The sequence below is a fragment of the Nocardia vinacea NBRC 16497 genome, from assembly GCF_000308835.1.
Taxonomy (GTDB): Bacteria; Actinomycetota; Actinomycetes; order Mycobacteriales; family Mycobacteriaceae; genus Nocardia; species Nocardia vinacea.
This window is the reverse complement of the sequence record NZ_BAGN01000424.1, coordinates 1-55,515: the sequence shown is the minus strand read 5'-3', so window position 1 is coordinate 55,515 and position 55,515 is coordinate 1. Positions and strand designations below refer to the sequence as shown.

General features: G+C 64.5%; 62 protein-coding genes (1 of these 62 only partly in view). 27 read left to right on the top strand and 35 right to left on the bottom strand.

Translation table 11 applies throughout. The annotated features are described in order from the left end of the window. The 3 genes from ON44_RS43890 to ON44_RS43880 form a co-directional block, all read right to left on the bottom strand. Positions 1-828, bottom strand: partial view of an MlaE family ABC transporter permease gene (locus tag ON44_RS43890; RefSeq protein WP_245567560.1) — the 5' portion only. The gene continues 30 nt to the left of window position 1, outside the view; the window shows 828 of its 858 coding nt (coding positions 1-828); it begins with the start codon at positions 826-828; its stop codon lies off the left edge, out of view. A 6-nt stretch (positions 829-834) separates the two neighbouring features. After that, the gene (locus ON44_RS43885) at positions 835-1,536 is read right to left on the bottom strand and encodes a TetR/AcrR family transcriptional regulator (protein ID WP_040701169.1); all 702 of its coding nucleotides are present in this window, start codon (positions 1,534-1,536) and stop codon (positions 835-837) included. Between the two features lie 210 nt (positions 1,537-1,746). Beyond that, positions 1,747-2,556: a class I SAM-dependent methyltransferase gene (locus ON44_RS43880; RefSeq protein ID WP_040701219.1), complete on the bottom strand. Its 810-nt coding sequence runs from the start codon at positions 2,554-2,556 to the stop codon at positions 1,747-1,749. 94 nt (positions 2,557-2,650) lie between these two features. On the opposite strand from ON44_RS43880, the gene ON44_RS43875 reads away from it, so the two are divergent. Continuing rightward, positions 2,651-3,223, top strand: coding sequence for a TetR/AcrR family transcriptional regulator (locus ON44_RS43875; protein WP_040701167.1), 573 nt, complete (start codon positions 2,651-2,653; stop codon positions 3,221-3,223). A gap of 78 nt (positions 3,224-3,301) precedes the next feature. Here the strand turns inward: ON44_RS43875 and ON44_RS43870 are convergent, their stop codons facing one another. Continuing rightward, positions 3,302-3,970 (bottom strand): TetR/AcrR family transcriptional regulator, encoded by a 669-nt coding sequence (locus ON44_RS43870; RefSeq protein WP_040701166.1) that lies wholly within the window; start codon positions 3,968-3,970, stop codon positions 3,302-3,304. Between the two features lie 372 nt (positions 3,971-4,342). On the opposite strand from ON44_RS43870, the gene ON44_RS43865 reads away from it, so the two are divergent. The 8 genes from ON44_RS43865 to ON44_RS43825 all read left to right on the top strand — a co-directional run bounded on the left by ON44_RS43865 (position 4,343) and on the right by ON44_RS43825 (position 14,066). Beyond that, positions 4,343-4,825, top strand: coding sequence for a flavin reductase family protein (locus ON44_RS43865; RefSeq protein ID WP_040701164.1), 483 nt, complete (start codon positions 4,343-4,345; stop codon positions 4,823-4,825). Positions 4,826-4,875: 50 nt separating this feature from the next. Next, on the top strand, positions 4,876-5,727 hold the full coding sequence (locus ON44_RS43860; protein WP_040701163.1) for a fumarylacetoacetate hydrolase family protein: 852 nt from the start codon (positions 4,876-4,878) through the stop codon (positions 5,725-5,727). Positions 5,728-5,769: 42 nt separating this feature from the next. Continuing rightward, positions 5,770-6,966 carry an acyl-CoA dehydrogenase family protein gene (locus tag ON44_RS43855; protein ID WP_040701161.1) on the top strand — a complete coding sequence of 399 codons (1,197 nt, stop codon included), beginning with the start codon at positions 5,770-5,772 and terminating at the stop codon, positions 6,964-6,966. A gap of 170 nt (positions 6,967-7,136) precedes the next feature. Next, entirely contained in the window at positions 7,137-7,733 is a 597-nt protein-coding gene (locus ON44_RS43850; protein WP_040701159.1) for a TetR/AcrR family transcriptional regulator, read from the top strand. A gap of 146 nt (positions 7,734-7,879) precedes the next feature. Beyond that, positions 7,880-9,391 carry an MFS transporter gene (locus ON44_RS43845; RefSeq protein WP_040701157.1) on the top strand — a complete coding sequence of 504 codons (1,512 nt, stop codon included), beginning with the start codon at positions 7,880-7,882 and terminating at the stop codon, positions 9,389-9,391. Between the two features lie 95 nt (positions 9,392-9,486). Continuing rightward, positions 9,487-10,851: a glycoside hydrolase family 27 protein gene (locus tag ON44_RS43840; RefSeq protein WP_245567559.1), complete on the top strand. Its 1,365-nt coding sequence runs from the start codon at positions 9,487-9,489 to the stop codon at positions 10,849-10,851. 414 nt (positions 10,852-11,265) lie between these two features. Beyond that, a complete protein-coding gene (locus ON44_RS43830) occupies positions 11,266-12,216 on the top strand; it encodes a fumarylacetoacetate hydrolase family protein (RefSeq protein ID WP_040701152.1) in 951 nt (316 codons plus the stop codon). 65 nt (positions 12,217-12,281) lie between these two features. Then, a complete protein-coding gene (locus ON44_RS43825) occupies positions 12,282-14,066 on the top strand; it encodes an FAD-dependent monooxygenase (RefSeq protein ID WP_051183356.1) in 1,785 nt (594 codons plus the stop codon). A 115-nt stretch (positions 14,067-14,181) separates the two neighbouring features. Here the strand turns inward: ON44_RS43825 and ON44_RS43820 are convergent, their stop codons facing one another. From ON44_RS43820 to ON44_RS43800, 5 genes are all read right to left on the bottom strand, one after another. Continuing rightward, positions 14,182-14,814, bottom strand: a complete 633-nt coding sequence (locus ON44_RS43820) for a VOC family protein (protein ID WP_040701150.1) — start codon at positions 14,812-14,814, stop codon at positions 14,182-14,184. A 139-nt stretch (positions 14,815-14,953) separates the two neighbouring features. Further along, positions 14,954-16,255 carry a PucR family transcriptional regulator gene (locus ON44_RS43815; RefSeq protein ID WP_040701148.1) on the bottom strand — a complete coding sequence of 434 codons (1,302 nt, stop codon included), beginning with the start codon at positions 16,253-16,255 and terminating at the stop codon, positions 14,954-14,956. Between the two features lie 98 nt (positions 16,256-16,353). Next, positions 16,354-17,022 (bottom strand): response regulator, encoded by a 669-nt coding sequence (locus tag ON44_RS43810; RefSeq protein WP_040701146.1) that lies wholly within the window; start codon positions 17,020-17,022, stop codon positions 16,354-16,356. Then, positions 17,019-18,209: a sensor histidine kinase gene (locus ON44_RS43805; protein WP_051183355.1), complete on the bottom strand. Its 1,191-nt coding sequence runs from the start codon at positions 18,207-18,209 to the stop codon at positions 17,019-17,021. The genes ON44_RS43810 and ON44_RS43805 overlap by 4 nt, the downstream gene beginning before the upstream one ends. Before the next feature lie 111 nt (positions 18,210-18,320). Further along, positions 18,321-20,363 (bottom strand): MMPL family transporter, encoded by a 2,043-nt coding sequence (locus ON44_RS43800; RefSeq protein ID WP_245567558.1) that lies wholly within the window; start codon positions 20,361-20,363, stop codon positions 18,321-18,323. 294 nt (positions 20,364-20,657) lie between these two features. Between ON44_RS43800 and ON44_RS43795 the strand changes: the two genes are divergently transcribed. The 4 genes from ON44_RS43795 to ON44_RS43780 all read left to right on the top strand — a co-directional run bounded on the left by ON44_RS43795 (position 20,658) and on the right by ON44_RS43780 (position 25,253). After that, positions 20,658-21,266, top strand: a complete 609-nt coding sequence (locus ON44_RS43795) for a TetR/AcrR family transcriptional regulator (protein WP_040701144.1) — start codon at positions 20,658-20,660, stop codon at positions 21,264-21,266. 217 nt (positions 21,267-21,483) lie between these two features. Next, the gene (locus ON44_RS43790; RefSeq protein ID WP_157187631.1) at positions 21,484-22,824 is read left to right on the top strand and encodes an acyltransferase family protein; all 1,341 of its coding nucleotides are present in this window, start codon (positions 21,484-21,486) and stop codon (positions 22,822-22,824) included. A 402-nt stretch (positions 22,825-23,226) separates the two neighbouring features. Continuing rightward, the gene (locus ON44_RS43785; RefSeq protein ID WP_157187630.1) at positions 23,227-24,993 is read left to right on the top strand and encodes a multicopper oxidase family protein; all 1,767 of its coding nucleotides are present in this window, start codon (positions 23,227-23,229) and stop codon (positions 24,991-24,993) included. Positions 24,994-25,049: 56 nt separating this feature from the next. Beyond that, positions 25,050-25,253, top strand: a complete 204-nt coding sequence (locus tag ON44_RS43780; RefSeq protein WP_040701142.1) for a hypothetical protein — start codon at positions 25,050-25,052, stop codon at positions 25,251-25,253. Positions 25,254-25,267: 14 nt separating this feature from the next. Here the strand turns inward: ON44_RS43780 and ON44_RS43775 are convergent, their stop codons facing one another. Genes ON44_RS43775 through ON44_RS43765 form a run of 3 tightly spaced genes read right to left on the bottom strand, consistent with a single transcriptional unit; the run spans position 25,268 to position 27,976 of the window. Next, positions 25,268-26,173 carry a LysR family transcriptional regulator gene (locus ON44_RS43775; protein WP_040701138.1) on the bottom strand — a complete coding sequence of 302 codons (906 nt, stop codon included), beginning with the start codon at positions 26,171-26,173 and terminating at the stop codon, positions 25,268-25,270. Between the two features lie 47 nt (positions 26,174-26,220). Then, positions 26,221-27,156, bottom strand: a complete 936-nt coding sequence (locus ON44_RS43770; RefSeq protein ID WP_040701137.1) for a dihydrodipicolinate synthase family protein — start codon at positions 27,154-27,156, stop codon at positions 26,221-26,223. Between the two features lie 34 nt (positions 27,157-27,190). After that, positions 27,191-27,976, bottom strand: coding sequence for an SDR family oxidoreductase (locus ON44_RS43765; RefSeq protein ID WP_040701135.1), 786 nt, complete (start codon positions 27,974-27,976; stop codon positions 27,191-27,193). Between the two features lie 267 nt (positions 27,977-28,243). Here ON44_RS43765 and ON44_RS43760 point away from each other — a divergent pair, with 267 nt between their 5' ends. After that, a complete protein-coding gene (locus tag ON44_RS43760; protein WP_083898543.1) occupies positions 28,244-29,323 on the top strand; it encodes a zinc-dependent alcohol dehydrogenase in 1,080 nt (359 codons plus the stop codon). After that, positions 29,310-30,467 carry a DUF3500 domain-containing protein gene (locus tag ON44_RS43755; RefSeq protein ID WP_040701131.1) on the top strand — a complete coding sequence of 386 codons (1,158 nt, stop codon included), beginning with the start codon at positions 29,310-29,312 and terminating at the stop codon, positions 30,465-30,467. The genes ON44_RS43760 and ON44_RS43755 overlap by 14 nt, the downstream gene beginning before the upstream one ends. Before the next feature lie 55 nt (positions 30,468-30,522). Here the strand turns inward: ON44_RS43755 and ON44_RS43750 are convergent, their stop codons facing one another. From ON44_RS43750 to ON44_RS43735, 4 genes are all read right to left on the bottom strand, one after another. Continuing rightward, positions 30,523-30,720 (bottom strand): hypothetical protein, encoded by a 198-nt coding sequence (locus tag ON44_RS43750; protein WP_157187629.1) that lies wholly within the window; start codon positions 30,718-30,720, stop codon positions 30,523-30,525. A gap of 138 nt (positions 30,721-30,858) precedes the next feature. Continuing rightward, positions 30,859-32,445 carry an FAD-dependent oxidoreductase gene (locus ON44_RS43745; protein ID WP_040701128.1) on the bottom strand — a complete coding sequence of 529 codons (1,587 nt, stop codon included), beginning with the start codon at positions 32,443-32,445 and terminating at the stop codon, positions 30,859-30,861. Then, positions 32,442-33,338, bottom strand: coding sequence for an alpha/beta fold hydrolase (locus tag ON44_RS43740; protein WP_040701127.1), 897 nt, complete (start codon positions 33,336-33,338; stop codon positions 32,442-32,444). The genes ON44_RS43745 and ON44_RS43740 overlap by 4 nt, the downstream gene beginning before the upstream one ends. Then, positions 33,335-34,189, bottom strand: a complete 855-nt coding sequence (locus tag ON44_RS43735) for an alpha/beta fold hydrolase (RefSeq protein ID WP_051183352.1) — start codon at positions 34,187-34,189, stop codon at positions 33,335-33,337. Before ON44_RS43735 ends, ON44_RS43740 begins: the two co-directional genes overlap by 4 nt. A gap of 111 nt (positions 34,190-34,300) precedes the next feature. Between ON44_RS43735 and ON44_RS43730 the strand changes: the two genes are divergently transcribed. Beyond that, complete coding sequence (locus tag ON44_RS43730; protein ID WP_245567557.1) at positions 34,301-35,008, top strand: TetR/AcrR family transcriptional regulator; 708 nt, start codon at positions 34,301-34,303, stop codon at positions 35,006-35,008. 147 nt (positions 35,009-35,155) lie between these two features. After that, positions 35,156-35,593, top strand: coding sequence for a type II toxin-antitoxin system Rv0910 family toxin (locus ON44_RS43725; protein WP_157187628.1), 438 nt, complete (start codon positions 35,156-35,158; stop codon positions 35,591-35,593). Between the two features lie 196 nt (positions 35,594-35,789). Here the strand turns inward: ON44_RS43725 and ON44_RS47605 are convergent, their stop codons facing one another. The 4 genes from ON44_RS47605 to ON44_RS43705 all read right to left on the bottom strand — a co-directional run bounded on the left by ON44_RS47605 (position 35,790) and on the right by ON44_RS43705 (position 38,566). Continuing rightward, a complete protein-coding gene (locus ON44_RS47605) occupies positions 35,790-36,365 on the bottom strand; it encodes a TetR/AcrR family transcriptional regulator (RefSeq protein ID WP_051183350.1) in 576 nt (191 codons plus the stop codon). Positions 36,366-36,789: 424 nt separating this feature from the next. Beyond that, a complete protein-coding gene (locus ON44_RS43715) occupies positions 36,790-36,987 on the bottom strand; it encodes a ferredoxin (protein ID WP_040701124.1) in 198 nt (65 codons plus the stop codon). Between the two features lie 17 nt (positions 36,988-37,004). Further along, positions 37,005-38,189: a cytochrome P450 gene (locus ON44_RS43710; protein ID WP_040701123.1), complete on the bottom strand. Its 1,185-nt coding sequence runs from the start codon at positions 38,187-38,189 to the stop codon at positions 37,005-37,007. 20 nt (positions 38,190-38,209) lie between these two features. After that, the gene (locus tag ON44_RS43705) at positions 38,210-38,566 is read right to left on the bottom strand and encodes a DoxX family protein (protein ID WP_040701122.1); all 357 of its coding nucleotides are present in this window, start codon (positions 38,564-38,566) and stop codon (positions 38,210-38,212) included. Positions 38,567-38,856: 290 nt separating this feature from the next. On the opposite strand from ON44_RS43705, the gene ON44_RS43700 reads away from it, so the two are divergent. Further along, positions 38,857-39,567: an IS110 family transposase gene (locus ON44_RS43700; protein ID WP_157187627.1), complete on the top strand. Its 711-nt coding sequence runs from the start codon at positions 38,857-38,859 to the stop codon at positions 39,565-39,567. Positions 39,568-39,778: 211 nt separating this feature from the next. On the opposite strand, the gene ON44_RS43695 is transcribed toward ON44_RS43700, so the two are convergent. Continuing rightward, a complete protein-coding gene (locus ON44_RS43695; RefSeq protein WP_040701120.1) occupies positions 39,779-40,627 on the bottom strand; it encodes an alpha/beta fold hydrolase in 849 nt (282 codons plus the stop codon). A 100-nt stretch (positions 40,628-40,727) separates the two neighbouring features. Between ON44_RS43695 and ON44_RS43690 the strand changes: the two genes are divergently transcribed. Further along, complete coding sequence (locus ON44_RS43690) at positions 40,728-41,114, top strand: winged helix-turn-helix transcriptional regulator (protein WP_040701119.1); 387 nt, start codon at positions 40,728-40,730, stop codon at positions 41,112-41,114. Between the two features lie 2 nt (positions 41,115-41,116). Here ON44_RS43690 and ON44_RS43685 read toward each other — a convergent pair whose 3' ends face one another. Further along, positions 41,117-41,590, bottom strand: coding sequence for a site-specific integrase (locus tag ON44_RS43685; RefSeq protein WP_051183349.1), 474 nt, complete (start codon positions 41,588-41,590; stop codon positions 41,117-41,119). Between the two features lie 164 nt (positions 41,591-41,754). Here ON44_RS43685 and ON44_RS43680 point away from each other — a divergent pair, with 164 nt between their 5' ends. Beyond that, on the top strand, positions 41,755-42,138 hold the full coding sequence (locus tag ON44_RS43680; RefSeq protein ID WP_040701118.1) for a limonene-1,2-epoxide hydrolase family protein: 384 nt from the start codon (positions 41,755-41,757) through the stop codon (positions 42,136-42,138). 293 nt (positions 42,139-42,431) lie between these two features. Next, positions 42,432-42,686, top strand: a complete 255-nt coding sequence (locus ON44_RS53300) for an LLM class oxidoreductase (RefSeq protein ID WP_051183347.1) — start codon at positions 42,432-42,434, stop codon at positions 42,684-42,686. A 141-nt stretch (positions 42,687-42,827) separates the two neighbouring features. Here the strand turns inward: ON44_RS53300 and ON44_RS43670 are convergent, their stop codons facing one another. After that, positions 42,828-43,523: a cation efflux transmembrane domain-containing protein gene (locus tag ON44_RS43670; RefSeq protein ID WP_040701204.1), complete on the bottom strand. Its 696-nt coding sequence runs from the start codon at positions 43,521-43,523 to the stop codon at positions 42,828-42,830. Next, entirely contained in the window at positions 43,523-43,852 is a 330-nt protein-coding gene (locus ON44_RS43665; RefSeq protein ID WP_040701203.1) for an ArsR/SmtB family transcription factor, read from the bottom strand. Before ON44_RS43665 ends, ON44_RS43670 begins: the two co-directional genes overlap by 1 nt. Positions 43,853-44,111: 259 nt before the next feature. Between ON44_RS43665 and ON44_RS53640 the strand changes: the two genes are divergently transcribed. Together ON44_RS53640 and ON44_RS43660 are read left to right on the top strand one after the other, a co-directional pair. Continuing rightward, positions 44,112-44,465: a hypothetical protein gene (locus tag ON44_RS53640; RefSeq protein ID WP_083898541.1), complete on the top strand. Its 354-nt coding sequence runs from the start codon at positions 44,112-44,114 to the stop codon at positions 44,463-44,465. A 104-nt stretch (positions 44,466-44,569) separates the two neighbouring features. Continuing rightward, entirely contained in the window at positions 44,570-45,823 is a 1,254-nt protein-coding gene (locus ON44_RS43660; RefSeq protein WP_040701117.1) for an FAD-dependent monooxygenase, read from the top strand. A 55-nt stretch (positions 45,824-45,878) separates the two neighbouring features. Here ON44_RS43660 and ON44_RS47590 read toward each other — a convergent pair whose 3' ends face one another. The 11 genes from ON44_RS47590 to ON44_RS43610 all read right to left on the bottom strand — a co-directional run bounded on the left by ON44_RS47590 (position 45,879) and on the right by ON44_RS43610 (position 53,593). After that, a complete protein-coding gene (locus tag ON44_RS47590; RefSeq protein WP_157187625.1) occupies positions 45,879-46,805 on the bottom strand; it encodes an LppP/LprE family lipoprotein in 927 nt (308 codons plus the stop codon). Between the two features lie 259 nt (positions 46,806-47,064). Next, entirely contained in the window at positions 47,065-48,756 is a 1,692-nt protein-coding gene (locus ON44_RS43650; RefSeq protein WP_040701116.1) for an enoyl-CoA hydratase-related protein, read from the bottom strand. Positions 48,757-49,127: 371 nt separating this feature from the next. Next, positions 49,128-49,445 carry a hypothetical protein gene (locus ON44_RS43645; protein WP_040701115.1) on the bottom strand — a complete coding sequence of 106 codons (318 nt, stop codon included), beginning with the start codon at positions 49,443-49,445 and terminating at the stop codon, positions 49,128-49,130. 322 nt (positions 49,446-49,767) lie between these two features. Beyond that, positions 49,768-49,905 carry a sigma factor-like helix-turn-helix DNA-binding protein gene (locus tag ON44_RS54355; RefSeq protein WP_083898539.1) on the bottom strand — a complete coding sequence of 46 codons (138 nt, stop codon included), beginning with the start codon at positions 49,903-49,905 and terminating at the stop codon, positions 49,768-49,770. Next, positions 49,880-50,188: a sigma factor gene (locus ON44_RS43640; RefSeq protein WP_051183345.1), complete on the bottom strand. Its 309-nt coding sequence runs from the start codon at positions 50,186-50,188 to the stop codon at positions 49,880-49,882. Before ON44_RS43640 ends, ON44_RS54355 begins: the two co-directional genes overlap by 26 nt. A gap of 197 nt (positions 50,189-50,385) precedes the next feature. Continuing rightward, positions 50,386-50,586, bottom strand: coding sequence for a hypothetical protein (locus ON44_RS43635; protein ID WP_063721729.1), 201 nt, complete (start codon positions 50,584-50,586; stop codon positions 50,386-50,388). A gap of 150 nt (positions 50,587-50,736) precedes the next feature. Continuing rightward, positions 50,737-51,114: a DUF6131 family protein gene (locus tag ON44_RS54350; protein ID WP_040701114.1), complete on the bottom strand. Its 378-nt coding sequence runs from the start codon at positions 51,112-51,114 to the stop codon at positions 50,737-50,739. 132 nt (positions 51,115-51,246) lie between these two features. Then, positions 51,247-51,597, bottom strand: coding sequence for an HPF/RaiA family ribosome-associated protein (locus tag ON44_RS43625; protein WP_040701113.1), 351 nt, complete (start codon positions 51,595-51,597; stop codon positions 51,247-51,249). Continuing rightward, positions 51,546-52,367 carry a DUF998 domain-containing protein gene (locus ON44_RS43620; protein ID WP_051183344.1) on the bottom strand — a complete coding sequence of 274 codons (822 nt, stop codon included), beginning with the start codon at positions 52,365-52,367 and terminating at the stop codon, positions 51,546-51,548. Before ON44_RS43620 ends, ON44_RS43625 begins: the two co-directional genes overlap by 52 nt. Positions 52,368-52,505: 138 nt before the next feature. Beyond that, entirely contained in the window at positions 52,506-52,820 is a 315-nt protein-coding gene (locus tag ON44_RS43615) for a hypothetical protein (RefSeq protein WP_040701112.1), read from the bottom strand. 8 nt (positions 52,821-52,828) lie between these two features. After that, positions 52,829-53,593: a TetR/AcrR family transcriptional regulator C-terminal domain-containing protein gene (locus tag ON44_RS43610; RefSeq protein WP_040701111.1), complete on the bottom strand. Its 765-nt coding sequence runs from the start codon at positions 53,591-53,593 to the stop codon at positions 52,829-52,831. A 325-nt stretch (positions 53,594-53,918) separates the two neighbouring features. Between ON44_RS43610 and ON44_RS51590 the strand changes: the two genes are divergently transcribed. The 4 genes from ON44_RS51590 to ON44_RS43595 all read left to right on the top strand — a co-directional run. After that, a complete protein-coding gene (locus tag ON44_RS51590; protein WP_085998735.1) occupies positions 53,919-54,074 on the top strand; it encodes a DUF6131 family protein in 156 nt (51 codons plus the stop codon). Between the two features lie 221 nt (positions 54,075-54,295). Then, complete coding sequence (locus ON44_RS43605; RefSeq protein WP_040701110.1) at positions 54,296-54,526, top strand: hypothetical protein; 231 nt, start codon at positions 54,296-54,298, stop codon at positions 54,524-54,526. Positions 54,527-54,693: 167 nt separating this feature from the next. Then, a complete protein-coding gene (locus ON44_RS43600; protein WP_051183368.1) occupies positions 54,694-54,927 on the top strand; it encodes a hypothetical protein in 234 nt (77 codons plus the stop codon). 238 nt (positions 54,928-55,165) lie between these two features. Continuing rightward, positions 55,166-55,515, top strand: a 350-nt coding sequence (locus ON44_RS43595; protein ID WP_040701109.1) for a protein kinase domain-containing protein, incomplete at its 3' end; no start/stop codon positions are given.

Sequence of the window (55,515 nt, the reverse complement as noted above, 5' to 3'; positions counted from 1 at the left end):
AACCAATTGACTGACAACGAGATTGACGACAAGCACCGACACCACCGACAGCACCACCGAGGCATTCACGCCATCGGCCACGCCGCGGGGCCCGCCCCTGGCCTCCAGCCCCCGCTGGCAGCCGATGACCGCCACGATGAACCCGAAAAGGATCGCCTCCAGCAGCGAGATCCCCACATCGGTGACCGTGGTGAAGGAACCGAAAGTCGCCCAATAGCTGCCCGAGGTCACGCCCTGCGCGCTGATCGCGACGATGTAACCCGCGGCCACACCGGTGAAGATGATCAGCACGTTCAACAGCGGTGCGACCAGCACCATCGCGGCAATGCGCGGAATCACCAGGCGGCGGACCGGACTCACGCCCATGACCCGCAGCGCGTCCACTTCCTCGCGGATCGTGCGTGCGCCCAGGTCAGCGGCGATCGCCGCGGCGCCGGCACCGCCGAGTAGCAGTCCCGTCGCGATCGGGGCGCCCTGCTTGATGACTCCGAGCCCGCTCGCCGCCCCCAGCAGCGAGTCACCGCCCAATTCTCGGATCATGTTGCCGATCTGTACCGAGACGATCACACCGAACGGAACCGCCATCAGGATCGCGGGCAATGCCGTGACCGTGACCATGTACCACGCTTGATGCAGCATCTCTCGCCACTGGAATCGGCCACGCACCAGATCCAACAGCCCCTCCCGGACGGACTCGATCGCGAGATCGACCGTCCGTCCCCAGGTGCGTAAGCCTGATACGACGGTATCGGAGAAATTTGCTCGTACGATCCGCAGCGCGGATGAATCTTTGCGCTGTTCGATCGACACGTTGGGTGCCAGAGTCAAAACAATCTATCTTTCGCTCGGGATGCTCTCGCATACCGGATGGCCCAGGGTGAAGAGCACCTGCTGGGCGAGGGTCTCGATCCACTCGGCTGTCATAGCGGCCGGATCACGCCGCGAAGTTCGCAGGATCGCCAGAACGACCCCGCATGTCAGATCCAGAGCGGCTCCCACATCGTGGACGTGGAAGCACCCCGCCGATAGCCCGGCTCGAATGCCGGACGCTAGGCGTGAGCGGATGTCGGGGTTGTCGAGAATTCGGTATCGCGTCGCGAGGACAATCGCGGCGGTGTCGGGATCGGCGACGCCGAGCGCACCGAGTGCCCGCACCTGAGCCCGGACGAGCTCGACCGGCTCATCAATGCCCGCGGCAGCGTTGTCCAGGATCCGGGCAAGGTCCTCGACCACCTCGGCGATAACCAGGGCGAGCAATTCATCTTTGCCACGGAAGTGGTTGTAGAAGGATCCGGCCGCGACACCGGCGTGACGTGCCAGATCGGCGATACCGAGCCGCTCGGCCCGGCCGCTACCCAATGCCTGACGGCCTGCTTGGATCAGCGCGGCGCGTGTGCGCAGCGCGCCTCGCGCCCGGGCGTTCACCGCGTCGGCATCCTGCGACTCCAGCACCCCCTCGGGGCTGCCGTGGACACGCTGGTCACGAAGAGCGGATTCCGGATCGATCTGATCCTCGACAGTAGCTCGTCCACTCATAATGGATACAGTGTGACCGCTATCACGACAGACGTCAACAGGTTTCAGTAACATTGTTGCCGTTATTTTGCCGAGACTATTCGGCTACGCGGTATCCGAATTAACTACCAGGTAGAACACTATCTGCACATGAATTCAGCGCGGGGCCGCCCCGCTCGGCCGCATCGCGGGGCCGCCCCTCGATGGCGCGCACGGCCTCGCGGCAGTGGGTTACTGATCCGGCGTGACGTCCGGGCGCGAAAACAAAACGGTTGTCGACGGCGGCCCGAACCGCGTCAGAGCGGGGAAGAACTCGATGCGCATCCGTGGGTCGGCGGCCCGACCGAGTGTCGTCAATGCCGAGTGGCTGTAGGCACGCAACATGCTGATGAACGCGTCGTGCAGCAGCGGGCGCACCGACGGGAGGAGAGCAGCGACCCACAGAGGGAGCGTCAGAATCAGAGCCAGCGCAAGTTTCCTCGGCGACGGCCGATCGAGGTCGATGACCAGGAATCGCTTTCCCACCCGAGTGGCTTCGGCGATCGCCTTATAGGCCACAACCGGCGGCAAGTGATGAAACGCCCTAGCGAAAACGACAAGGTCGTAGCTGTCGTCGGGGGCATCTATCGCGGTCGCATCGACTACTTGCGTGCGCACCCGCGGGTGTGCGCCCAATTCGCCGGCGGCGATGTTGGCGACCGAGGTGGGGTCCAGGTCGCTCACGGTGACGGCGGCCCGTGGGTGGTATTCGACGATCTTGGCGGAAAGCATCCCGTGGCCGGCGCCGATCTCGAGTATGCGCGGCGCGGGTATATGCGAGACCACCCGCAGCGCCGCACGCGCACTCTTCTCATGCGCCTTTTCCAGTGTTCCCACGCGGTCCAGGCTCTTGATGACCTTCTGTTTGAGCTCGTCCGGAATGTCGTAGCGGTCGGTGTACTCCAATACATCGGTCTGCATCCGCCGATCCAGCCAGGACGCATTCGGCCCACCTCGCGGCATAGCGGCGATCGCCGACTCGACTTCACTCGCACCCGTCATGGCCATCCTCCTGGAAAGCGACTCGACACAGCTGATGCGACCAGGCTAACAAACGAACTAGTTCTTCTGACTGTTCTCAGCCTATGCTCAGCCGATGCGAAACACGTCCGAATTGCGCGAGGCGATCATGACCGCCGCCAGGGATGAGTTCGCGCGGTACGGTCTGGCCGGTGCGCGTATCGATCGCATCGCGCACGCCGCCCACGCCAGCAAGGAACGCCTGTACGCCCACTTCGGCGACAAGGCCGCGTTGTTCCGGGAAGTGGCGGCCCGAGACGGCGCCGAGTTCTTCCAGATAGTCACTCTCGAGCCCAACGAGGTCCCCGAATTCGTCGGTAAGCTCTACGATCTCGCCCGTCAGCGACCCGACTTCCTGCGCATGATCACTTGGGCGCACTTGGAAGGGTTGACTCTCGACGAACCTCAGGCTGCCGGAAAACCGATCCCCGCACAGACCCTTGCCGCGATCGAGCAAGCCCAACAGCGAAACCTCGTCGATCCGGTGTGGGACCCGCTCGAGCTGCTCGTCATGCTCTTCGGCATCGGACTTTCCTGGGCACAATGGCCCGACCCGACCGCGCTCACCGACAACCCGGCGGTGAGCGCGCACCGCCGAGCAAGCGCGGTAGAAGCCGCCGCACGGGTCATTCGGCCGCGAACCGGGTAACCCATTTCGACGGCGCAGCTCACCCCGCCACTCCGGAGTCACCCACAACGAGCTATCCGCGAAAATCCTTGCTGGACTTCAGGATCCATAGAATTCGTCGAGCAACGGCCGAAGCGCAGACTCCACGTCGAGAGTGGGGTCCAGTGCGGCGGCCGAACGCAGCGCCGCAACAGTCAGTTCCATCAGGCATTCGACCACCGCGTCGACGTCGAACGGCTCATGGTTCTGCAGCCAATAGACGGCAGCCTCGTCGATCGCGCCGACAATCGACCGGATCATCATGCGTAAGGCCTGATTCTGCGGGTCGAGCCCCAGCAGCGAGATCCAAGCCTCGATGGTCTGCCACCGGCCTGCCTCGAGCACCTCCCAGGCCTCGGGATCAGCGCCCCGACCACCCAGCACCAAGCGCAATGCAAGCCCCCGATGTGCGGCCAAGAACCTGAACTGCGCGGTGAACGCGCTGCGAATCTGCTCGACCGGCGATATTTCGGGACGCAGCACATGGGCCTGCAAGATGCGATTCGACGTGTCCCGTATCGCCTCCAAATAAAGGCCACGCTTGGTGCCGAAGTAGTGGAACACCAGCCCATGGGCGGCATCGGCGGCCCGGCAGATGTCAGCCACGGCCACCTCGTCATAACTGCGCTCGGCGAACAACTCGACCGCGGCATCGACGAGGCGCTGCCGGGTTTCGGCGGCCTGCGCGGCGCGCGAGGTCAGTCGGCTCTTATCGGTCGTGCTAGTCATTGCGCCCTCCATCACCGAACACCTCTCCGCCCGATACTGCCGGGTGACCTGGGAAAAAACAAGTTGATTTCAAGTCGTTGACAGCAAATCAATGAAATTGTTACGCTACCGCCAGATCACTCGATGTGACGCGACTCACCCATCCGCCGCAGCAGCAGAGCCGGTACATCGCACCGGTGCCGTGCGTTGTTCAGGGCGGATCGCAACAAGGAGGCGAACATGGATGCCGGGAAGAAACTGGCCCGAATCGGCAGGCAAACCACTCGCCTCCCCAACACCACGGGCCCGTCATCCGAAGGAACTCGGCTCCCGAGGTTCCCGCGGAGTTATTGGCTGAGCAACAGCTTCGGGACCGAAGCCACGCCGTCAGCGTTGACTACGCCCAGCGGCCCGGATCAATTGCGGCTGGCGTTCGGCTGTTTCCCCAGTGGCGTCATCGCAGTCTGCGCAATGCGCAACCAACAACCCGCGGGCATGGTGGTCAGCTCGTTCACCTCGGTGTCGCTGGACCCAGCGCTGGTGTCGATCTGCATCATGAACAGCTCCCAGACCTGGGCGTCGCTGCGCGATGCGCCGAGGCTCGGGCTCAGCATCCTCGGTGACGAGCAGGAGCCGATGTGCCGGCAATTGGCGTCGCGCTCCCCGGATCGGTTCGCGGACGTGGAATACGAGTGCACCGCCGAGGGCGCCGTGCTGCTATCCGGCGCGACAGCCTGGCTGGACTGCGCCCTGCACGACGAGTTCCGCGCAGGCGATCACACGATCGTCGTACTCGCCATCCGCGGCCTCCACGCACATCCCACCGCACGCCCCCTCGTTTTCCACGGCTCACGGTATCGCCGTCTCATCACCTGAAAGACATCGAATTCAGCAGTACCACAACATCTTTCATCCAAGGAGCGACAATGAAGATCGGTAACCTCGGTGATCGCCTGGTCATCGTGACGGCAGCCGGAGCCGTCGACGTCGAGCGCGCCAGCGGTGGCCGCTTCACCGCCGAGCCGCAGGCGGTCTACGAGCGTTGGACCGCGTTCCGGGAGTGGGCCCACAGCGCCGATCTGTCCGCCGCCGAGCCGTTGGACCCCGGGCTCCTGCGACCTCCGGTGCCACGCCCACCCCAGATCTTCGCCATCGGGCTGAACTACCGGCAGCACGCCGCCGAGTCCGGTCTCGACCTGCCGAGCGACCCGCTCGTGTTCACCAAGTTCGCGAGCTGCCTGACCGGTGCCCACAGCAGCATTCCCGTACCGACCGACGGAACCGCCGACTGGGAGATCGAGCTGGCGGTCGTGATCGGTGTCGGTGCCCGCAACGTCTCGGCCGACCGCGCCTGGGAGCATGTCGCCGGGGTCGCGGTGGCCCAGGACATCTCCGAGCGCTCCGTCCAATTTCGAGGTCCCGCACCGCAATTCAGCCTCGGCAAATCTCTTCCCGGCTACGGCCCGATCGGCCCCTGGTTGGTCACCCCCGACGAGCTGCCCGATCCCGACGACCTGCACATGACCTGCACGCTCAACGGAGAGGAAGTGCAGAAGACAAGTACCAAAGACATGATCTTCCCAGTGCCGCAGCTGATCTCACGGTTGTCGGCCTTGCTCCCGCTGCTGCCCGGTGACCTGCTGTTCACCGGCACACCCGCCGGCATCGGCAGCGCGATGAATCCGCCGCGCTTCCTGGAGCCCGGCCAGACCCTGATCAGCCGGATCGACGGTGTCGGCGAACTGCGAAACCCCATTGTTGCCGCCGATCCGGCGTGATCCTGCCGAATTTTAGACCCCCACAGTGATTTTGGAGTACGCATGACCACCGTAGAGAATGACCGGACCGAGACCATCGAGGATGTGCTGGCGCGTATCAAGGAGTTGACGCCGCTGATCCGGAAAAATGCGGCCGACGGCGATTCGGCCCGCCGCGTGTCCGAGGAGACGATCGCCGCGCTGAAGGAAGCCGGCGCGTTTCGAATCCTGGCACCGCGTCGCGCGGGCGGCCTCGAGACCAGCTCGCGCGCGTTGCTGGACGTAACCTCGGCGATCGCCGAAGCCGACGGCGGCGCGGCATGGATTGTCATGATTTCGAACACCAATGCCTGGATAGCCGCCCTCAAAGGGGGCAACGCCTTCGAGGAGATGTACGCCGCGAGCCCCGACCTGATCGTCGCCGGTGTGCTGGCGCCTTCCGGCACAGTCCGCAAGGTCGCCGGGGGCTACCGGGTCAACGGCCGCTGGCCCTACGCTTCGGCCAGCTTGCACGCCGACTGGGCTACCAACGGGGCACTCCTGGTCGACGACGACGGTCAGGTGCTCGACCAAGTCGGGATCGCGATGCCCCGCGCGGACTTCCAGGTCGAGGACACCTGGTACGTCGCGGGGATGCGCGCGACGGGCAGCAACACGATCGTCGCCGAAGACGTGTTCGTTCCCGACACTCACGTTTCGTCCCTTCTTCCGATCATGACGGGCGAGTACATCTCCGAACATCCCGATGCGCCCCTCTACCGCTCGGCCATGACCTCCTTCATGAACGTCGCGGTCCTGGGACCGCAACTGGGTCTCGGCCGTGCAGCCCTGGAGCTGGTCCGCACCAAAGCCGCGGAGAAGGCGCTGGCGTACACCACGATCACCCGGCAAGCCGACTCCGTCGCCTTCCAGATGCTGGTCGCCGAGGCCGCGATGAAGATCGAAACCGCCCACCTGCACGCCTACCGTGCTGCCGATGACATCCAGGCGCACGCGGACGCCGGAGTGTTCCCGGAGCTCATCGCCCGCGCCCGGATTCGCGGTGATGTCGCGATCACCTTGCGCAGTATCAACGAGGCGCTGAACATCCTGCTCGATGCACACGGCGCCGCATCGTTCGCCGAAGTCAATGCCATGCAGCGGATTTGGCGCGATTCCAACGTTGCCGCGCGGCACGCGGTGACCCTGCCGCACGTCTCGATGGAAACGTACGGCAAGGCCCTGCTCGGCGTCCCTGAGCACATCACACCGCTTATCTGAGCAGCAGGTCGATCCAACGGTCGTATAGGTAATCCCGCCGAGGGCGTGCAGGCCACGCCCTCGGCAGCGGTGACGCTCCGCCGAATGCCGCTCGGACGAGGCGCACGTCCCCCGAGCGAAGCGGACCACTATAGTAAGTACTGAACCGTACTTCCCAGGGAGGATCCGCCTTGACCGAGAACGCGCGCATTCGGCGGCCTCGCATGACGCCTGCTCGCGAGTACGAGTTGCTGACCGCGGCGCTGGATCTGCTTCGCGAGGTTGGCTACGAGGCGCTGTCGATGGATACCCTTGCGGCGCGGGCACATTGCAGCAAGGCGACGCTGTATCGGATGTGGCCGAACAAACCACAGCTGATCGCCGCGGCCCTGCGCGCCACCGGGCCGACCGACGCAAAAGATATCGATACCGGAAGCCTGCGGGGCGACCTCGTGGCCATGGCCGAACGGTTCGTGCCGCGGGCACAGCCGGACACCGCACTGATCGCGGCCCTCAATCACGCGGTATTGACTCATCCCGATTTGGCAGCCACGCTCCGAACCGTCCTGCTCGAACCCGACACCGCCGATCTCGCCCGCTTCATCGACCGAGCGGTAGAACGCGGAGAATTGCCCACCCGGCCCCCCGCCGCAGAGTTGCTGTCCCCCTTCTTCTTCGGCATCTTCGTCACGCGACCGGTCTTCGACGGTTCCTTCGCCGACACCGATTACCTCATCCGGTTCATTGACGACATCGCGCTACCCGCGTTGCACTACGGCTCTCATTGACCACATCCGGTTCACCTCGGTAGGGACCGTCTCGGAGCCGCAGCGGTGAGACGCACCCCACACTTCAAATAGTACGGTTGCGTTTCTCCCACACCTCTGCCAATCTTCTTATAGAACAACTTCGTACTATACGAGAGGCACGGCCAATGCCGGAGCACACGACTATCACGCTGTCCAAAAACGGCCCGAGCTTTCCCGAAGGTTCATCCCGAAGCCCTAGCGGCACGCGGTGGTTGCTACTCATCGTCATCGCTCTCGCCCAGCTGATGGTGGTCCTCGACGCGACCATCGTGAACATCGCGCTGCCATCGGCGCAGCACGACCTCGGTTTCACCGACGGTCAGCGCCAGTGGGTGGTCACCGCATATGCCCTCGCGTTCGGCAGCTTGCTGCTGCTCGGCGGCCGCATCGCCGACCTGTTCGGCCGCAAAGCCACATTTCTCGTCGGCCTGATCGGCTTCGCCGTCGCATCCGCGGTCGGTGGTGCCGCACCCAGTTTCGAAATACTGGTCGCGGCCCGGGCCGGACAGGGCCTCTTCGCTGCACTGCTGGCTCCGGCCGCGTTGTCGCTGCTGACGACCATCTTCAGTGAGGGGAAGGAACGGGCGACCGCTTTCAGCGTGTACGGCGCGGTGTCGGGTGCGGGTAGCGCGATCGGGCTGCTGCTCGGCGGTGTGCTCACCGAGACATTGACCTGGCGGTGGACGCTGTTCGTCAACCTGGCCTTCGCGCTCGTGGCCGCCGTCGGCGCGGTCGTGATGCTCCCGCGTACCCGCCGCGACCGCACCGCACGGCTCGACTTGCCAGGCATCGCATTGGTGTCGACAGGTTTGTTCAGTCTCGTCTACGGCTGTACCAACGCGCAGACCGACGGCTGGGCGGACGTGTCGGCCTGGGGATTGCTGGTGGCCAGCGCCGTCCTTTTGGCAGGCTTCGTGTGGTGGCAGACCAAGACCGACCACCCCGTCCTGCCGTTGCGAATCGTGACCGACCGCACCCGCGCCGCCTCGCTGGCCGCGATCTTCATCAGCGGCGCGGGGATGTTCGGCATCTTCCTGTACTTCACCTACTACCTGCAACTCAATCTCGGCTACACACCGATCCGTACCGGCCTGGCGTTCATGCCGATGGTCGTGGGTCTGATGATCGCCGCCATGGTGGCCAACAATGTTCTGATCCCCCGGATCACCCCCAAACTCGTCGTGCCACCCGGTATGGCGATCGTCGCGATCGCACTCGTGTGGATGACCACCTTCGACGTGAGCAGCGCGTTCCTCACCCACGTGCTGCCCGCACTGTTCGTCGCCGGTTTCGGTCTGGGCTTGATCGTGGCGCCGGCCATGAGCGCCGCCACCCTCGGAGTCGTGGCCGCCGACTCCGGTGCCGCGTCCGCGACCGTGAATGCCGCACAGCAGGTGGGCGGCTCGATCGGAACCGCGTTCCTCACCACCATGTCGACCAGCGCAGCCACCGACTACCTGGCAACCCACGGCCCCGTCGATCCCGGTGTGCTCACCAACGCTCAGCTCACCAGCTACGCCACCGCCTACTGGTGGTCTGCCGCCATCCTCGTCGCCGGCATGGTCGTCACCGCTCTGCTGTACCGCCGCGGTGTTCTCGAACAAAGCGATTCGGAGACGCCGACGGTCCACATGTGACCCACGACCCGAGAGGAGACAGTCATGGTCAGCAGTACCGCGGGCATCTACCAGCGGGTTTCCATTGAAGTATCGGAGCGGTGATGCGGCGGCGAATGACTTTCGCAGCATTTGTTGCAGCTACGGTCCTGGCCGGGGCGGCGGCACCGGCGCTCGCGTCCCCGGCCGAGCCCGACGCCGTCCCCACGCCGACGATGGGCTGGAATAGCTGGAATTCCGGAATTCCATTGAACGAGAACACGATCCGGGAAACTGTCGATGCCATGATCGCCTCCGGTATGCGCGATGCCGGCTACCGGTATGTCAATCTCGATGCCGGCTGGGCGGCACCCCAGCGAGATTCGCACGGCGACCTACAGGGCGATCCGGACAAGTTCCCGCGCGGCATGGCCGCACTCGCCGACTACATCCACGACCGCGGTATGTCCCTGGGTTTGTACTCCAGTCCCTACAACCAGACCTGCGGGCAGACACTCGCCACAGCCGGCCTCGGCCATGAGGACCAGGACGCGCGCCAATTCGCCACATGGGGTGTGGATTACCTCAAGTACGACTGGTGCCGCGCCGACGCCGACCACAACGAACAGGTCAGGGTATTCACCGCGATGCGAGACGCGTTGCGCGCCACCGGCCGCACGGTGGTCTACAGCATCAACCCCAACAGCTCCGACGACACCGACGCAGGCACCACCTACGACTGGTCACAGATCGCCGATCTGACGCGTAGCACCGGCGACCTGATCCCATTGTGGCGCAATGATCTACCGGCAACGAAGATCGGCGACTTCGACACCCGCGGATTCGTCGGCGTCATGGATGAATTCGCGACGACAATCGCGCACGGAAGTCAGACGGGTCGCGATCCGGACATGCTGGTCGTCGGGATCACCATGGCCGAGTTCTTGGGCGCGCACACCGACGGCATGCCCGCCATGGCGGCGAAACAGGGTGCGTTGTCCGCCGAGGACGCCGCACGTCTCGGTACCGGTTTCCGCATCTCCCCGCAGTTGCTCGACCTGCTCCGCCGACAGGACAGTCTGACCATCGCCGAACAACGCGCCCACTTCACGCTGTGGGCCATGCTCGGCGCACCACTGATCGCCGGCAACGACGTGCGGACCATGTCCGCCGAAACCCGCGACATCCTCACCAATCGCGAGGTCATAGCCATCGACCAGGACCCGACGGACGCGCAGGGTGCCGCCTTGCCGGATGACCATCGCATCATCGTCAAACCACTCGGCGACGGCTCCGTCGGGGTGGCACTGTTCAACGACACCGATAGTCCCGCCACCATCGAAACCACCACCGCGGCAACGGGACTCGCACCGTCAGAGCGATACCGGGTCCGCGATCCATGGGCACACACGACCACAACGACAACGGGCCCGATCACCGCCCACGACATCCCGCCACACGGGGTCGTCTTGGTGCGGGTAGGACCCGAGAGTTCGAGCTGAACACCGTGGTTCTGCCCGAAACACTCTGCGACGCTTGGACTCCGGTCTCGGTGATGGTGTCTTCCGGGTCAGGCGTCGGGCAGGCGCCCGGGCGCGCAACCCCGCGACGACAATATCGGCGATGAATTCCGCGTGGGCGCGGACCGAGGCCGGATCGAGTCGGTCCAGCGGATTCAATTTCTCGGCGAACAGCGTGCGGCCGAACGACGAAGTGTTGGCCGTGCGCGACCAGGAAGTGCAGGCTGCGGACGTCGGCCGCGGTGAGCACACCCGGTCGGCCAGCACATTGGACGACCGCATGTCCAGCACGACCCAAGTGCCGCCGATCGATATTGCATCAGAGTCCAAATCGACGGCTTCGATTTGGCGCGCGATCCAAGCGCGGGGCCAGCCGGCGCGGGTTGACTCGGTGGGGTGAGCATCAACCTCCTCCGCTACTCCACCGAATCGGGCGCCACTGGTTGGGGCGTCGTTCGTGGTGAGCGAGTACTGCCGCTGCCCGGCGAGTACCCGACCCCCACCGAGGTGCTTCAGGAAGGCGCCGCGGTAGCTCGACGCCTGCTGACGGAATCCGGTGATCCCGGCATCGAGATGGCGAGCGTCACTGCGCTCAACCCACTGCCCGGAGCGAAGGTCAACTGCCAGGGCACGAACTACCGAGCGCACATGGCCGAGACCGGAATGGACCCCGACCAACCGTTCAACCTGTTTTTCACCAAGTCCACGGGATCGCTTACCGGTGCGCACGACGACATCGTCACTCCGCCACACGTACGGCTGCTGGACTACGAGATCGAACTGGGGATCGTCATCGGCAAGGCGATCGCCGGCCCCGTAACCGTGTCCGCGGCGAACCTCGAGGACTACGTCGGGGCTTTCGTCGTCGGAAACGACGTCAGCGCCCGGGATGTTCAGCTGTCCCAGGGGCAGTACTACAAGGGCAAGAGCTACCGCACCTTCTGCCCGGTCGGTCCCTACCTCTGCGTGCCGGACCCCGGCGAGGTGCACAGGTGGAAGGACCTGCGGCTCAGCCTCGCGGTCAACGGCGAGCCCCGGCAGATGGCGCTGGCCGGCGACATGGTCTTCACACCCGCGGAAACTCTCACGGAGTTCTCTCTGCTGGAGGACTTCGCGGTGGGTGACTTGTTGCTCACCGGCACCCCCGGCGGGGTGGCCATCCACGCGCCCAAGCCGATCGTGCAGCGCCTCGCCGGACTGCTGCCCGAGGCAAAGAAGTGGGACCTGTTCATACGGATGCAGTCCCGCAACCCCGCCTACCTCGCGCCCGGAGACATCGTCACGGCGTCCATCCGCACCGACGATGGCGTGCTCGACCTCGGCACGCAGCGCAACACCGTGCGTTGACCGAGAAACCCCGGAGAACGAGCGATGTCCGAGACCACACCACCGGCCAACCTCGAGGCGCTGCCGTGTCCGAGGTAACCATCGTCGGCGCCGGCGCGACCGGATGCAGTCTGGCGCTGCTGCTGTCGCGCTACGGCATCGCCAGCACCGTCCTGGAACGCCGGACCGACCCGTTGAACCATCCGGCCGCGCATGTCATCAATGCCCGGTCCCAGGAAATCTGGCACCACGCCTCCCCGGAGCTGGCCAAGCAGATCAGCGCGCTGGCGCCACCGGCCGAGAAGGTCAGTGTGATCCGCTGGTTCAGTGAACTGAACGCCGCCCCACTCGGTGACATCGACCTGCTGGCCTTCCGCGAGCAGGTGGAACGCGTGCAGAGCCACAGCCGGTACCTCATCTCGCACATCGGCCAACACCAGCTCATGCCGGTGCTCTGGAATGCCATCGAAGCCGATCCACATGTCGACTTCCGTCGCGGCGTCGAAGTTCGCGACGTGACGATGACGCCATCGCATACCACGGCGCATGTGGCCGGTCCGCGCGGCGGCACGACCGAGATTTCCTCGCGATTCGTGGTCGGCACCGACGGCGCCAACAGTGCGGTGCGTGCGGCTTCGGGTATCGCGATGCGCGGGCCGGTGCTGGCCAACATGGGCAGCGTCTTCTTCAACGCCGAACTGTTCACCGACGGCATCCGCCCACTGCTGAGCTGGATCTACTCCCCCGCGCTGTGCGGGGTGCTGATAGCACACGCCGACGACGACTACGTGCTCATGACCCCGTTCCTGAGCGACCACCAGGAGATCGCTCGTGACGGCCGCGCGTTCTGGGCCCGGACGCTACCGCGAGTGATCGGACACGACGTCCCCTTCCAAATGCATTCCACCGGCACCTGGACGATGACCAGCCAAACCGCCGAGACCTTCACCCGTGCCAACGTGATCCTCGCAGGTGACGCCGCCCACCGGTTTCCGCACACCGGCGGTTTCGGTCTCAACAGCGGCGTGCAGGACGCGCACAATCTTGCCTGGAAACTCGCCGCCATTCTCGAAGATCGCGCGCCGATCGCGCTACTGGACAGCTACGAGCCGGAACGGCGACCTGTCGTGGAACGGTTCGCCGAACAAAGCGTCGACAACCACTTCCGGCTCGACGAGGTCATGGCTGGGCTGGCCCCGGGCAACCGCGCTCTCACCCGGGTAACCCGCGCTTTCGCCCATCCTGCCGTCGATCGCCGCTCGGCGGGGATCGTGGAGCGCATCGCTGACGCCATGATGAACCTGGCGATGCGGCCGACCGCGAAACTGCTGGGAGACAGCACCGCGGCGCGCGACCGACGCGCCACGGTCGGATCCCGAATACCGGACCAGTTACAGCATTTCGCCTCCACCGGACTCGAATTCGGCTACGCCTATTCGGGGGCACTCATCCGGACCGAGCCGACGCCGCAGCCGATGAACGACGACGGCGTGGTGGACTACGTGCCGACGACATGGCCCGGTGCCCGCGTACCGCACGCGTGGCTGGCCGGTGCCGGCGACGCCGTGTCCACGCACGATCTGCTCGACCTGCGTGACTACACGCTGTTCACACCCGACCCGCAGGCCTGGCGTACCGCCGTCCCACCCACGATGCCCGTCATAGTGGTGGGTCTGGACGCCGCGATCGCCTCGGACCGACAGCAGGTGCTCGACCTGTTCGAGGTCGGCGAACACGGCGCCGTGCTGGTCCGGCCCGACGGGCACGTGGTCTGGCGCACCACTGCGGACGCCACCTTCGCCGCGGCGGAGCTGGAGCGGACGGTCAGCGGCTCAGCGATCTCCACCGCCGAGGAAGGCGTCGCACCGTAAGAGCCCTCGCCGCTATACACCGGTCGCGAACTGAGGTGCGAGCCCGGATGTTCCGACGTACTCGGCTCGGCCGCGCTCGGCCTCGATGCGTAGCAGGAGCACCAGAGCGTCGTGACTACAACGTCTTCCATGTAAGGGTGCTCTTGTTGCTGCGCGATGTCGTACCGGGACGGGTGCCTGCCCCCTGTTCGAGCAGCGTCGAGGGGTCGTCGCCGGAACGCAGTCGCTCCAGGAGGTAGTCGGGGTCGAATTCGACGCCGACCGGGTTGGCGGCGAAGGCACTACCGGCCAGGTAGTCGGCTGTGGCGGCGGCCGTGGCGAAGTTCTCGGTCTGGAACTCCAGTCGAATGCCGTCGGGGTCTTCGTAATACAGCGAGGTGGTCGGTCCGTGGTTGATGGACCAGACCGGGCGGATCCCGATCTTCTTCAAGCGTTCGTAATTCACCAGGAGACGTTCCAGGGAGCCGAAAGTGAGTGCCAGATGGTCGACTCCATAGATCTTGCGGCGGAAACGCGCCAGCGGAAACAGGTAGCGCAGCACCCGCGGCACTTTGATCAGCGCGAGGCGGTGGCTTTCGTGGTCCCAGACCAGGAATGCGATCTGCTTGTCCTCATGCACGACGCGGGCTCCGAAAACCGCGCCGTACCAAGCGATCATCTCTTTGCTTCGGGCGGTCTTGACCACCCAGTGCGCCAGTAGGTCGGGTGCGGCCGGGTTGGTGGAATTCGGGGTGGCCTCATGAGTCATGGTGTCTTGTCCTCTCGGTCGACCCCATCAGCCAACCCCGGGGCGCCCCTGAGGCGCTTGGACTGCCATGCAAACACCCGCTGGCACTTTGGACCCGAACCCATATGAGAGGAGAAGCCGCAGTCAGCGTGGCAACCGGTCACTGATCGTCGAGAACCACCGAACCCAGCTCCTCGGCCAGCGCGAGCGCGGCTTGCAACTGCATGCGCCGAACGCCGATCTTGCGACCTCGCAATTGCTCGGCACGCTGCACACGGTAGGCGACGGTGTTCCGTGCTACGTGCAGCCTTTCCGCAGCCGCGCTGAGGCTGCGTTCGACATCGAGATAGCACTTGAGCGTCGCGCGAAGAACAGCCGTGGCCTCCCCCCGCTCCGCCAGCGCACCCAGCTCACGCAGCACGAACTCGCGGGCCCTGTCCAAGCGGCCACCGAGCATCGCCACCAGATCGAGCTCGCCGTAATCGAACAACCAGCGCTCGCCGGAGCCCAGCATGCCCACGTGGGCGACCTCCAATGCCTGTTCATGGCTGGTGACGAAGCCACGAATGCCCGCACCGGACAAGCCGACCGCCACGCGGACACCGTCCGCCTGCCGCTGTACAGGAAGGGGTATGGCAGGCGGTCGGCGAACGCTCGCACCCCACGCCCACACACGGCGACCGCCAACCGGTATCACCAGCGTCGACGAGCATCCCGCGGATTCCAGCAGGCCTGCGACCATGTCTTCGAGCCGCGTTGTACCAACGGTTACCTGCTCGTCGGACCAACCGACCACGGCGAGATGCTGCCTGGTCAGGTCATAGCCCAGCAAGCGCACCGCCCGATCGAGCGGTACCGCGTCACCGCGCAGAATCTGCTGGATCACCTCCATCCGCGCCGCGGCCGAACTCGCCACCCACGCCTCATGGGCATTGCCATATGCCTGGGCCATCTCGCTCGTGAGCCGATCGGCGATGCCGAACGACAGTGCGGTGATACGCCGCATTTCCGCGAACCGCTGCGCGGCGGGCACGAGTCGTTCGGCGGCGTCGAGTACGTACTCGACAACCGTCGAATGGCCCACCTGAATGCTGCGCAGCATATGTTCGATGCCGATCCCGCGACTCACCACCTCGGCGGGGCCGAGCAAGACGCCAGGGGCAGCCTCGACCGTGAAGTCCTTGACGCCTGCGATCACCCCGACGGCTTCCAACGCCACCGCTTCGCAGCCGCCGCGCACCATCTGCACGATTCCGTCCACATCCAGCTCGGGAATCTCGGCGAGGATATGTGCCGCCATCGCCTGACCGAGCTCAACGGCATACCCGGCAGCACCGGTACCTACCCGGGCGGCGAACTCCGCGACCTTCTCCGGCGGCAGCACCGAGCGGTCCAGTGCCGCCGGATCCGCCGGGGCGAGATCGCGCACCCACTGGGATAGACCACTGGACGCCGAGGTCATCGGCACACGCTCCTCCCTGGATCCACAGACCGACCGTTGATGACGATTTCGTCAATATTATGCGGCGCTCTCCACCTCAGGTACGAGGCGATCAGACCTCAGCCCCGTGGCTCGACGCCTACCAGACCTGTCTGGAATGCGATGACCACGAGTTGTGCGCGATGCCGAGCGCCGAGTTTCGTCATGGCACGCTGAACGTGGGTGCGAATAGTCAACGGGCTCACATACATTCGCTCGGCGATCTCCTCGTTGGACAATCCGTGCGCCACATGCACGACGACCTCGCGTTCGCGCGCGGTGAGCACCTCGAGAGATTCGGCGGGTGCGGTTTGCGGTGCCGGGTACGCGAGGAAACGGGCGATGAGAGCCCTCGTAGCAGTTGGGGAGAGCAGGGTGTCTCCGGCGGCGATCGTGCGGATGGCGCTGAGCAGTTCCTGCGGTCCGACATCTTTGCCGAGGAAGCCGCCGGCACCGGCGCGCAGGGCTCGCGCGACGTACTCGTCGAGTTCGAAGGTGGTGAGGATGAGGATGCGCGTGGCCAGGGACTCGTCGCGGCAGATCTCCTGGGTGGCGGCGAGTCCGTCGAGTTCGGGCATGCGGATATCCATCAGTGCGACATCGGGTTTCGTGGCTCGTACGACTTCCAGGGCCTGTCTGCCGGTTCCCGCGACGCCGACCACCTCCATGTCGTCGGTGGAGTCGATCAGCATCCGGAAGGTTCCGACCAGCAGGGCTTGATCGTCGACGATCACGACGCGGATGGTCATCGCTGCTCGGTGTCCTTCTCGTCGTGGCCGTCGGTACGCGGTTCCAGGGGTAGTTTCGTGGATACTTCGAAGCCGCCGCCTGGTCGGAATCCGGCGGAAAGTTCACCGCCGACGGAGATGGCCCGTTCGTTCATGCCGATCAGACCGTAGCCGGGCTCGCCCGCCTTCTCGGAGCCGTGACCGTTGTCGGAAATGCTGATCGTCAGCAGCGACCGGGAGTAGTCCAGACGGACCGACGCCGAGGCTGTCCCGGCATGTTTTGTGACGTTGGTGAGCGCCTCCTGCACAATGCGGTAGGCCGTCAAGTCGACCCCGGGTGACAGCGGCTCCGGCTCCCCCGTCACCGATATCGAAATCTGAAGTCCCAGGGGCTCGAAGGAGGCCAGCAGTTCCGGGAGACGGGACAATCCCGGGGTCGGTTCCAGAAGGGTTTCCGGATCGTTCGCCCGGCGCAGCAACCCGACTGTCGCTTTGAGTTCTCGCAGTGCCGAGGAGGTGATGTCGGCCAGCTGATCCAGCATCTGTTGTGCCTGTTCGGGTTTGGTGCGCAGCAGGTAGGCGGCGGTGGATGCCTGGGCGTGGGCTAGTGCCATATGATGGGCGACGATATCGTGCAACTCCCGGGCGATGCGGACTCGCTCTTCGGCGACACGGTGGCGTGCCTCCTCCTCGCGGGTGCGTTCGGCCAGTTCCGCTCTCGCCTGCATGGCAGCGAGATAGTTGTGTCGGCTCCGTGTCGCGTCGGCGAACGCGCCGGCCAACATGAATCCGGCGAAGAGGCTGATCTTGCCGGGGGTGAAAAGCGATTCGGGACTCAGCACGATTGCCGCAGCCATCAGCACGACGCCGGATGCCAGCAGATATGGCTGGATCCAGCGGCGATCCTGTCGCGAACCGACGGAATGCGCTGCGACCAGGGCAGGTCCCACCAGCATTCCCGAGACTCCGGATCCCATTGCGCCCATAACGACACCGCAGACTGTCGTCACCGCCAGCACACTGCGCGGGTAGCCGCGGTGCCACAGCAAGGCGATAACCGCGACGGCGGCGAACGCGGCGGCGGCCGCAGACACGGGCCGGACGATCTCCGGAGGGCCGCTCTCGGCGTCCAGCGTGCTCGCGAAGAGGGTAAACCCGAACAACGCACTGGCGAGCGCCACGTCGACGATGCGGAAATTGCGCTGCATCAACTTCCCTCGGTCTCGCGAGATCGGCTCTCTTGTCGTGTCGAAGGTAATCCACTGAACCAGGCGAACGCGGTAGGCCACCCGGCAGTGGCCTACCGCTCGCCGGGCAGCTCAAACGCGGGTGGGGGCCAATTCGGGCACATCGAGATGACGTAAGCGCTCGCCCTCGACATCCACGTTCGGCAAGATCTGCTGCAGCCGACGCGGCAGCCACCACGCCTTGTCGCCGAGCAGTGCCAGCACGGCCGGGACGATGGTCATCCGCACGATGAACGCGTCGAAGACGACCGCAGCGGCGAGGCCGACACCCATCATCTTGATCATCGACTCACTCACCCCGACGAAGCCCGAGAAGACGGCGATCATGATGGTCGCCGCGGCGACGACAACCCTTGCGCTGTGCCGGAATCCGGTAACGATCGACTCGGTCGCCGACTCGCCGTGCACATATGCCTCGCGCATTCTGGTCACGAGGAAGACCTCGTAGTCCATGGCAAGGCCGAACACCACGCCGATGAGGAAGATCGGCATCATGCTCATGACAGGTCCGGTCTGCTGGACCCCGAGCAGGTCGGCGAGCCAACCCCATTGGAACACTGCGACGATCACGCCCAGTGATGCGCATATCGACAGCAGGAAGCCCAAGGCCGCCTTGAGCGGAACCAGCACGGACCGGAAGACGACCATCAGCAACAGAATCGCCAATCCGACCACCACCGCCAGATAAGGCACCAACGCATCGGACAGCGTCTGCGACATGTCGATATTCAGCGCGGTCGTTCCGGTGACCAGCATTTTCGCCCCGGTTGCCGTGCGCAGTTCACCCGCTTCGTCGCGCAGGGTTTGTACGAGGTCCTTGGTCTCGGCGGCGGTCGGTCCGGCCTGCGGCACCGCGGTGATCACGGCGGTGTCACCGGCCTGATTGAACATCCCAGCGGTTACCGACACAACACCTTCGGTCGCAGAGATCACCTTTTCAGCTTGTGCCACAACGGCTTTCGGATCGGGCGCGCCCTGCGCGTCCACCACGATGGTGAGGGGCCCGTTGGCGCCGGCACCGAAACCCGCGGCGAGCGCGTCATAAGCACGGCGCTGCGTGGTCGAGGTCGGCTGCGACGCATCACTCGGCATGCCGAGCGCCAGATCCTTGACCGGAATGGCCACAACCCCGAGACCGATCACCGCGAGCAACAGGACCGGGATCGGTCGGCGCACAACAAACCTCGCCCAGCGAGTTCCCATGCTGTCCTCGGTGTTTCGGGCCTCGTCCGGCGCGCGATCGCCCTCGCGGAGTCGGCGCGGCAGAACGGCGTTCGGGAAGAACCCGAGCAGCGCGGGCAGCAATGTCAACGCGATCACGACCGCAACCAGCACAGTGCCCGCCGCGGCCAAACCCATGGTGGTCAGCGCGGGCAGGCCGACCACCGACAGTCCCGCCAGTGCGACGACGACGGTCAGGCCGGCGAAAATGACCGCCGAACCCGCCGTGCCCACAGCATGCCCGGCGGCCTCCCCGGCAGTTCGTCCGGCCTTTCGTTCGGCCAGATACCGCGAGACGACGAATAGCGCGTAGTCGATGCCGACCGCGAGCCCGAGCATCATGGCGAGAATCGAGGTCGTCGACGACAAACCGATCGCCCCGATGGCGGCCACCCCGACGCCGATTCCAATCAGCGCTGTGACCAGCGGAAGCCCTGCCGCCGCAAGGGATCCGAAGGTGATGAGCAGCACGACCGCGGCAATGGCGACGCCGATCAGCTCGGTCGCACCCGCCTCGGGTGTCGCCTGCAGGACGGTGCCGCCGAACTCGACGGTGAGCCCGGTCGCCCGACCCTGCTCGACCGCGTCCTCCAAGGCCGCTTTCGTCGCGTCGGTGATGTTCGCGCTCCCGGCGTCGTAGGTGACAGTGGCGTAAGCGGTCGTACCGTCCTTACTGATCGCACGTACTTGGAAGGGGTTGAGCACGTTGGCTACCTGAGGACCATGCGCGACATCGGCCACAACCTTCTCGACCGCGGCCTGGTTCCCGGCGGCAGTGATCTGCTGACCCTGCGGCGCCACGAAAACGATGCGTGCGTCGGCGGCGTCGGATTTGCCCCCGGGGAAGCGCTGATCGAGCAGGTCGAACGCCTGCTGCGATTCCGTGCCGGGCATCGACATCTCGCTCGGCCGCCTCGGGTGCTCTTGCCGCGCCGAACACCAGCGCGGCCAGCAAACCCACCCAGAGCAGCACGACCATACGCCGCTTCTCGAAGCAGAACCGACCCAGTCGGTAGAGGAATTCAGCCACGACGTCGATCGTCGCCGAGCGGATCCGTAGTCGTCATCGTGCACATGCAGGCTATTGGCAGTACCACATATGCAGTACAACTGTGTTGGACAGAACTCGCCACGCGGGATCGCGCACCGTGCATCCGAGCGCCTGGCAACGGCCTTAAGCTGGGAGAAATGAGTACACGACCGGGGTTGCGGGAACGGAAGAAGGCGGCCACCCGCACCGCGATCGCCCAGGCCGCCGCGGCACTGACCAACGAGATCGGCCTGGACAAGGTCACGATCGACGCTATCGCCGAAGCCGCCGACGTCTCGGTCCGCACCTTTCACAACTACTTCACGAGCAAGGAAGCAGCCGTCGAGCACGCTGTCCGCAGCAGCTTCGACGACATGGTCTCGGCACTGGCCACCCGGCCCGCCCAGGAGGGTGTGTGGGACGCGCTGCTGGCCGTCACTCTCGAAATGTTCGAAGCGGTACCCGGTGGCATCGATGGAGTCACCGCCATGATTCGGACCGTCGAATCGACGCCCGCCATGATGGCCAGGTACACCCTCGCCCGCATGGATGATAAGCAGCGGCTGGCGCAGGTCGTCGCGCGGCGAACCGGCACCGACGCCGCCACCGATCTGTATCCGATGCTCGTTGTCGCGGCTTCGGAGGCGGCGGTCGAAGCCGCAGTAGCGTTGGCGGACAAGGGATCCGGGCGCGACTTCGAGGAACTGCTGCGCGAGGCGTTCGAGCGCCTGCGACCTGCGCTGAACCAACCCGGAGCAGATTCTTAGAATTCTGCCAGGTTGTGCAAACTTGCCGAGGTATGCAAGTTTGACTTAGGCTGGGAACGGACACCGAGCCGGACTTCACTCAACGGCGAATCGACGTGTCACCACATTTCACCGACTTCATTCCCGCCCGAGAGGTGGTTACCTTTCCATGTCTGCACCCGCTGTGGAAATAGCTTCCACGAAAGGCCGTTTACCCGCGCTACCTTCCCTTACCGGGTTGAGATTTATTGCCGCCTTCGCGGTATTTCTCTTGCACTCGGGATTCCTGGTCCAAATATATCCGTTCTCGGCCTCGGACGCCTCGAAAAAGCTGTCGGACGTCATCCCGCTGCAACTCGGCGCAACCGGCGTCGCATTCTTCTTCCTGTTGTCGGGATTCATCATCGACTGGTCGTACGACAGCGCCAAGGACACCATCCGCGCATTTCTTCGGCGACGGGTATTCAAAATCTTTCCGTCGCATCTGATCACTGCCCTCATCGTAGTGGTCCTGCTCGGTTTCCCACTCGCCGAACTGGCCGGTCAGATCCCGAACTTCCTGCTGATCCATACCTGGTCGCAGGATTGGGGCACCAGTGCGGAATTGAACAGTCCGTCGTGGAGCCTCTGCTCCGAAATGCTGTTCTACTTCCTCTTCCCATTCCTGGTGCCACTCGTCAACCGAATCCGCGGGCGAGCGATCTGGTGGACCATCGGAATCCTCTCCGGAATCCTGCTGGCGATACACCTGGTAATCTACTTCGCCTATCCCGCCTTCGACCTTTCGAGCATGGCGTCGATGTATCCACCCCTGCAGAAATCGCCGGATATAACCTGGTCGGGCTATGACTATTCGGCCGCCATGTCCGCGCCCCCTGGTATGCCCATGTCCCCCGACATGCCCGGGTCGGGCGGTAGTTCAGGAACATTTACGATGCCGACCAGCGCATGGCTGTCCTACCAATTCCCGCCCACCCGCCTGCTGGAATTCTTTGTCGGCGTCTTGTTCTGCCGCCTGGTGAAATCGGGAATGTGGCGCAACACCAACCTCGCCTGGCCGCTGGTCGCCTGCGCCGGGGCCTACGCCCTGACCTATTACGTGCCGATGGCGTTCAAGACCTCCATAGTGATGATGCTGCCCCTCGCCGCACTCATCGCGACCTATGCGGTGCGCGATCTCCGCGGCATCAAAGGGATTTACAGCAGCAGGCTCGGAGTGTGGTTGGGCGACGTATCTTTCGCGTTCTACATGGTGGGATATCCCGTCCAGCTGTTCCTGCAGCGCCACCTCATCGCCGGGCACAGCTGGGGTTTCCACGGCTATCTGTTCATCACCGCATTGACATTCGTCATTCAGCTACCACTGGCCGCCGCGCTCTACCACCTGGTGGACAAGCCGATCATGCGCCGGTGGGCACGCAAGAAGACCAAGGCAACCCCGCCGCCCGATACCGCAAAAGAAGTCGACGAATCAGCGAAAGAAACCGTAGCGAGTTCAGCGGCCACCATGTCATCCACACCTTCATCGACGGCAAATCCGGTACCCCTCACAACTCCCCGGTCCGAACCCGTCACGTGAAATATTCGACGGCCATGAGTCCGTAGACAACGGAGATGGGGACCGAATCCGATAAGGCAACGGATTCGGTCCCCAATTCTGCACTCGAGGTCCGCCGCGGCATACTCCCGCACCTCGCATGCACCATGTCCGCGCCGTCGCAGCTCAGACCAGCGGCCCCTTCTTCCCCGAACGTCCGGGGTGCACCCGGTTTGACACCGACCATGATAACGGTCACACTGTGACCCTTATTATGGTCAGCGCACAGTCCCGGGGCCCCGGCGTGGCTCGAGTTCGAGAAGCCAGCTCGCCCTGCGTGCTCATTCCCCGCGCCGCCCGGTCGCGGTTCGTCCGGCCCGCGTTTCTCGTCGCCGGTCCCGCGGCGCCCAACCGTGCCGCTCACCACCGCACCGAGGAGACTTCGTGACCAGCCAGCGCTACCACCTGGGACGTCGACGTTTTTTGGCCGCGACAGCCGCAGCGGCGGCCGGCGGATGGATGGCGACCCGCGCAGCGGGCTCAGGGGCGGATCCTCTTGTCCCGCAACCGGAACCAACAGTCGACGTCGACGCGCCGCCCTCACCCAGGGTAGAGCCGTTCGTCGACGAGTTGCCCGTCCCAGCTGTCGTGCGCGGAAACCAGACCCTGACTGTCGGCGCCAGCACCCACCGCTTTCACCGCGATCTCGGTGTCGCCCCGACCTGGTCGTACGGCAATGCCCCCTACCTCGGACCTACTGTCGAAGCGCAGGTCGGCGAGGCGATCGAGCTGACCTTCACCAATACCCTCGGCGCACATCTGTTCGCAAGCGAGGTCGACACCGCGCTGGACGGAACCACCGACCAGGACCGCGGCGCCCCCCGCGTCGCGGTGCACCTGCATGGTGCGGTCACCCCGCCGGACATGGACGGTCACCCCGAAGACACCTTCCGCCCCGGCGAAACGAAAATCTACCGCCACCACAATCGCCAAGACGCCGCCACTCTCTGGTACCACGACCACGCAATGGGCATCACCCGCCTGAACGTGGTAGCAGGCCTGGCCGCCTTCTATCTGCTGCGCGACGAGTACGACACCGGGACCGCCGCCAACACCCTCGGACTGCCCAGCGGCGAGTTCGAAATACCGCTGGCGATCGCCGACCGCCGTTTCAACGAGGACGGCTCACTGCGCTTCAAGACCGTGCGCTGGATTCAAGAGGGCCGCTGGGAAGGCGGCATGTTCGGCGACCTGATCACAGTCAACGGTGTGGTCCATCCCCGTTTGTCGGTGGCGCGCGGCATGTACCGGTTCCGGGTACTGAACGCCTCCAACTATCGCGAGTATCGGGTCTCGTTCTCCAACCGGACCCGGTTCTGGGTCATCGGCAATGACAGCGGTCTGCTCGATGAACCCGCGTACATCGACGAAGCAGCGATCGCGCCCGGCGAACGGCTCGACATCGTCGCCGACTTCACCGGTCTCGGCGCAGGCGACACCGTCGAGTTGATGAACACTTACGAGTATCCACGGGGCGAAGCCGAAATCATTGGCGCCCAGACCATCAGCAGTCTTATGCGGTTCATCGGTATCGGAACCACAGGCTTCACCGCCGCACCGCCGGTCACACTGCGAGGCGGGCGGAAACAGTCCCCCGCTCTGCCACCCGTGCGCACCGCGAACCGGCGCCGCATCGTTACCCTCAGCCAGCGGCCGGTGACGACGTGGCCACCGTTCACCAACGTCATGAACAACCTGTGCTACCACGACGATCCGATACCCGAACCACGGCAGGGCAGCACCGAAATCTGGGAATTCGTCAACGTCTCCGCCGACTCCCATCCCATGCACCTGCACCTGGTTCACATGCGCATCCTCGATCGTCAACCACTCGATGCCCTCGGATATCTCGCGGCGAATCCGGCGCCTCCGATAGGCACGTTCTGGGCGCCAGAGCCGGACCGATTCCTCAACGGCGCCCCCGAACCGCCGCATCCGTGGGAAACCGGCGCCAAAGATACCGTCACCTGCCCGGCCGGCATGGTCACGCGAGTATCGATCACCTTCCCCACCGCCGACGAGCTGGGCTTCGATCCCGACGCGATGTTCCACACCGGCGACCACATGATGATGCAGGGCTACGTCTGGCATTGCCACCTCATCGACCACGAGGACGAATGCATGATGGCGCGATACCGACTGCGCGCGTGAGCTGTGACCGGAGTCGTCGGTTCGCTTGTCGACCGGGAAGGTACCGGCTCACCGGGTTGACCCATGACGACGAAGGCGTCGAACTCACGTTTCGTGATGTCGACATCGCCGCCGCGACGACCGCGCGGATCGACCTGTCCGCCTATGGCTTCGCGGCTCCACTCGACATGGTCCGCCCCAAGCTCGACCTCGCGATCCGAGGCCGTCTCATCCTCGCCCACCAAGGGGCCGAAAGCACCACCCTACGTACCTCCAATTGACTGGGCTGGGGGCGCTAACAGCGCAGCGCCCCTGCCGGAAGGTCCCCCGCGCCTGTGAGCGGAAGCTCGAGGGTGACGAGTAGGTCTCGATAGCGTTGTGCCAGTTGGGTCGGCGCGCTGCGGCTGTAGGCGACGATCTCGCGGTAGGCCCCGGGGCCGATCCGTCTGGTGTGCTGTATCCAGCCGCCGGGCACGACATTGTTGGGCACAAGGGCTACACCGAGGCCTTCCATCGCGAACAGCAGGGCTGCGGTCACCTGCCCGGTACGAGCCACGGCACGAGGGGTGAATCCGAGGCTGGTGGCTATCCGGTCTGCGATTTCACTCATGCCCTGCTCGGGCTCGTAAAGGATCCAATCGGCCGCGGCGAGTTCCTCCGGTCCCACCGAGGAACCCGCGTCTCGTCTCGCCGGTCCGACCAGCACCATCTCCTCGTAACCGAGTGATACGACCGGTCCGTCCCACGGGTCGGGCCGCGGGCCGACCGCGATATCACCCTGTCCGCTGCGAACGGCGTCCTCGAGGGCACGGCGATGTGAGAAGTCGTGCACCCGAAGGACAGCGGTCGGAAACAGCGCGTGCCACCGTACCGCGCTCGGGGGCAGTATTCCGGAGGCGACCGACCGCACGGTGAGCACGTGCACGTCACCGCTTCGCCCCTCGACCACCTGCTGGACCGCTTCCGCTGCTTCCTCGGTAGCCCGCAGCACACGCTGGGCCTGGGGCAGGAATACGCGACCCGCGGGAGTGAGGGCAAGACCGTGCCGCCCGCGTTCGAGCAATACCGCGCCTAGTTCTTTCTCCAGCAAACGTATCTGCTGGGACAGTGACGGCTGCGAGACATATAGCCGTGCGGCGGCGGCGCTGAAAGACCCGCTTTCCCAGACGGCGAGAAAATACTCGAGTTGACGCAGTCGCATCAGTCGAAATTACCGCTGTCTACCGCCATTGCAAACGTACCTGAAAATCATTCAACCAGTTTCAGTCGGCTGTCCCGGTGACCGAGGCGGGCGAGCAGATAGTCTATTTCGGACCGCGCTCGGCTCGACAGCATGCCGCGTGGCGCGCGTTGCGCATCGGAGGCGAGCAGTCCGCGCCGCTTCATGACGTACTTGCGTACGGCCAGTCCGATACCCGGTTGTTGTTCGTACCGCAACAGCGGCAGGTGTGCGTCGAAGATGTCATGGGCTTCATCGAGGCGGCCCGCAGCGCCATGACCGATCACATCGACCAACATTTCCGGAAAACAATATCCGGTCATGGCGCCGTCGGCCCCGCGCTCGACCTCGAAATCGAGGAAGAGACCACCGTTACCGCACAGAATCGAAAGACGGGGCATTTCACCGGCGGCTTCGAAGTCGCGCAATGCGGTGATCTTCTCCAGCCCGGGCCAGTCCTCATGCTTCAACATGACACAGCTGGGGACGGCGCGGGCGATGCGTGCGACGACCTTGGGACTCATGACAACCGAGAACGACAACGGGTAATCCTGCAAGACAAGGGGGACCGAGCCGCCGAGCGCGGCCGCGACACCCTCGTAATAACCGACGATCTGGTCGTCGGTACGCAATGTGTTGGGCGGTGCGACCATGACACCCGCTGCCCCGGCCGCCATGACATCGGAGGTGAGTTCGCGCATTGCCGCGTAACCGGGGGCGGACACTCCGACGACCACCGGCAGCCGGGTCCACTGCAGCACTTGGCTCACGATTCGTGTTGCTTCGTCGTGGGACAGTTTCGGTGCCTCGCCCATCTGGCCGAGCAGGGTAATCCCGGTGACACTGACGGATTCGTAGAAATCGACGAGTCGGCGTAATGAGTCGAAGTCCACCGCGCCATCCTCGTTGAAGGGTGTGGGCGAAATGGCGAAGACGCCCTTTGCCTCGCGAGTGAGCAGGGCCATGGCTGAAGTCCTTGTGGCTGTAGTGTTTTCGGGATCAGAGACTGGGAATGAGCCCGCCATCGACGCGCACCACCGAACCGGTGATGTAGGACGCTGTGTCGCTCGCCAGGAACGCCACGGTCGACGCGTACTCATACGGGTCGCCGTAGCGGCCGATCGGGATGGTGGCCGCACTGTCGGCGGCGATCTGTTCGACGGTTCTGCCTTGCGCCTCGGCCTTGATCTGGTCGAGACGCTCGACGCGCTGGGTGCCGATGCGTCCCGGCACGACGACGTTGCAGGTGACCCCGTCCGCGGCCACCTCACGGGCCAGCGTCTTGGACCAACCGACCAATGTGGCACGAAGGCTGTTGGACATGCCGAGGTTGGGAATCGGGGCCAGGACCCCTGAGCTGGTGCTGGTGATGACGCGCCCCCACCCCCGGGCCTGCATTCCGGGGACGAGTCGGTCACTGATCGCGATCACCGACAGCACCATGGAACGGAAATTGTCGAGCCACAGCACAGGGGGCTGGCCGAGGACCGGTGCGGGCGCGGGCCCACCGGTGTTGTTCACCAAGATGTCGACCGGACCGAAGCTCTGCTCGATCGCGGCGGCATTGTCTTCGATGACATCGAGGTCAGCGATATCCCAGCCAAGCGCGATGGCCCGGCCACCGGCGGCAACGATCGCGTCGCGGCGCGCTTCGGCGGCTGCGGGATGGATATCCGCGACGACCGCGTTGGCACCCTCGGCCGCGAGTCTTTCCGCGATCGCACCTCCGAGGCCGCCGCCTCCGCCCAGAACCAGTGCTGTTCTGCCGCCAATCCCAAGTTTCAACGTTGACTCCTCGACCGCAGGCCCCGAATGACTATCCAGACTTTTCCATGAATCCGGTATTCACATATGTTCGAAACCGTACATCACAAGAATGAAAGCACCTAATAGGAATAATTTAGGCCCCCTATAGGGAAGACTTATACACGCTGGTCAGCACATTGACCGCGAGAAAATCTCCGCGATCGACCTGAAACAGCACTTGGAAATAGTGTTTTCCTTCACGTAGCCTCCTGATAATTCATCAATAGCCAAACGAAAGGCGGTGTTGTGTCCATTCCGGATACGATGCTCGCGGCCGTAATCGGCGAGCCGGGAATTATCGGGACCACAACTTTGCCGGTGCCCCGGCCGGGGCCGGAAGACGTTCTCGTACGGGTGCACCGAGCGTCGTTGTGCGGCACCGACCTCAAGGTCCGCAGCCGACGCTTCTTCGGTGGCGCGGGACCCGCGCCGGGCACATTCGTTCCCGGCCACGAATACGCCGGCGTCGTGGCAGCGGTCGGCAGTGCCGTCGACGAATTCGCCGTCGGCGATCGTGTTGTCACGGAGGCACATCGGGGTTGCATGCGCTGCGTCAACTGTCTGTCCGGCTCCTATACGGACTGCTTGAACTACGGCAACCCTGCCAAGGGCCATCGCACCCTGGGCATGACGGTCAACGGCGGCTTCGCCGAATATGTCGTCAACCACGTCTCGACGCTGTATCGGCTGCCCGATGCCATCGACTTCGACTCGGCGGTCATGCTGACCACGGCGGGCACCGTGATGCACGCTTACGACGTGCTCGATTCGCTGCTGGTCGGCGCCACTGTCGCGGTGATCGGTCCCGGCCCCATCGGGTTGTTGGCAGTGCAGGTAGCCCGGCAACTAGGGGCGGATCTTGTGACGCTCGCCGGTACCCGCCCTGATCGGCTGGAAATCGGTAAGCAGTTCGGGGCCGATCATCTGTTCAACGTCCGCGACGAAGATGCCGTCGCCGCGGTCCGGGATGTCACCGGTGGCCGCGGCGCCGATGTCGTAGTCGAATGCTCGGGCGCTGCGAGCGCGGTCGACGACGCGATCCACATGGCCAAGCGCTCCGGCAAGGTCGTTTTGGCCGGGTTCTTCGAACAGCCGGTATCGGCTGACCTCAACCACGCTGTCATGAATGGAATATCGATCCACACCGTCCGCGGCGAAGGCGCCGGCTCGGTAGCCAGGGCCCTGTCGCTGGCATCCCACGGCCGACTGCACACCGCTGACCTGGTGACACATCATTTCCCGCTCGAGAACATCGCCGAGGCTTTCGACACCTATGCAGAACGACGAGACAACGCCATCAAGGTGATGCTCGATGTCGTCGAATGACGTCACCGACATCTGCGTGCGCGAGCTGATCGCCGCCGACATGGCCGACCGTGCGACCGCGTGGCTGTCGACCCTCGCCGGCGAACAGCGAGTTCAGGCGCAGTTCGCCTCCCCTTTGGCTCCGGACGCGGAGGCCGAACGACTTCGTTGGTTCTACACCCCGACCGACCACGGTGGACTCGCCCTGCGCGACCAGACCGCACGCCAGCAGGGCTTGGCGATGCAACTGGTCGCGTCGGGCCTGTCGGAGGCCGGATATGCCACGGTCGCCATGGTGATGGGCCTGGAGAATGTCCTCGATCAGGTCGAAGGATGGCACGTCCGCTGGGGACGGGAACGAGGCCGGGATCCTGGCCTCTACTGGGTCAGATTGTTCGGCCGACCGGGCGACCCGGTCTGGGCATGGCGCTTCGGGGGCCACCACATCTCGCTGAACAATCTCATCGTCGGTGGCCGCCTCGTCTCGACGACGCCGTGCTTCATCGGAGCCGATCCAGCCAGTACCGCATTGCTCGGTTCGGCGCTACGGCCGCTGGGCGGACCAGAAGAGGCCGCGCGGCAATTGGCACGGTCGCTGGACTCCGACCGCTACCACGTGGCGCTATTGCACAAAAGCGCGATCTCCGACATCGTCTCCGGGAACCGGCCGACCATCGCAGACGGCGACACGATGATGCATATGCAGGATTTGTGGCGCGGCCGGTTCTCCGACCCGGCGCTGCGGGATCTGGTCGACGATGTCGACCGGCGCGCGGAAGAAGGCAGCGGATACACCGAAGCCGACCACGCGGCCATGGCCATCTCCGTTTCACCCACGGGCCTGTCCGCGCGCGACCTCGATCCCGAACAGCGCCACATTCTGCGAAACCTGATCGCGCTGTACAGCGGTCGCGCACCGAGCGCGCTCGCCGATACCCACGCCGCGCACTATGCAATCGACGACGTACTCGACGAGATCCATTTCGGCTGGGCAGGCAGCCTCCAGGCCGGAGAACCGCATTACTACCGCATCCAGGGCCCGGACCTGCTCATCGAATACGACAACACCCAACGCAATGCCAACCACGCACACTCGGTCTGGCGCAACCCGCGTTCGGATTTCGGGCTGGACAGTCTGGCCGAGCACCGCCGACGCTCGCATTGACAACACAGCCGAAATGCTGCCCCGGTGAGGCAATTCGGGGCAGCACCGCGTTTGTCTAGAACATGCCCGCCGTATTCACACTCGGTAGAGAAAACAGGCATTGGCACGGCATCTCCGGATAGCTTTGGTCCACCCGATCATCGACCGCGACGGCCCGGGCCCAACCCCCTTGGATGGCCTCCCGCGCGAAGGTTACGGCCGCCTCGCGGGAGGCAACGAAATGCAATGGTGAACCGATACCGAAATCGACCATCAGATGCCACATCGCATTTCCAAACTTGCTGTCGCCCTCAGCGATGCCGGCGGCGACAGCCCGATCTTTCCTGAGCACTGGACGGCCGAAGCTCGCCGGTCCGTGAGATGTCGGTTCCGCGCAGGACGTCGTCGCGGTTCACGCTTTCCTCCCGATCTCGGGTACAGCAGGGGCGTCGGCGGCTGGAGTCATCGCAGCGGCAGATGCCAAACTCACCCGAGTCATTTCGGTAGTCGCGATGGAGCCGATGTAGCCGTCGGGACGGATCAACAGAAGTGTGGAGTCGGTCAGACCGTAGATCCGGGCAAAGGAACCGGTGATGTCGGCGAACACCGCATCGGTGTCGATTTGATCTCCGCCGTTCACGGCGACCGTTCTCAGTTCCGCGCCAGCCTTCGGCCACGGCAATGTGGCCAGTTCCTCAGCCGCCGCCGCGCCGTAGGCGATTGCGGTGAAATGCGGGCCGCGAAAGAGATCGAAAAGGCGCTGCCCTCCCCCGGTCGCGTTCAGCAGCTTCGCATCCGGCGCGCGGTCGCCGACTCGCAGTGTCGCGGTTCGTTCGGCATCGGCCATTACCAGTGGGCCGTCGCGGTAATGGAGGCCGAGCTGGCGTTCGTCATCACCGCGCTTGATCGACGACGGGTCCAGTTTGGCCAGGCCCTCATACTTTTTTGTCGCCAAGCCCAACACCCCGGCCGCGATCGGCTGCCGCTCGGCCTCATAGGTATCGAGCAAGCTGTCCGGCGCACCGGCGAGCACCTGGCCCAGTTTCCAGCCCAGGTTGTAGGCATCCTGCAGACCGGTGTTGAGCCCTTGCGCACCCGCCGGGGGATGTACATGAGCGGCATCACCGGCGATGAATACCCGGTCCAACCGATACCGTTCGGCTAGCCGAATGTTGGGGCGAAAAACCGACTTCCAGCTGATTCGCGTCAACCGCAGGCCCTTCTCGCCGGTCTGAGCACGGAAGCGCGCATCGAGGTCGGCCTCGTCGAGAGTGGGCTCCTCACCGAGTTGCAGGCGGATCATCACCTGAAACCGATCGGAGTGCGGTAGCGGGCACGCACCGACGAATCGACCACCCGGACGCGGCCACACATGCCAGCGATCCCGGGAAAGACCGTCCACCACGGCATCGACGATGATCATTCGATCGGCTTCGTCGGTCTTGCCTTCGAACCCGATGCCCATGGTTTTGCGGACCGTGCTCGCCGCGCCGTCGGCACCGACAAGGTAACGAGCGCAGATCTCGTCGACACCGTTGGGACCCGAGAGCGTAGCCACGACACCATTCGGGTATTGCTCGAATCCGACCAGTTCACAGTTCTTTTCGACGGCCACACCCATCCGCAGGAGCCCATCGCGCAGCACAGCGTCGGTGCGGAACTGGGGAATCAACCACGTATTCGGGTGCGGCACATCGGATGTCACTTTGTTGCGGGAAACCATATGCCAGGGAATAGTCAGCGGACCGGCGTGGACGCCCAACGGCGGATAGCTGGCTCCACCGGCGAGGATGTCGTCGAGGACGCACAAATCCTCGAGCACCTCCAGGCTGCGCGGCTGGACTCCCTTGGCGCGCGAACCCTCGAACGCGCGCGGGGCTTTGTCGATGATCCGCACCACAAGTCCACGGCGGGCCAGATCGATCGCCAAGGCGGTGCCGGTCGGCCCGGCGCCCACGACGAGCACGTCGATCAGTTCGGATTTCGGCTCTGTCTTCATCGTGAGGACTCTTTCTTGGCGGCATCGACAAACGCGGCGAACCGCCGACTCATCTGAGCGGGCTCCTCGTAAGGGACCATGTGCCCGCATGGCGCGACAATGTGCGACTCGACCGGCGCCAACAACGCGCAAACCTCGTCGTAGTGCGTGATCGGGGTGACTTGATCTTCATCGCCCCACAGCAGCAGCCTCGGGATCGGCAGGGTCCCGGTGTGCCGGTAGAGATCCTGACGGCCGGACAGCGGGAAGTCGGCGAGGGTGGCGGCCAGGGAGTAAACAGAGCCTTCGAACCGGTAGCACTCGCGCACCATCGCGGTAAGCGCAGCGGACTGCTGCGGATCCCGAACATTGTGTGCCAAGTGCCGGTCGAGCATTCGGCTGCCCAGTCGCTTTGCCAGGACGGTGCCCAGCTTCTCGCGCCGCAACAAGGCGGCAGCGGCAGGGGCGGACTGCAGCCCGGCCGGACCAGCCAAGGTCAAGGTCGCGATGCGGTCGGTGTACTGCTGCGCGAAGGCCATGCTCACCAACGCACCCAACGATGTTCCGACGAGGTGGAGGCGTTCGGTCAGACCCAAGCGCTCGGTGAGGTCGGCCAGCTGCCGCACGAACAGCGCCTGATCGTAAGTCGCCCGCGCCCGATCGGAATAGCCGCGTCCGTAGGCGCTGTAGGTGACGGTGCGGAATCCACGCGACTGCAACTCGGCGACGAGTTGATCCCAGTAGAACAGCGGGACGGTCATACCGCCCGCGAACACGACGGTCTCGCCTGCGGCAGGTCCGCCGATCTCGTAGTGGGTGATCCCGTCGCCGCATTCGATGAATTCACCGCGCAGTTCGGCACGGGTGACCTGGTTCAGCTGGCGGGTCTCACCACGCACCACGAAATACTTCATCGCTGTCCCCTCGTCGGCGAAATCGCCTCGGCCGTCAAGAAGTTCAGTACCGCGCTGGTCACCCGGTCCGGATCTTCGTCGGGTAGCAAGTGACCACCGTGAGGGTGAACCCGTTCGAGGCTGCCGGGGATATCGCGCGTGAAATGCTGGCCGTCGATGGACGCACTGCGCAGCACCAGCGTGGGCGCCGCGATGGCCGGAATCTCGGCGGTGCGGTCGATCTGGTCGGTGTTGGCGAAGTCGATGAACGCCTGCTGGTTGCCGGGGCGGGTCAGCATCGCGTAGACCCGGTCGATCATCTCGTCGTCCACCACCGACGATCGCGACCCGACCGCTGAGCGCAAATTGCGTGCAGTCGCCGACCGAGAAGCCAAGCGGGGCAACAACACCCGACCGATCGGATTGCGTGCCAGCCGCAGCGCCAACGGCAGCGACTTGCCCGGATAGCCGGTGGCATTGATCAACACGAGCCGATGCACACGCCGGGGGTAATCCAGTGCGAAGTTCCAGGCGATGTTGCCGCCGAGCGAATTGCCTACCACCGAAGCATTGGCCACTCCGAGGAAAATCAAGAAGGCGGCGACGGTCTTGGCATATGTTTGCACCCGGTAGTCGCGATCCGCGCGCGGGCCCGCGAGGCCGAAGCCGGGCAAATCCGCACGAATCACGTCGAACGATGACGACAATGCCGCGGCCACCTCGTCGAAACAATGCAGCGAGGAGCCGCTGCCGTGCAGAAGGAGCACCGCGGGTCCCGTGCCGACCCGCTTGTAGTGGATGTAGCGGCCCTCGACGAGCGCGAAGCGCGAATCAGGGTCGATGTAGTCATCGACGGCTTCTCGTCTACCCATAATGGTTACAGTGTTGCCGGTACATGGAAGCCGGGTCAAGTGATAATGGCGACATTGTTACCGATACATGCTGATCATCTGTCCAGCCCGTCGATGCGCAACAATGCGAGTGTGACCACAGCCGATTCAGACGCCGCCGAGACCCCGGCTCGCCGCTCCCCCGGCCGTCCACGCGTCCCCTTCGAGCGCATCGTGACGACCGCACTGCGCATTGTCGACGAAGAAGGGGCCGATGCGCTGACGATGCGCACGCTCGCCCAACGTCTCGACTCCGGCACGGCGGTGCTCTATCGAGCGGTCGCCAATCGCGCCGAGCTGATCGGCCACGTAGTCGACTGGGTACTCGGCGAGGTCGAAATCAATGATGACGCGTCCGACGGCAACTGGCAGCGCGCATGTGTCGCTGCCGCAGAGGCCATTTTCGAGGTCCTGCACCGCCATCGCGGTGTCGCACCTCTCCTCATCGAACAGGTGCCGATTGGACCCAACTCTCTCGTCTTACGCGAGCGGGTCTTGGCCATGTTGCTCGCCAATGGGTTCCCACCGGAGTCCGCTTCGCTCGTGTATGTCACGGTGGCCCGCTATGTCGTAGGGTTCGCCGCACAGCTGCAGGGGCACAACACCGAAGCCAATATCGAGCCCGCCACCATCACCGCGCTCTATCGTCAGCTCGATCCCGCGCGGTTCCCCGCCACGGTGGCCGTCGCCGATTGCCTGCCGAAGCAAACTCTGGAAAGTGAGTTCCACTTCGGTCTGCAGCTGCTCGTCGCAGGCCTCGCGTCGCACCACGACGCGGCGGATGCCATGGGCTCCAACTGATTTCGTTCAGAACATCGCAAAGCTGTTCGGCCATTCCGGGCACTCCAGATTCATTCGGATACGCTGTAGCCGAATCAACCTTCGGACTCTGCGCGACGAAACCGTCGTGGCGTGAGCTCGCGAGCGTTCCGAGAACAGGAGAATCGCATGCGTACCGCGCAATCCAGCGCCACCTTCCAGGCAAGTCCCGATCAGGTCTGGCAGGTAATCGGCGATCCGTCGCGCTGGAATGAGTGGCTTGTGATTCACAAGTCGTGGAAGAGCGCGGTCCCAGCCGAGCTAACCACGGGCGCTACCGCCACTGCGGCTGCGAGCGTGGTGAATATGCCGGTCACCATCGACTGGACTTTCGAGAACGTCGACGCCCCACGCTCGGTCGCCATGGGCGGAACTACCAGGGCCGGTGTGAAATTGGCACTTGCGATCAGCTTGCGAAACGAAGCCCAGACCACCACGGTCGACGTCACAGCCAGTATCGACGGCGGCATGATCGATGGTCCCATGGGCGGAGTCTTCAAGAACTCGCTCGTCGGCGCACTCGACAAATCGCCGAAGAAGGCTCAGGGCCTCGTCGCGCAAAGGTGATCGAAATGGACGAGCCGAGGAAAACCGTTGCCGCGATCGGTTGTTCGGGCCACGTGGCCGAGGTGTTCGTCCACCGTCCGTCCCCAGGTCCGTAGGCCCGATACGACGGTATCGGAGAAATTCGTTCGCACGATCCGCAGTACGGATGCCTCGCGCCGCTGCGAGGTCGACACATCGGGTGCCAGAGCCAAAACAATCAATCTTTCGCTATCGGGTGTCCCAGTGCGAATAGCACCTGCTGGGCCAGGGTCTCGATCCATTCCGCCGTCACCGCGGCGGGATTACGTCGCGAAGTTCGCAGGACCGCCAAAACAACCTCGCCGGTCAGATCCAGCACGGCCCCGAGATTGTGGACGCGGAAGCACCCCGCCGAGATCCCGGCACGGATGCCGAACGACAAACGCGAGTGGATTTCACGGTTCTCCAGAATCCGATATCGCGCGGCAAGGACGATCGCGGCGGTTTGCGGATCCGTGACGCCGATCGCGGCGAGTGCCCGCACCTGCGCCCGCACGAGCTCGGCAGGCCCATCGATGCCAGCGGCGGCGTTGTCCAGGATCCAGGCAAGGTCCTCGACCACCTCGGCGGTAACAGCGGCGAACAACTCGTCTTTGCTGCCGAAGTGGTTGTAGAAGGATCCGGTCGCGACACCGGCGTTGCGCGCCAAATCGGCGATCCCGAGCCGTGCGGCCATGCCGCTGCCCAAGGCCCAGCGCCCGGAATGGATCAGCGCCGTGCGCGTGCGCAGCACACTCCGCGCCCGCGTGCTCATTGAATCGGGACCCTGCGACTCCAGCGCGTCGGCGAGGTGGACGCTCGGGGCACGAAGAGCGGATTCCGAGTCGATCTGGTCATCAACGGTAGCTCATCCACGCATAATGGGTACAGTGTGGCCGTTATCACTCCGGTCGTCAACAGATTTCGGCAACCTTGTTGCTGTTATTTTTGCGAAGGTCATGCGGATGCGGCGCTATCGAAGGGCCAGGTAACCGTCAGACGTCCGGTCGCGAGAACAAACCGTTGTCAACCTCGACCCGAATCGCGTCCGAGCGGGCAAAAATTCGATTCACATCGGTGAATCGGCGGGCTCGACCGAGTGCGCTGAACGCCGAGTGGCTGTAGGCACGCAGGCCGCTAATAAATCCGTCGTGTAACAGCGGCCGCGTCAGGGAAAGACAGCAGCGCGAGGCGAGCTGCTACGCAATCTCCCGCAGCGCCGCGACGGGACAGGAGCCCACGGCCGTTCGGGCAGCGGTCACAAGATCAGCGGGTACCTCAATGCCGTCGAAATGGTATGTGAGCTCGGCGTTGTTATCGAGGCTGAATACCTCGGGCGCCTGCACGGAACACAGACCGTGTCCCTCGCACCGGGGGTAGTCGACGGAAATCTTCATGACAGACTTTCTCTCTCTCAGGCTGGAATGAGTCGCAGCGGAAGGCGTTCGAAGCGGTGGATGATGTTGTTGATCGCCCATTCGGGTTCGCCGACGATTTCGATGCGCTCGACGCGCTGGACCAGGGCGGCGAGCATGGCCTGCGTTTCCAGCCGGGCGAGACCTTGACCGGCGCAACCGTGTATGCCGTGCCCGAAGCCGAGTTGGCGAGTCGCGTCCCGACGGATATCGAAGGTGTCGGGGTCGTCCCATTCCAGCGGGTCACGATTGGCCGAGGAGTAGATCACCACCACACGGGCGCCCGCTGGGATGCTGGTTCCGGCCATCTCCACATCACGAATTGTCTTGCGGGAGAACGCACGCAGCGGTGATTCGAATCGCACGATCTCGTTGACCGCGTTCGGGATGCGGGTGGGATCGTCCTTGAGCAGCTGCCACTGCTCGGGATGGCGTGCGAAAAGATACATGGCGCTGGCGATAGCGCTGATCGTGGTGTCCAATGACGGGGCAAGGTAATCGACGAGCAGGGCAGGGCATTCGGCACGGGAAAGCTTTCCCTCGTCGCAAGCCTGCAGCACTTCCTCCCCCACGCTGCCCGGCAACAGGTCCCGCTCGCGGGCGAGCCGTCGCGTGAATTGCATCATCCCGACTCCCGACGGTGCGGTGCGAATGGACTGCCGGTTGAGTGGACCGAGCGCGTCGAATGTTGCTCCCGCCCACCGCAGTAAGTGTTCCCGACCGTGCTGGGGCCAGCCGATCAGATCCGGCACGACCGACATCGGCAGGGCGGCCGCCAATTCGGCACCGTCGATACGCCCCTGCGCGACCGCCTGTTCGACGGCTGCGGCCGCCTGCCGGTCTATCGATTCGCGCATCGCACGCAGCGCCCGCGGAGCCAACCGACGGGCGAGCAACGCGCGGCGACGAGTGTGATCCTCGCCATCGCTATTGAGAGTGGTGCCCGTCGAGAGCCGGTTGGCCACCGGGTTCAAACCGACGCCGGCTCCCGAGACAAATGTCCGATCGTCGAGCAGGACGGCTTTGCATTCGCCATAGCGCGGCAGCGCATAGGTGCGTTGCTTGGCCAGCCACACCACAGGACCCAACTCGCGCAACCGCGCATAGTGCGGATAAGGGTCGAGAATGCCCTGGCGCGAATAGATGTCGGGGCGATAGACCGGGACGTCGGCTTCATTACGCATTGGAGCTCCTCTTCGAACAGTCATAGGTGTGCGCCGAATACAGTCACGACATAGGCGAGGGACAGCACACCGACGCCGATCGACGGCGCGTAGTGGCTCACACTGTCACCGGCCTTCACATGGGTAACGACAGCGCCGATCATCAACAGCACCAACCCGATTCCAGCCGTCGCCCCGAGCGGCCACCACGACAAGCCGACCAGTACACCCACGGCTGCGGCGATCTCCAGCACGCCGATGCCACGGAAGGCGGTCACCGAGTAGCCCAAATGCTCGGCACGCTCACGCATGGGCGCCACGGCCAGCACCTTGACCGCGCCGAGCGACAGAAATCCGATCGCCAACAGCACGGCGAACATGGTGGATACGACTGTCATCTACGCGCACCTGCTTTCCATTCGATTGCGTATGGGCCCAGCACTTCGGCCACTCGGCTTCATCGGTGCCTGGTTCGATTTCGATGGTCGCGACCTGAACAGTCCGCCCTCGACCACCCTCTCCAGATTATGACGACATCGTCACTCACGAGGATACAGTCAGTCAATAGTTCTGAACATTTCGTCAGTGTCGATCCGCGATCGGCGGCCACCGGCCTCCACCGCACCGATTCCGCGCACACTCGCCGTGAATTGCACCGAAGCCGGCTCCGCGCAGCTCACCCGCTACGTTGGCGTGTGAGCCGACCGGGCATCGGTGGCGAGTGCTTGGACAGCTGGCCGCCGATCGGAACATGTTGTTCGTGTGTGTGCAGCCGGCGATGACGGCCTGGTCACGCCGTGCCGAGGACCTCACCACCGACAAAACCGACGAGAAAGACGCGGTGCTGATCGCGCGATTGACCGCGCAATTGCGCTGCTATGCACCCGAACCGGTCGATGAAACCTGGGGTCGGCTGCGGCATCTGGGCGCCCGTCGCGAACGACTGCTGGTCGAGGGGGTCGCGCAGATCCAGCAGATCCGCGCTCTACTCGAATGCGTGTGGCCGGCCGCGCTCGAGGCCGCCCAGCAGCCGTTCAAATCCCGGACCTGGATGGCAGCACTGCGAGTGATCTGCGGCCGCGACGGCGGCGATTTCGCCCGCACCCGCCGGTTGGGCCGAGACCGGCTCGAATGCCTCGTCCGTGGCGAGGTCACCCGCGCAGGCGCGAAGCGACCGTGCTTTCGGATCACCAGGAAACTCTTTGCGGCGCTGGATGATCCGGCCGGAGTGCTCGCCCACCGGCGCGGTGCGCTGGAGCAGGCAACCCTGGAACCCGCACATCGCCACCCACGGCACCACCACAACGGAGGCCGCCATGATCTCGACCGCCGCCTGAGCAGGCGGATCGTCGAGCGGTCGGTCGGGGCGAGCCCCACGCGGCATCGAGACACCTGGTGATCTCGCCGGTAATCATGGGCAGCCCCGACCTGTCGTCACACAACCCGATTACACGCTGCTGGGATCAACCCCATTACCGCTATGCCGGGACGACGACAGACGAGGCACCGACCGAACCGCTTGACACAAAACGACTTACGCTGATTATCGTGCGTTGCTGTGGGGACGTAATATCGGGACTTCGCTTGCGGCCAGATCAGGTTCTGGCCCTTCAGGAATCGAGAAAGTCGACGAGCAGCGGCACCAGCGTCGCCGGGCGGTCGAGGGGGATGATGTGACCACAGTCCTCGATCAGGTGCCCGGTCAGGGTGTCGGCGACCGGACGGAGTTGGTTTTCGAGTGTGGTTCCGACCGGGTGGGATCCGATGGCCATCGTCGGCACGGTGAGCCGGGCGGTGTCGACAGCCCGCCGGATCTGCTCAGCGCTGGTGGGTATCGCCCGATAGTAGGAGAAAGCGCACCGCAGGGAATCAGTGCCGCTGTAGGCGGCGACGAAGGCATCGCGGGTTTGTGCGGGGATGCCGCGACCCTGGGTACCGGTCGCCAGAAACCAGTCGAGGTAATCGGATTCGTTTCCGGCAAGAACCTTTTCGGCAAGACCCGGCACCGCGTGAAATCCGAACCACCAGGGCGGCCCACCGGCCAGAAAGGTTTCGGCACCGGGCAGCGTGCCCAGCAGCGATTCCATGAGCACCAGCCGGTTGACTCGATCGGGCCGCCGCATCGCCAATAGGAACGCCGGCGGAGCACCGGCGTCGATCGCGACGATGGACGCGCTGGTTTCGCCCAGGGCGTCGAGCAGCCCCTCGGCGTCGGTGGCAAGCGTGCCCGCGTCGTAGCCGTCCTGTGCTCGTGTGCTGGCACCGAGGCCGCGCAGGTCCGGCGCGATCACCCGGTGTCGTCGGGCGAGTGGGCCCATCACCTCGCGCCATAGCTGCCAGGTGTGCGGAAAGCCGTGCAGCAGCAGGACTGCCGGTCCGGTGCCAGCGATCGCCACGTTCGTCTCGATGCCGTTGGTTGCCACCATCCGCACTGTGAAATCGGGCAGTTCCGAAGACATTCGATCTCCCACCTAGGGTTACTTATGGTTACTACATGACCATAGGTGAGTATGAGTAGACTGCGAAGACGGCACTCTCGAGACAGGTGGTGAGCTCCAGGTGACTACCCGACCCAGCACAGGCCAGCGCGGGGATCTGTTCGCTCCGGACTGCCCGACCCGTCGGCTTCTGGATCGGCTCGGCACCAAATGGGTGTCCATGGTGGTGAAACTGCTCGCCGAGGCCGCGCCCGGCGAGGTACGCTTCGCCGAACTGCAGCGTCGGATGCCCGGCGTATCGCAGAAGATGCTGTCGGTGACTCTGCAAAGCCTGTCCCGCGACGGGCTGGTCACCCGCCGCGTCGAACCCACCGTTCCCCCGCGCGTTCACTATCGCCTTACCGATCTCGGACTCTCCCTGGAAAATCCGCTGGCCGCACTGCGGGCGTGGGCGGAGGAGCACATGGCCGAGATCGACGCCGCCCCAAAACCTGCGGACCACGCATGACCTCATGTCGATCCCGGGTCGGCATCGGACTTACATGCCTCGAAGATCCTCAGCCCGAGTAGACCGAGCATAGCTACGAGCGCGAAGTCGAAGCGGTTGGCCGAATCACGAGCCGCGGTGAGTAGCGCTTCGAACTGCAAATATGAAAGTCCGAGTGTCGGTGACTCGTTCGATACCTGTGGACAGCGGACGTACTCGGCCGGCGAGTGGTCTATGACGCCGTCGATGACGCAGGTTCGACAGAACCCGGTGACTACTGCCGTGCGGCGGGCGAGGGTGGAGGGTTTGTACCGGCGGGTCTCCTGCATCCATCGCACGTACCGTTCGATCTCGGCCCGCACCGCCGCTAGCGGCAGGAGGTGATGTTCGGTGCACCAGCGGAAGGACAGGCGTAGGTCGGATCCGCAGTGTGTACGAGAGCCCGGTGAATCGAGCCAGATAAGCCGCGCAGGCCAGCCGCGGTACGAGATCGTCACCGGCGAAGGTGACGTCGATATCCGATGAGGCACCCATGCCCACGATGCCGACAGAACCAGGCAATTGCACCCTGGCCGCGGCATTTCAGTGCGTTCGGCAGTTGGGGCCATGGAGGCGGGGAGTGCGTGGCATATGATCTGATCATTGCGCAGGAGGGAGCCCGATGGAGAGCCCGATCGAGGTGGTGCGCAGGTTCTGCGCGGCATGGTCCGACGACGCCGGAGTCAGCGAGCTCGCCGCATTCCTCACCGACGACGCCGTGTACCACAACATCCCGATGGCACCGGTCACCGGCAGAGAAGCGATCGCCGACAACATCGCCTCGTTCATTCGCCCTGGCCCGCCAGGCATCATGGGCATCGACTTCCGCATCATCAACATCGCAGCCAATGGTCCGGTCGTGATGACCGAGCGGGTGGACGTCTTCACGATCCCCGGCAGGTCCTTCGAGCTCCAGGTCATGGGGACCTTCGAGGTCAGGGACGGCAGGATCAGCGCCTGGCGGGACTATTTCGACCTGAACCAGTTCACCAGCCGGATGGGATGACTCCGGTTGGCTGCCCGAACTTCGTTTGACTATGTCGCCGGGATGGACGGCCAGACCTGGCCACCCGCACCCGACGTGGCGTATCCGCGGATCCTCGCCGCGAACGGGCCGAAGATGCTCGCGCTCGCCGCGGAGATCACCGACGGCACACTGCCCGCCGGGTTGCCTCCGGAACACACCGCGCGGGCCAGGCAGGTGCTCGGCCCGAACAAGCTGCTTGTGGTGGGGCTTTCCGTGGTGGCCGACGACGAACCCGACCGAGCCCTCGACACCGCGCGGCAGGTGGTATCCGCATGGTCCCAGCGCCCTCCTTCCAGGCCGTCCTGGCTGAACTCGGCTACACGGCCGAGGAGATCGCTGAGCCGAACGATCGCGTGGTGGACGCGCTCGTCGCGCACGGCACACCGGATTCGATTGCGGAGAAGGTACACGCGCACCTGGCCGCCGGGGCCGACCACGTCACCCTGCTGCTACCGATCGGCACCGAATTCGCTCCCGGCATCGACCGTCTCGTCCACCTCGCTCCGGCCATGCATGCCCGCAGCTGATCCCCCGGCACGACGATGCGGTTCGACTTTGCGAGGATTCACTGCGCACCGTCGAGCAGGAGCGCGGTTCGGGTCGTCCCCAGGCCTTGGCAACGTTGCTGCACGCGGAGAAATACGCCGACGCGGTCCCGGTTTCACGGGTCAGTCACAGCAGTCGCAGTCGTGACCGACTGCGGCGGTGTTGGTGGGTGTTGGGCAGCAGGTGTCCCCGCGCCAGGCGTTGACGCCTTCCCTGACGGCGATGGCGGCGATGACCAGTGCCGCGATCGGGTCGGTCCATGACCATCCGAAGATGCTGTTGAGCAGCAACCCGACCAGCAGCACCGCCGAGAGATAAGTGCACAGCAGGGTCTGTTTGGAATCGGCAACCGCCGAGGCGGAACCGAGTTCACGTCCGGCTCGCCGCTGCGCACATGACAGCACGGGCATGACCACCAGACTGGCTGCGGCCAAACCGATCCCGATCGCTGAGTGCTCGGCCTCGCCGACGCCGAGCAGGCCGCGGACCGAGTCGACGCTGACATAGAGCGCGATCGCGAAGAACGAGAACGCGATGACGCGCAGTGCGATCTTCTCCCGCGCGGCGGGGTCGCGTCCGGCGAACTGCCAGGCGACCGCCGCCGCCGAGGACACCTCGATCACCGAGTCCAGCCCGAACCCGATCAACGCGGTCGAGGACACCCGCGACCCTTCGGTAAGAGCGATGATCGCCTCGATCACGTTGTAGGAGATCGTCATCGCGACGAACCACCGGATCCGCCGCGCCAGCAACCTCCGCCGCTGCGGCGACGGCCCCAAGACCGTAACCGCCGATGGCAAACCCAAGGGCACCGACATCAGCAACACCCCTCGGTGTCGGAGACCGGACAGCAGGCCGGATCGACGGCCAGCACCAACCCGAGCAGATCCTCGAGCGCGGCGGCGATGCGCGGATCGGCCAGCTCGTAACGGCTGCGTCGTCCCTCCGGGACCGCGACGACCAGACCGCACCCCCGAAGACAGGCCAGGTGATTGGACAGGATCTGCCGTGATACCCCGATCCGGTCGGCCAGTTCCGATGGATATCCCGGACCGGCCCGCAGGCTCAGCAGGATCTGGGTGCGGGTCGGGTCGGACAGCGCGTGCCCGAAACGAGCCAGCGCGTCGAATTGCAGCGCGGTCTCCACCACTCCAATGATACAGATTTTTCTGTATTCATCTAGATCTGAACTGTTGGGTGTCGAGGTAATCGGTTGGCGCGCGGGGCCCGGCCTTTACGACCTTCGCCACCGGCTTCCCTCCGCCACGGAGTACGCGGGCAGCCTCGGATTGGGCAGCGGTGCGGAAGGCGGCGGAAGATTATAGATGAGCTATCGCGGCGACTTCTAGAGTTCGGCGAAACCGCGTAGAATTCGAGCAGGTCGGGACAGCATCTGGAGCCCTATCATGACCGAAAGAAAGAATTCACACACGAAGTTCGCCCGGTTGGCGGCCGCCGCCGGTATAGCCGCAGTTGCTGCGATTCCGGTTGTCGCAGCCGCAGCGCAAGCGCCTTCCGCGCGCGCATCGACGCCCGAGTCTGCAACCCAACTCGTCGACAGCCCCGGTTGGGGTCACGGCGGCGGTTGGGGCGGCGGCGGTTGGGGTTGGGGCGGTGGCGGGGGTTGGGGTCACGGCGGCGGCTGGGGTCACGGCGGCGGCTGGGGATGGGGCGGCGGCGGTTGGGGTTGGGGCGGCGGCTGGGGTAACGGCCCCGGCTGGTGGAACCCATTCGGCTGGGGTGGCTGGGGCAGCTTCTAGCGCCGGTGACCGAGCCCGGACACGCACAGCGTGCCGGGCTCGGTTGCATCGAGTACCGATCATGTGAAGCCAGGTTCGACCAACCGGCTGGAGCTGGTGACGAGATGAAGATTGTGTGTGTCGGTGGCGGGCCGGCCGGGCTGTACTTCGCTATTTCGATGAAGCGGCGCGACCCGGCTCATGACATCACAGTGATCGACCGCAATCCGCCCGGTTCCACCTATGGCTGGGGCGTCGTGTACTGGGACGACCTGCTCGACATTCTGTATCGGAATGACCCCGACAGCGCCCAGGCGGTGCGTGCCGGGTCGGTCCTATGGCGTGAACAGGCAATCCATGTGCGCGACGACCAGACCGCACATTTCGGGGGCTACGGGTTCAGCATGGGCCGCGCGGCATTGCTCGACGTACTTTCCCGACGAGCGAGCGACCTGGGCGTCGATGTCCAGCACGGGCGAGAGGTCCATGATCTGTCCGGCTTCGACGACACCGATCTCATCGTCGCCTCCGACGGCGCGAACAGCCGGGTACGGCAGCTTGGTAATCATCGATTCGGCACGTCCGTCACACTCGGCGAGAATCGATATATCTGGCTCGGTACGGACAAGGTCTTCACCCGATTTACCTTCGCCTTCGAACACACCTCGGCCGGTTGGATCTGGTTCCATGCCTACCCGTCGGTTGCCGAAAAATTCAGCACCTGCATCGTTGAGTGCCAACCGCAGACTTGGCATGGACTGGGATTCGATTCCCTGGATAACCTGGAGAACTTGCGCGTTCTGGAGAACATATTCACGCGCCTGCTCGACGGTCACTCGTTGATGAGCAAGACACGAGGCGAGTTCGCAAGGTGGAGCCGCTTTCCCGAGGTAACCAACAAGATCTGGTATCAAGACAACGTGGTGCTGCTCGGCGATGCAGCGCACACGACGCATTTCACCATCGGTTCGGGCACCCGGCTGGCAATCGTCGACGCCGTCGTGCTCGCACAGAACCTGTATGAGCATGCCGAGGTCGCCGACGCGCTGGAGAATTACGATGCGCAACGGCGCGCTGCGCTGCGCCCGATACAGGCCGCCGCCCGTACCAGCATGATCTGGTTCGAACACGCCGACCGGTATCTCGACCGCAGCGCCGTGCAGTTCGCCTATGCGATGGCGGCTCGGCACGGGCTGCAAATGCCGTGGCGATATCAGCTACACCTGCTCACACAGGTACCCACAGTGCGCAAGATCCGGCGTGCCATCGACTCCGGACAGCGGTGGCGGCGGGCTGCCCGACGGGGGGAACTCGCGATGGCGCTGCCCTCGCCACGACGCCCACCCGAACCGATCCCGACCGATCAGTCGACGTTCTGATCCCCGCACAAGCCGGGCACCGGCACAGCTCTTGGGTTATGCGGCTCACCGGCACTCAGCCGCAGATCTTGTCTGCGACATCGGCGGGCACGCCGGTCTCGGTGCAGTGCAGCGCACTGCCGAGGCCCACAGGCTTCCAGCCTCCGTCGGCCGCTACGTAGTGGAACAAGACTTGGGCTCGGTTGACAGTATTGTCGTGGGTTCCCGTATGGGCCATCGCCCACTCACCCGCACAGTCGATTCGATCCTCGAGTTCGATCGGCGTCGCCAACCGCGACCCGATGTCAGTGCCTCGCAACGCTTCGAGCAAAACAGCCTTGGTAACCGGGCACACCGGCGGCGAGCTCGCTGAACTCGGATCGGTGACCTCCGTCGGGAAGTCACGGTCCGGGGTCACGCTGCGATCGTCGGCGCCCAAGGTGAGAGTGACAATGACCGGCCCACCCGAGGGACAGCAGCTGGCGTCTTTACCCGTGAGCCAACGGTACTGGACCTCGACACTGCGATCGGACGAGCCGACCACCTGTGTATATGCAGTCGACTTTTTGGTCGCGGTGCCCAGATAACCCGCGTGGTTGAACAGCATCACGTGCCAGGGTGAGCTGGCGGTGCCGTGCGGAGTCCCAGCGAGCACCCAAAGTATGGCGGGACAGGCGCCGACGGGGGCGTCGGTGCCGCTGTCTGCGTAGAACCCGTCGCCGCCGACACCGGCACCGAGTGTGCCGAGCGCGGCTGTGACCACCGCCGACTTCAGATCGACGCATTTGCCGTTTCCGGCAGTGGCAGGAGCGTTGTCACCAGCAGGCTGCGTGGCACCTGGTGATTGCTGAGTGACGGGAGGCTGAGCGGATCCCGGCACGGCAACGGTAGCGGGGTTCGACACCGACGACCCACCGGACGTTTGCGTCGTCACGCCGTCCTGACATGCCGTCGCCAAGGTCACCGCCGCTGCCGCCACGATGATGCCGATGATCCTTTTCATCGAGAGTCCTTTCCCCTCTGTACTACCGAGCATTTCGCGTCCTGAATCAAGATCGTTGCGCCCCTGCTTTCATGGGCAGGCCGGCCTACGTCCGCATTCGCAATGCCGAGATACCGCCGAACACCGCAGAACCGAGCGAGGTCGCGGTCATACCGCGACAGGGCACGGGCGGATAAAGCAGAACGCCGACCCGAGGCGCTCGGCCGCACAGGACATGTTCGACAGCGACCCTGCGGCATCTAATTGCGAACAGCGGGCGTCAGGCCTCGAGGTGGCCCCGAACCGAGGCGGGTTGCGGGATTTTGCGGAGGAAGGCATGCCGTCGTGCGGCGAATCCGTGGCGGTCGCCGAAAAGATCAGCCGACATCTGCGCCAGTTCCTCGGTCAGGATCGCGTCGATACGACCGGGAGGCAGGTCGACATTCAGCCGGGCGTACTTGGCCCGCATGGCGGCAGCCCGCACGGTCGGGCGGCAGTACTCCCGGACGAGGTCGTCGAGCCAGCAATCGAATTCGCGGTCAGGACCGACATGATCGATGAGATTCGCACGGTGGGCCTCGACAGTATCGAGGCTCGGACATTCGGTAAGCAGCTCACGGGCACGATCAGACCCCACCCGACGGGGCAGGGTAAAGGTATGTAACTCGGAACCGGTGAGCCCGAGCGTCGCATAGTGCGGATTCAGCAAGACGCGCTGCCTGGCCACGACGACATCGGCGGCCAGGGCGAGCATCGCCCCACCGGCACCTGCCGAGCCGGTGAGAGCGGCAACGGTGACCTGCGAGGTGCACTCCAGCAACGCGCGGCACACGGCATTGATCGCGGTGATATTCGCCCAGCCTTCGCGGGCCGGGTCGTCCGCATGTTCGATGGCACCGAGGTGGATCCCGTTGCACCAGTGCGGGTTGCTTTCGGTTCCGCGCACTACGAGCACGTCGGTGCCCTGCCGTCCCGCGAAACGGATCGCGTCGGCGAGACGCAGGCAGAAACTGGTGTCGAATGCGCCGTTGTAGGCGTCGATGGTGATGGTCGCAATCGGGCTGCTACCTTCGCGGCGGTAGTGGATGTCGCGGTACGTGGCCGCGGTGTTTTGCGGCACGGTCAGAATCGGGTAACCGATCCGGCGCAGCACATTGGTCGCGGGGCCTTTGCAGCCGTCCGACGCGGTTTTCGCGCCGAGGTGGCCGATCCAGAGTGTGCCCGTGCCGCAGGCTATTTCGATGCGGCGGTACGCACGACTGACGATAGTTCCAGGCTCGCCGATCCGGCCGATGCGCTTCCCGGGATGGGCGTCGTGCACATAAACGGGATGCGTGTGCAGCGTAGTGAGAACGCCCGGAGAGCCGTCCGCGGCATTGATCCGGCGCGCGATCGTGTGGGCGTCACCGGCCCAGTCGATCGCCCGGTCGGATTGCCGCATCGCCGACCTAGGGCGCGCGCCGCGAACTTCTCGCGGCGCGTCCGTTTGATCAACCGGCACGTATCGGGGATCGGATGCCTTATCGGAGGCTTCGAGAATGCACTCCACAGCAGCATCGGCGACGACAGTGTTGTATATGGCGCTCTTGGTAAAACCGCGGGGCAGCGGGAAAGTACGAAATGCCCAGACCGGGCCCGCGTCCATCTCGAAAACGGCGGTAAGGGCCGTAACGCCCCACCTCGGTTCGGCATTCGTTATCGCCCAATCCAGCGAGTGCGGACCACGGTCGCCGACCGGACCGGGATGGATGGTCAGTGTTGTCCAGCGGCTGGTGATGTGCTCGGGGACGGCGTATTTCAGATACGGGCAGATGATGAGATCGAAATCCGCGGGAGCGACCGCGGCATCCATCTCACCGGAACCGGCGACAACTTCGGTTCGAACCACCCGTCCCGCCCTGCGCAGCGCGGCGGCAGCGCGCCGGGTAAGACCGTTCTCGGCGCTGCAGAGCAGCAAAACACGCTGCGACATTGCGTGAGCCCTCCTGCACAGCCTCTGGTAAAGCACCAGCCAGGGAACCGCCCCCTCGACCGGATCGACCCGCCCCACCGCCGGAGCCGATCACCGCCACACCGCGGTCCATCCCATCGAACAATCTCCACAGCACCTTCGTCGAACGGACAGGTGATGTGTACAGACCACCAAGGCGAGTCAACCGGGATCAAGCCGGCCCTTGATCCGGTCAACAGGTGAGGGACGGCCGGGGCTCCCGGACATCGAGATCCGGAAGCCCCGGTCGAGGGAGCGGGACTACGCAGAGCCGGAACAGCCTGTCGAGAACTGATCAATTCCTCGATAGTCCATGAGAAGACTTCGAGCGGGTGCGGCGATGGTGGTCTGCGTCAGACCGATTCGACGATCGCTGACTTCACCACCGCGCGGTCCACCAACTGCCTGACGCGCCTGCCCTGATCCGCCGCCACCACGGTCTTGGCTCCGGAAAACACGGGCTCGGAGAACATCGTCACCCGCAGCCCCTTCTCGACGTGCAACACCAGATCATCTTTGCCCGGCGGCGTGGGGATGCGGTCATACCGGCCGTCTTGGATATCCCGGTACATCAAGTAGGCGTATGCGGCGCCTCCGTCAACGAACAGCTGCGCCCGCGGGTTCGTCTCCGACATCTGGGAGATGCACTGCTGGCTTGCAAAACTAGTCATCGCGTCCTCCTAGCTTCGGAATACTGTCTGTGGTCAGCCTTACCGTGAGACCGCGAGAGTCCACCGAATAGTTTGCCCTGTTCACGGCCCGCGCGGACGCGATCGCCCGTTTCAGCTCCGGCCTCGCCGACTTCCCCGGCTGCCGAGTTCACCCGCTTATCGGAGGTCGGACTGTGGGTTCGAGGTGACGCGCCATGGCGGGGGCCGCTTTCCCACCCCGCTCGACACCCCGGTCATCACTGGCCTGTACGCCCCAGTCCATTCTCCGGGGATGTCAGCCAATTGCACCTTTGCCCTGAACGCCACCGCTGCGGCTGGTTGTTCAGTCACGTGATGTCTGTTCGCGCAACGAGTTCAGCAGTCTGGCGAGGATCCGTGAGACCTGCATCTGCGAGACGCCGAGGGATTCGGCGATCTGGATCTGCGACTGAGGTTCAAAGAACCAGGAACGACGCGCCATGGTCCGGGTCGAAACGGTCGATCGCGGCCACCATCCCCACTCGGGCGGTCTGCAGCAGATCGTCGAAGTTCTCACCGCGTCCGGCGAACTTGCGGGCGACGTGCTCAGCCAGTGGTCGACAACGCCAGATCAGCTTCTCCCGCAATGCATCTCGACGCGGATCGGCTGGGTCCAGTTTCGCGAGCTGAACGAGCAATGGTTCGATGTTGTCGTAGGTGTCAGCGCCGCGGCGTGTGCGGCGGCGTGTCTTCTCGGGGGATGTCAGTGTCGACGGATAGCTCATCGGTGCTGCCTCGGATCAGATCCAGATGGCATCGACAACAGCCCGCAAACCCCGACACCGCAGTGCCGTACAGGGTTCGGGGCCGCGTCGATCGAGTCGAGCGCGAGCCGCCACGATGCACCGGCCCGAATCGGGCTCGCCCGGCACGACATCGGATGCTGCAACAGGCAGACCTCGATATCTATCGTGGCGCCTTGTCAGGGGCTGGGTTGAGGCAGTTTGCAGTTGTTCACCTTGGGGTTGACACCTGCGTAGTTCAGCGGACCCGCGATCACCGTCACCGCGATGGTTCCCAAGCTTGCGCAGTTCTGCTCACGGTCGGTGAAATAACCTCGTTGACCGGCGGCGACCACGCCGATGATCAGCCACACGAGCACCAGCAACGACACCAAACGCATTATCATCCACCTCATTTCTTATGGATCGAGATCGTCTCGATCCGGTAGTCGATATCGGAGAGACCACATCGCGTCCTGCTCTGAATCTGGTTGCCGCGCAGGCGAACCGAGCGGCGCAGCCGGACCTCGATCCGGCCGCGCCGGGATCGGTCAGTAGTAGTGGCGGCGACCGCCGACGACGCGGCCCATCGACCCCGATGCCAGTAGCACCAGGCCGATAACGAGGACCACGATCCCGATGGCCCAGAGGATCTGGAACAGCTGGCCATGGCCCGCGTCCATGGGGCGTGCTTTCGGATCCCTGCCCGGCAGCATTGCCGGATGCATCGGCCGCGGCGGCATTGCCGGTATAGCCGGTGTGAACAGGGGTGTCTGCTGCGCCGAAGGCCTGCGGCTCGCCGCATCGCCCGACGCGGCCGAGGCCAGGTTGAGTGGGTTCTCGCGGACGCCGCCGAGATCGCGGCGGGCGGTACGACTCGAGCCACCCAAAAGCCTGTTCGGTTCGGCCAGCCCGATGGTGATGATCATGGTGATCCTCGACGCCTTCGCTCGGATCTCTTGCTCATTCAAGTAGACGCCGTCCGGAACATAATGTCAACAGTGTAGGTCTACAGTGCTGATCTACAGCGTTCGCATACCGAACAACCCGGTGCTGCTGACTCAGTTCTTGTGCGGGTGTCTGATGGAGTCGCCACCCTTTGTCTCGTGTAGTCGGCCGAACCGGCTGGCGAGCAGATGTGCCATGCTCTCGGCCGCACCCCGGCAGGCGGCATCGATCGTCGCGGCGTTGTGGGTTACGGCGACCGGCTGTTGACCGGTTGGACGGGCCTGCAGCACGCATCGCTTGTCGTCCGGTCCGCCTTTGCCCGCGTTCTGGTCACTGAGGTGGGCCTCGACGGTGGTGATCTGGTCGCTGAAGTGCTCGAGCGTCGAAGCGATCTCCGCTTCGACGTGCCGGATCAGTCTTTCACCGCTGTCGATGTTGCTGTCGGTGTTGATCTGAATCTGCATGTGCGTATCCATTCCGGTCGGTGGCAACTGTTACTCGGACGAGTCCGGCGCGGTACTGCGTTCCAGAAGGGTTTGAGCGCGATAGTGGCGCCGGTGATGGCCATCCAGGTCGGTAGCGGGTAGAAGACGAGTCGTTCGGTGATTCCGACCTGCAGGCCGATGGTCAGTAGAACTGTGCCGGTGAGTCCGGTCGATGCGCAGACCCCCGACCAGATCGCGGCGAGGCGGCGTTGTTTCCACAACCAGATCGACAGCAGGATCAGCACGATGTGCCGCGACACCAACGCGGGCATCACCGCGAGCCCGTGCACGACGATCCCGTCGTTGGAGGGAAACACGCCGGTCGCGGCAGTGCTCAGGCCGATGATGACCGCGAGTGCGACGATCGACCACTGTCGGGGTCCGTGGGGAATATAGTCGCGGAATCCGATAGCTCCGATGATCGTGAGCAGGCCGAGCGCCACGAATGTCGCGTTCATCAGCAGATGCAGGGGCGAGCACAGGTTTGGTGTGCAGGTGGTGACGCCGAGATCGCTGATCGTGTCGCGGCGGAAGCTGTAGTCCGATTTCCAGGCGATCGCGGTGACGAACTCGACGACCAGATATGCGAACGCCAGCGTCCACGCCTTTGCTGCGGTGGTGTGTCGCAGGTGTCGCGCCCCTATCCATGCGAACCCATGTGTTCGCGATCGGTCGGCGCTGGTGTGCGGCTGATCGGGAGCTGTCGATCCCGGTGCGGCCTGTTGGGCGCAGTCATCAATGGTGTTCACGAGGATGCGGTTTCGTTGTTGGTGCCGATATCGGTTCGCGGGGGGCGTGTCATCGTCGTCGTGAATCCGAGTCGCCGCAGACGGTGGCGGTGCGCCGCTGAGCCGGATTGCGTTGGCGGAGCGGGGATTCGATTGTTGTCAGCTGATGTGGGCGGACAGTGATCGGGTTTCGATGTCGAGGTCACCGCCCTTTGTCAGGGACGCGGTGTAGGTGATGAGTCGATGGCCGGGGTCGTCGAGCTTGTCCTGGTCGTGCACGGTCAGGCAGGAGATAGCGCCGAAATTCACCAGCAGATACCGGTTTTCGACCGCACCGGACTCGCTGGTCAGGGCGACGGTGAAGATCTGTCCGTGTGAGACCCAGGCGCGGGCGGCGGTGGCCACCGCTGCGGGTTCGGTGGCGGAGAACTGCAGGCGGAAGGGCAGGTCGGGAGAGTCGAGATAGGTACTCATGGTGGGGTTCAACTCCGATCGTGTGGTTGTGTTCGGTTACCTGGTGCAACCCCCGGCGCGCCGCCGCCGGGGTTCGTCAGGGTGGTGGCCAGGCCGCTGAGCAGGATGTCGAGGCCGCGTTCGAGTTCGGCGGCGCCGTCGTAGGCGGCCAGCACCGGTGCCAGTTCGCGCAGCAGCGGGTATTGCGCTATCGGCAGTCGATGCAGCCCGAGCCGCAGCACTTCGTCGGTTTCCTCGGGGCGTTCCACGAGTTCCTGCAACTCGTTGAGGATGTGGCCGTAGAGGAACCCGAACACTGCCCGATAGATATGCAGAGCATCGGCACCCGAGAACCCGGCACGGGTCAGTAACGCGAGAACGTCCTCCAACGGCCGCAGCACGGCGGTCGGGCGTTGCCCGAGCGGTGTCGCCAGCGGGCGGGTCACCAGCAGCGGCACCACCAGTGGATGCGCCAGCGCCAACCGGCGGAACTCACGAGCAACCACACGCAACTGGGTGGCCCAATCCGGGTCGGTGGCATCGACCGACAGTTGCGCGAACACGATCTCGGCGACACCGTCGAGCACGGCGGCCTTGTTCGATACGTGCCGGTAGATCACCATCGGATCCCGCCCGACCGCCTCGGCGAGGCGTCGCATCGACAACCCGTCGACCCCGTCACGATCGACGATCTCGAGCGCGGCGTTCAACACTGCCGCCCGCGTGATCGGCCCCTCACCGCGACCGTTGGTGGCGGGACCGGAATTGTTGCGGTTGGTGGGGGGTTCGGTCATCGCGGAAGCTCCCTTTGCCGTAAGAAGCACTGTAGATAGAGAGTGTAGACCTACATCGTTGACATACAGTTATTTGCGGCGTGTACTGGGAGGATCAGATCCGAGCAAAGGCTCGGAGAATCGGGATCGTCATGATCGGGCTCGAGCCGACAACCGACCCGCGACTCGCAAACGCGGTTTGGGCCAACTGTTCGGCCACACCCCCGCCGGTCCCGAACCGACCGGTGCCCCTCGCGGCGATCAACGTCGATAACCGCGTCCCCATCCGCCCATCCCGCCCTTACCTCGTGACATCTCACGTACTTCCGAAATCAGGTATTTGCTCGTGATCATTCTCGGAGTCGTCCTGCTCGTCGCCGGATTCCTACTCGGCATCCCCCTGCTGGTCACCATCGGAATCATCGTGCTGCTCATCGGTGCGGCGCTGATGATCGCGGGCCGCACCGGCCACGCCATCGGCGGCCGAGCCCACTACTACTGACCGGCCCGGCGCAGCCCGCAGCGGCTGCGCCGCAATCCGCCTGCCGGACAACCTGATTCGAAGGACAACACGGCGTGGATACTTCACCAACCGTGAACAGAACTGCGCCAGCGCGGGAACCATCTTCGTGACCGTGATTGCAGCTGCCACGTGCCACAACCCGGTCCGTGACGACACCTCACAACAGACGCAAAACCCAAGCACTACCCAGGAGCTTTCCAATGCTCGTCGTCGTCGCCCTGATCGCCGGCATCGCCATCGGCACCATCGCAATGGCCGTATGGAACCACCTATCAGCCGATGGCAGGCGCCCCGCCCTCGGCGGCGCAGCACGACGCCTGCTGAGCCGGCGCCATCCAGAGGACACCGCGCTGAGTCGCGACCTCGAAGAACACGCCGGCGGCTCACGGCATATCCGCACCAACCCGAGTTGGCGCGACCGACTCGAATAACCGGACAGCCCGGAAACCCTGACCCGCACCCACTGCCCGTATCGCGATGTCGCAGGGTCCGGGGTATGCGTCGAATGGTGAGCCCGATCCCGAAACATGCATCAGCGGTACGACATTCGACTACACGGAGATAGGAAATGAGAACATACGCAAACTACCGCAGCAGGATGCGCCGAAGTAGCCGTTCCCGGCCCACCAGCGTCTTCGTAGTACTGGTGCTCGCATGGTTGATCATCGGCGCCATCGCCGGTGCGCAACGGCACTACTACGACAACGCACCGACCAACTGCGCGAGCACCGGAACCATTGCGGTAACCATCATCGCCGGACCGCTCAACTACCTCGGTATGAACCCGAAAATCGAAAACTGCCACGTCGATGTGCCCCAACCCAGCCAGTGATCGCCCGATGGATCGCCGACCGACAACACAGCACAGCCCCGGACAGCCAAAGCTCGAGCCTCCCCTTGCCGAACGCGCGGTAGGACAAGCGTTGTCCGGTGGCCACCTGTGGTAGACGCGTAACTCGCGACGCGGACAGGCGGACCGTTCACCTTTGCTGGCGATACGCTGAGCATTGTCGAAAGGGAGCGCATGGCGCCGGTGTTCGCGTACCTGTCGAGTGGATTGCACGCCGCTGATGACAGCCGATGATCCACTTCGGACCCGCCGCGACGCGGTCACATCCGTCGCGGATGATTTGAGCGCGTCCGGGTACGAGGACGCCGAAGAGGTCGGGCGTGGCGGTTTCGGTGAGATCTATCGCTGCAGGCAAGTGGCGCTGGACCGCACGGTGGCGGTGAAGGTGCTGACCGCCGAGCTCGACGAGGACAACCAGGAACGGTTCTTTCGCGAACAACGGGCGATGGGTCGGCTGACCGGACATCCGAATATCGTCACCGTGCTCCAAGTGGGTGTCACCAAAGGCGGGCGTCCCTATCTGGTGATGCCGTATCACCCTTTGGATTCGCTGGATGCGTGGATCCGTCG

What these genes read in the sequence shown, in the direction of transcription:
- ON44_RS43750 (WP_157187629.1), bottom strand. Translation starts at nt 30,720, where the DNA reads ATGGTCGATTTCGGTATCGGTTCACCATTGCATTTCGTTGCCTCCCGC.
- ON44_RS43885 (WP_040701169.1), bottom strand. Translation starts at nt 1,536, where the DNA reads ATGAGTGGACGAGCTACTGTCGAGGATCAGATCGATCCGGAATCCGCT.
- ON44_RS43680 (WP_040701118.1), top strand. Translation starts at nt 41,755, where the DNA reads ATGGAGAGCCCGATCGAGGTGGTGCGCAGGTTCTGCGCGGCATGGTCC.
- ON44_RS43695 (WP_040701120.1), bottom strand. Translation starts at nt 40,627, where the DNA reads ATGTCTTCGGAACTGCCCGATTTCACAGTGCGGATGGTGGCAACCAAC.
- ON44_RS43755 (WP_040701131.1), top strand. Translation starts at nt 29,310, where the DNA reads ATGTCGTCGAATGACGTCACCGACATCTGCGTGCGCGAGCTGATCGCC.
- ON44_RS54355 (WP_083898539.1), bottom strand. Translation starts at nt 49,905, where the DNA reads ATGGCGCGTCGTTCCTGGTTCTTTGAACCTCAGTCGCAGATCCAGATC.
- ON44_RS43705 (WP_040701122.1), bottom strand. Translation starts at nt 38,566, where the DNA reads ATGACAGTCGTATCCACCATGTTCGCCGTGCTGTTGGCGATCGGATTT.
- ON44_RS43795 (WP_040701144.1), top strand. Translation starts at nt 20,658, where the DNA reads ATGAGTACACGACCGGGGTTGCGGGAACGGAAGAAGGCGGCCACCCGC.
- ON44_RS43820 (WP_040701150.1), bottom strand. Translation starts at nt 14,814, where the DNA reads ATGACTCATGAGGCCACCCCGAATTCCACCAACCCGGCCGCACCCGAC.
- ON44_RS43735 (WP_051183352.1), bottom strand. Translation starts at nt 34,189, where the DNA reads ATGGGTAGACGAGAAGCCGTCGATGACTACATCGACCCTGATTCGCGC.
- ON44_RS43605 (WP_040701110.1), top strand. Translation starts at nt 54,296, where the DNA reads ATGCTCGTCGTCGTCGCCCTGATCGCCGGCATCGCCATCGGCACCATC.
- ON44_RS53300 (WP_051183347.1), top strand. Translation starts at nt 42,432, where the DNA reads ATGGTCCCAGCGCCCTCCTTCCAGGCCGTCCTGGCTGAACTCGGCTAC.
- ON44_RS43855 (WP_040701161.1), top strand. Translation starts at nt 5,770, where the DNA reads ATGACCACCGTAGAGAATGACCGGACCGAGACCATCGAGGATGTGCTG.
- ON44_RS43615 (WP_040701112.1), bottom strand. Translation starts at nt 52,820, where the DNA reads ATGAGTACCTATCTCGACTCTCCCGACCTGCCCTTCCGCCTGCAGTTC.
- ON44_RS43670 (WP_040701204.1), bottom strand. Translation starts at nt 43,523, where the DNA reads ATGTCGGTGCCCTTGGGTTTGCCATCGGCGGTTACGGTCTTGGGGCCG.
- ON44_RS43775 (WP_040701138.1), bottom strand. Translation starts at nt 26,173, where the DNA reads ATGCGACTGCGTCAACTCGAGTATTTTCTCGCCGTCTGGGAAAGCGGG.
- ON44_RS53640 (WP_083898541.1), top strand. Translation starts at nt 44,112, where the DNA reads ATGACCGAAAGAAAGAATTCACACACGAAGTTCGCCCGGTTGGCGGCC.
- ON44_RS43880 (WP_040701219.1), bottom strand. Translation starts at nt 2,556, where the DNA reads ATGACGGGTGCGAGTGAAGTCGAGTCGGCGATCGCCGCTATGCCGCGA.
- ON44_RS43745 (WP_040701128.1), bottom strand. Translation starts at nt 32,445, where the DNA reads ATGAAGACAGAGCCGAAATCCGAACTGATCGACGTGCTCGTCGTGGGC.
- ON44_RS43845 (WP_040701157.1), top strand. Translation starts at nt 7,880, where the DNA reads ATGCCGGAGCACACGACTATCACGCTGTCCAAAAACGGCCCGAGCTTT.
- ON44_RS43650 (WP_040701116.1), bottom strand. Translation starts at nt 48,756, where the DNA reads ATGTCGCAGCGTGTTTTGCTGCTCTGCAGCGCCGAGAACGGTCTTACC.
- ON44_RS43715 (WP_040701124.1), bottom strand. Translation starts at nt 36,987, where the DNA reads ATGAAGATTTCCGTCGACTACCCCCGGTGCGAGGGACACGGTCTGTGT.
- ON44_RS43860 (WP_040701163.1), top strand. Translation starts at nt 4,876, where the DNA reads ATGAAGATCGGTAACCTCGGTGATCGCCTGGTCATCGTGACGGCAGCC.
- ON44_RS54350 (WP_040701114.1), bottom strand. Translation starts at nt 51,114, where the DNA reads ATGATCATCACCATCGGGCTGGCCGAACCGAACAGGCTTTTGGGTGGC.
- ON44_RS43640 (WP_051183345.1), bottom strand. Translation starts at nt 50,188, where the DNA reads ATGAGCTATCCGTCGACACTGACATCCCCCGAGAAGACACGCCGCCGC.
- ON44_RS43600 (WP_051183368.1), top strand. Translation starts at nt 54,694, where the DNA reads ATGCGCCGAAGTAGCCGTTCCCGGCCCACCAGCGTCTTCGTAGTACTG.
- ON44_RS43625 (WP_040701113.1), bottom strand. Translation starts at nt 51,597, where the DNA reads ATGCAGATTCAGATCAACACCGACAGCAACATCGACAGCGGTGAAAGA.
- ON44_RS43635 (WP_063721729.1), bottom strand. Translation starts at nt 50,586, where the DNA reads ATGCGTTTGGTGTCGTTGCTGGTGCTCGTGTGGCTGATCATCGGCGTG.
- ON44_RS43710 (WP_040701123.1), bottom strand. Translation starts at nt 38,189, where the DNA reads ATGCGTAATGAAGCCGACGTCCCGGTCTATCGCCCCGACATCTATTCG.
- ON44_RS43810 (WP_040701146.1), bottom strand. Translation starts at nt 17,022, where the DNA reads ATGACCATCCGCGTCGTGATCGTCGACGATCAAGCCCTGCTGGTCGGA.
- ON44_RS43805 (WP_051183355.1), bottom strand. Translation starts at nt 18,209, where the DNA reads ATGCAGCGCAATTTCCGCATCGTCGACGTGGCGCTCGCCAGTGCGTTG.
- ON44_RS43645 (WP_040701115.1), bottom strand. Translation starts at nt 49,445, where the DNA reads ATGACTAGTTTTGCAAGCCAGCAGTGCATCTCCCAGATGTCGGAGACG.
- ON44_RS43800 (WP_245567558.1), bottom strand. Translation starts at nt 20,363, where the DNA reads ATGCCCGGCACGGAATCGCAGCAGGCGTTCGACCTGCTCGATCAGCGC.
- ON44_RS43770 (WP_040701137.1), bottom strand. Translation starts at nt 27,156, where the DNA reads ATGGCCCTGCTCACTCGCGAGGCAAAGGGCGTCTTCGCCATTTCGCCC.
- ON44_RS47605 (WP_051183350.1), bottom strand. Translation starts at nt 36,365, where the DNA reads ATGAGCACGCGGGCGCGGAGTGTGCTGCGCACGCGCACGGCGCTGATC.
- ON44_RS43875 (WP_040701167.1), top strand. Translation starts at nt 2,651, where the DNA reads ATGCGAAACACGTCCGAATTGCGCGAGGCGATCATGACCGCCGCCAGG.
- ON44_RS43840 (WP_245567559.1), top strand. Translation starts at nt 9,487, where the DNA reads ATGACTTTCGCAGCATTTGTTGCAGCTACGGTCCTGGCCGGGGCGGCG.
- ON44_RS43740 (WP_040701127.1), bottom strand. Translation starts at nt 33,338, where the DNA reads ATGAAGTATTTCGTGGTGCGTGGTGAGACCCGCCAGCTGAACCAGGTC.
- ON44_RS47590 (WP_157187625.1), bottom strand. Translation starts at nt 46,805, where the DNA reads ATGAAAAGGATCATCGGCATCATCGTGGCGGCAGCGGCGGTGACCTTG.
- ON44_RS43610 (WP_040701111.1), bottom strand. Translation starts at nt 53,593, where the DNA reads ATGACCGAACCCCCCACCAACCGCAACAATTCCGGTCCCGCCACCAAC.
- ON44_RS43725 (WP_157187628.1), top strand. Translation starts at nt 35,156, where the DNA reads ATGCGTACCGCGCAATCCAGCGCCACCTTCCAGGCAAGTCCCGATCAG.
- ON44_RS43870 (WP_040701166.1), bottom strand. Translation starts at nt 3,970, where the DNA reads ATGACTAGCACGACCGATAAGAGCCGACTGACCTCGCGCGCCGCGCAG.
- ON44_RS43660 (WP_040701117.1), top strand. Translation starts at nt 44,570, where the DNA reads ATGAAGATTGTGTGTGTCGGTGGCGGGCCGGCCGGGCTGTACTTCGCT.
- ON44_RS43815 (WP_040701148.1), bottom strand. Translation starts at nt 16,255, where the DNA reads ATGACCTCGGCGTCCAGTGGTCTATCCCAGTGGGTGCGCGATCTCGCC.